The 49,885-nt window shown below is 53.3% G+C and carries 67 protein-coding genes and 1 other RNA gene; 17 read left to right on the top strand and 51 right to left on the bottom strand.

Translation table 11 applies throughout. The annotated features are described in order from the left end of the window. The coding region (locus ACTG3Z_RS14770; RefSeq protein WP_439143807.1) for a winged helix-turn-helix domain-containing protein at positions 1–365 on the top strand (365 nt) is incomplete at its 5' end. Between the two features lie 17 nt (positions 366–382). Next, on the top strand, positions 383–1,741 hold the full coding sequence (locus ACTG3Z_RS14765; protein WP_439143806.1) for a sensor histidine kinase: 1,359 nt from the start codon (positions 383–385) through the stop codon (positions 1,739–1,741). A gap of 394 nt (positions 1,742–2,135) precedes the next feature. Here ACTG3Z_RS14765 and rnpB read toward each other — a convergent pair. The 6 genes from rnpB to ACTG3Z_RS14735 all read right to left on the bottom strand — a co-directional run bounded on the left by rnpB (position 2,136) and on the right by ACTG3Z_RS14735 (position 6,974). Next, an RNA gene (gene rnpB, locus ACTG3Z_RS14760) (RNase P RNA component class A) lies at positions 2,136–2,540 on the bottom strand. Between the two features lie 13 nt (positions 2,541–2,553). Then, positions 2,554–3,168, bottom strand: coding sequence for an N-acetylmuramoyl-L-alanine amidase (locus ACTG3Z_RS14755; protein WP_439143810.1), 615 nt, complete (start codon positions 3,166–3,168; stop codon positions 2,554–2,556). 79 nt (positions 3,169–3,247) lie between these two features. Then, entirely contained in the window at positions 3,248–3,946 is a 699-nt protein-coding gene (locus tag ACTG3Z_RS14750) for a hypothetical protein (protein WP_439143805.1), read from the bottom strand. A gap of 33 nt (positions 3,947–3,979) precedes the next feature. Next, complete coding sequence (gene gatA, locus ACTG3Z_RS14745; RefSeq protein ID WP_439143804.1) at positions 3,980–5,467, bottom strand: Asp-tRNA(Asn)/Glu-tRNA(Gln) amidotransferase subunit GatA; 1,488 nt, start codon at positions 5,465–5,467, stop codon at positions 3,980–3,982. Then, positions 5,467–5,754: an Asp-tRNA(Asn)/Glu-tRNA(Gln) amidotransferase subunit GatC gene (gene gatC, locus ACTG3Z_RS14740; RefSeq protein WP_439143809.1), complete on the bottom strand. Its 288-nt coding sequence runs from the start codon at positions 5,752–5,754 to the stop codon at positions 5,467–5,469. The genes gatA and gatC overlap by 1 nt, the downstream gene beginning before the upstream one ends. 74 nt (positions 5,755–5,828) lie before the next feature. Further along, on the bottom strand, positions 5,829–6,974 hold the full coding sequence (locus tag ACTG3Z_RS14735) for an amidohydrolase (RefSeq protein WP_439143803.1): 1,146 nt from the start codon (positions 6,972–6,974) through the stop codon (positions 5,829–5,831). 87 nt (positions 6,975–7,061) lie between these two features. Here ACTG3Z_RS14735 and ACTG3Z_RS14730 point away from each other — a divergent pair, with 87 nt between their 5' ends. From ACTG3Z_RS14730 to ACTG3Z_RS14715, 4 genes are all read left to right on the top strand, one after another. Further along, positions 7,062–7,754, top strand: coding sequence for a metal-dependent hydrolase (locus ACTG3Z_RS14730; RefSeq protein ID WP_375266490.1), 693 nt, complete (start codon positions 7,062–7,064; stop codon positions 7,752–7,754). Between the two features lie 15 nt (positions 7,755–7,769). Beyond that, positions 7,770–8,561, top strand: a complete 792-nt coding sequence (locus ACTG3Z_RS14725; protein WP_439143802.1) for an endonuclease/exonuclease/phosphatase family protein — start codon at positions 7,770–7,772, stop codon at positions 8,559–8,561. 151 nt (positions 8,562–8,712) lie between these two features. Then, on the top strand, positions 8,713–8,937 hold the full coding sequence (locus ACTG3Z_RS14720; RefSeq protein ID WP_439143801.1) for a hypothetical protein: 225 nt from the start codon (positions 8,713–8,715) through the stop codon (positions 8,935–8,937). After that, positions 8,901–9,362: a hypothetical protein gene (locus ACTG3Z_RS14715; protein WP_439143800.1), complete on the top strand. Its 462-nt coding sequence runs from the start codon at positions 8,901–8,903 to the stop codon at positions 9,360–9,362. Before ACTG3Z_RS14720 ends, ACTG3Z_RS14715 begins: the two co-directional genes overlap by 37 nt. 153 nt (positions 9,363–9,515) lie before the next feature. Here ACTG3Z_RS14715 and preA read toward each other — a convergent pair whose 3' ends face one another. Together preA and ACTG3Z_RS14705 are read right to left on the bottom strand one after the other, a co-directional pair. Beyond that, a complete protein-coding gene (gene preA, locus ACTG3Z_RS14710; RefSeq protein WP_439143799.1) occupies positions 9,516–10,820 on the bottom strand; it encodes an NAD-dependent dihydropyrimidine dehydrogenase subunit PreA in 1,305 nt (434 codons plus the stop codon). After that, positions 10,820–12,151: an NAD(P)-dependent oxidoreductase gene (locus tag ACTG3Z_RS14705; protein WP_439143798.1), complete on the bottom strand. Its 1,332-nt coding sequence runs from the start codon at positions 12,149–12,151 to the stop codon at positions 10,820–10,822. Before ACTG3Z_RS14705 ends, preA begins: the two co-directional genes overlap by 1 nt. A 154-nt stretch (positions 12,152–12,305) precedes the next feature. Between ACTG3Z_RS14705 and argB the strand changes: the two genes are divergently transcribed. From argB to ACTG3Z_RS14690, 3 genes are read left to right on the top strand one after another with little or no spacing between them, the layout of a single operon-like run. Further along, positions 12,306–13,166 carry an acetylglutamate kinase gene (gene argB, locus ACTG3Z_RS14700; RefSeq protein ID WP_439143797.1) on the top strand — a complete coding sequence of 287 codons (861 nt, stop codon included), beginning with the start codon at positions 12,306–12,308 and terminating at the stop codon, positions 13,164–13,166. Continuing rightward, the gene (locus ACTG3Z_RS14695) at positions 13,138–13,782 is read left to right on the top strand and encodes a ferredoxin (RefSeq protein WP_439143796.1); all 645 of its coding nucleotides are present in this window, start codon (positions 13,138–13,140) and stop codon (positions 13,780–13,782) included. Before argB ends, ACTG3Z_RS14695 begins: the two co-directional genes overlap by 29 nt. Before the next feature lie 3 nt (positions 13,783–13,785). After that, positions 13,786–14,274: a SixA phosphatase family protein gene (locus ACTG3Z_RS14690; RefSeq protein WP_439143795.1), complete on the top strand. Its 489-nt coding sequence runs from the start codon at positions 13,786–13,788 to the stop codon at positions 14,272–14,274. A 156-nt stretch (positions 14,275–14,430) separates the two neighbouring features. On the opposite strand, the gene ACTG3Z_RS14685 is transcribed toward ACTG3Z_RS14690, so the two are convergent. The 11 genes from ACTG3Z_RS14685 to ACTG3Z_RS14635 all read right to left on the bottom strand — a co-directional run bounded on the left by ACTG3Z_RS14685 (position 14,431) and on the right by ACTG3Z_RS14635 (position 25,374). Further along, positions 14,431–15,195 (bottom strand): amino acid ABC transporter ATP-binding protein, encoded by a 765-nt coding sequence (locus ACTG3Z_RS14685; RefSeq protein WP_439143794.1) that lies wholly within the window; start codon positions 15,193–15,195, stop codon positions 14,431–14,433. Positions 15,196–15,211: 16 nt separating this feature from the next. Further along, complete coding sequence (locus tag ACTG3Z_RS14680; RefSeq protein WP_439143793.1) at positions 15,212–16,528, bottom strand: amino acid ABC transporter permease; 1,317 nt, start codon at positions 16,526–16,528, stop codon at positions 15,212–15,214. A 1-nt stretch (position 16,529) separates the two neighbouring features. Next, a complete protein-coding gene (locus tag ACTG3Z_RS14675) occupies positions 16,530–17,759 on the bottom strand; it encodes an amino acid ABC transporter permease (RefSeq protein ID WP_439143792.1) in 1,230 nt (409 codons plus the stop codon). A 137-nt stretch (positions 17,760–17,896) separates the two neighbouring features. Next, positions 17,897–18,916, bottom strand: coding sequence for an amino acid ABC transporter substrate-binding protein (locus ACTG3Z_RS14670; RefSeq protein ID WP_439143791.1), 1,020 nt, complete (start codon positions 18,914–18,916; stop codon positions 17,897–17,899). 219 nt (positions 18,917–19,135) lie between these two features. Next, entirely contained in the window at positions 19,136–19,852 is a 717-nt protein-coding gene (locus ACTG3Z_RS14665) for an ATP12 family chaperone protein (protein WP_439143790.1), read from the bottom strand. Further along, positions 19,845–20,519 (bottom strand): HAD-IA family hydrolase, encoded by a 675-nt coding sequence (locus tag ACTG3Z_RS14660; protein ID WP_439143808.1) that lies wholly within the window; start codon positions 20,517–20,519, stop codon positions 19,845–19,847. Before ACTG3Z_RS14660 ends, ACTG3Z_RS14665 begins: the two co-directional genes overlap by 8 nt. 5 nt (positions 20,520–20,524) lie before the next feature. Then, positions 20,525–21,568, bottom strand: a complete 1,044-nt coding sequence (locus ACTG3Z_RS14655; RefSeq protein WP_439143789.1) for an RluA family pseudouridine synthase — start codon at positions 21,566–21,568, stop codon at positions 20,525–20,527. Beyond that, a complete protein-coding gene (gene crcB / locus ACTG3Z_RS14650; RefSeq protein WP_439143788.1) occupies positions 21,565–21,942 on the bottom strand; it encodes a fluoride efflux transporter CrcB in 378 nt (125 codons plus the stop codon). Before crcB ends, ACTG3Z_RS14655 begins: the two co-directional genes overlap by 4 nt. A gap of 91 nt (positions 21,943–22,033) precedes the next feature. Beyond that, positions 22,034–23,347: a replication-associated recombination protein A gene (locus ACTG3Z_RS14645; RefSeq protein ID WP_439143787.1), complete on the bottom strand. Its 1,314-nt coding sequence runs from the start codon at positions 23,345–23,347 to the stop codon at positions 22,034–22,036. Further along, positions 23,344–24,720 carry a trypsin-like peptidase domain-containing protein gene (locus tag ACTG3Z_RS14640; protein ID WP_439143786.1) on the bottom strand — a complete coding sequence of 459 codons (1,377 nt, stop codon included), beginning with the start codon at positions 24,718–24,720 and terminating at the stop codon, positions 23,344–23,346. The genes ACTG3Z_RS14645 and ACTG3Z_RS14640 overlap by 4 nt, the downstream gene beginning before the upstream one ends. Positions 24,721–24,828: 108 nt before the next feature. Continuing rightward, complete coding sequence (locus ACTG3Z_RS14635; protein WP_439143785.1) at positions 24,829–25,374, bottom strand: winged helix-turn-helix transcriptional regulator; 546 nt, start codon at positions 25,372–25,374, stop codon at positions 24,829–24,831. Positions 25,375–25,413: 39 nt separating this feature from the next. Between ACTG3Z_RS14635 and ACTG3Z_RS14630 the strand changes: the two genes are divergently transcribed. Further along, a complete protein-coding gene (locus tag ACTG3Z_RS14630; RefSeq protein WP_439143784.1) occupies positions 25,414–25,791 on the top strand; it encodes a VOC family protein in 378 nt (125 codons plus the stop codon). A 110-nt stretch (positions 25,792–25,901) separates the two neighbouring features. Here the strand turns inward: ACTG3Z_RS14630 and rplQ are convergent, their stop codons facing one another. From rplQ to rplO, 7 genes are all read right to left on the bottom strand, one after another. Continuing rightward, on the bottom strand, positions 25,902–26,321 hold the full coding sequence (gene rplQ / locus ACTG3Z_RS14625) for a 50S ribosomal protein L17 (RefSeq protein ID WP_439143783.1): 420 nt from the start codon (positions 26,319–26,321) through the stop codon (positions 25,902–25,904). 195 nt (positions 26,322–26,516) lie between these two features. After that, positions 26,517–27,533 carry a DNA-directed RNA polymerase subunit alpha gene (locus ACTG3Z_RS14620; protein ID WP_439143782.1) on the bottom strand — a complete coding sequence of 339 codons (1,017 nt, stop codon included), beginning with the start codon at positions 27,531–27,533 and terminating at the stop codon, positions 26,517–26,519. A gap of 112 nt (positions 27,534–27,645) precedes the next feature. Further along, entirely contained in the window at positions 27,646–28,035 is a 390-nt protein-coding gene (rpsK, locus tag ACTG3Z_RS14615) for a 30S ribosomal protein S11 (RefSeq protein WP_009828689.1), read from the bottom strand. Between the two features lie 15 nt (positions 28,036–28,050). Then, positions 28,051–28,419 carry a 30S ribosomal protein S13 gene (gene rpsM, locus ACTG3Z_RS14610; RefSeq protein WP_375266394.1) on the bottom strand — a complete coding sequence of 123 codons (369 nt, stop codon included), beginning with the start codon at positions 28,417–28,419 and terminating at the stop codon, positions 28,051–28,053. 212 nt (positions 28,420–28,631) lie between these two features. Then, on the bottom strand, positions 28,632–29,213 hold the full coding sequence (locus ACTG3Z_RS14605; RefSeq protein ID WP_439143781.1) for an adenylate kinase: 582 nt from the start codon (positions 29,211–29,213) through the stop codon (positions 28,632–28,634). Then, complete coding sequence (gene secY / locus ACTG3Z_RS14600) at positions 29,210–30,574, bottom strand: preprotein translocase subunit SecY (protein ID WP_439143780.1); 1,365 nt, start codon at positions 30,572–30,574, stop codon at positions 29,210–29,212. Before secY ends, ACTG3Z_RS14605 begins: the two co-directional genes overlap by 4 nt. 109 nt (positions 30,575–30,683) lie before the next feature. Continuing rightward, entirely contained in the window at positions 30,684–31,157 is a 474-nt protein-coding gene (rplO, locus tag ACTG3Z_RS14595; protein ID WP_375266391.1) for a 50S ribosomal protein L15, read from the bottom strand. Positions 31,158–31,769: 612 nt separating this feature from the next. Between rplO and ACTG3Z_RS14590 the strand changes: the two genes are divergently transcribed. Then, complete coding sequence (locus tag ACTG3Z_RS14590) at positions 31,770–32,420, top strand: hypothetical protein (RefSeq protein WP_439143779.1); 651 nt, start codon at positions 31,770–31,772, stop codon at positions 32,418–32,420. Between the two features lie 7 nt (positions 32,421–32,427). Here ACTG3Z_RS14590 and ACTG3Z_RS14585 read toward each other — a convergent pair whose 3' ends face one another. The 12 genes from ACTG3Z_RS14585 to rpmC all read right to left on the bottom strand — a co-directional run bounded on the left by ACTG3Z_RS14585 (position 32,428) and on the right by rpmC (position 37,679). Then, positions 32,428–33,207 (bottom strand): MBL fold metallo-hydrolase, encoded by a 780-nt coding sequence (locus ACTG3Z_RS14585; RefSeq protein WP_439143778.1) that lies wholly within the window; start codon positions 33,205–33,207, stop codon positions 32,428–32,430. Positions 33,208–33,381: 174 nt separating this feature from the next. After that, a complete protein-coding gene (gene rpmD / locus ACTG3Z_RS14580) occupies positions 33,382–33,570 on the bottom strand; it encodes a 50S ribosomal protein L30 (protein ID WP_072630317.1) in 189 nt (62 codons plus the stop codon). Positions 33,571–33,583: 13 nt separating this feature from the next. Beyond that, positions 33,584–34,153, bottom strand: a complete 570-nt coding sequence (rpsE, locus tag ACTG3Z_RS14575) for a 30S ribosomal protein S5 (protein WP_072630316.1) — start codon at positions 34,151–34,153, stop codon at positions 33,584–33,586. A 118-nt stretch (positions 34,154–34,271) separates the two neighbouring features. Next, positions 34,272–34,631 carry a 50S ribosomal protein L18 gene (rplR, locus tag ACTG3Z_RS14570; RefSeq protein ID WP_439143777.1) on the bottom strand — a complete coding sequence of 120 codons (360 nt, stop codon included), beginning with the start codon at positions 34,629–34,631 and terminating at the stop codon, positions 34,272–34,274. Positions 34,632–34,642: 11 nt separating this feature from the next. Then, the gene (gene rplF, locus ACTG3Z_RS14565) at positions 34,643–35,176 is read right to left on the bottom strand and encodes a 50S ribosomal protein L6 (RefSeq protein ID WP_439143776.1); all 534 of its coding nucleotides are present in this window, start codon (positions 35,174–35,176) and stop codon (positions 34,643–34,645) included. Between the two features lie 9 nt (positions 35,177–35,185). Next, a complete protein-coding gene (rpsH, locus tag ACTG3Z_RS14560) occupies positions 35,186–35,578 on the bottom strand; it encodes a 30S ribosomal protein S8 (protein ID WP_375266384.1) in 393 nt (130 codons plus the stop codon). A gap of 11 nt (positions 35,579–35,589) precedes the next feature. Beyond that, positions 35,590–35,895: a 30S ribosomal protein S14 gene (gene rpsN / locus ACTG3Z_RS14555; RefSeq protein ID WP_375266383.1), complete on the bottom strand. Its 306-nt coding sequence runs from the start codon at positions 35,893–35,895 to the stop codon at positions 35,590–35,592. 17 nt (positions 35,896–35,912) lie between these two features. Further along, entirely contained in the window at positions 35,913–36,476 is a 564-nt protein-coding gene (gene rplE, locus ACTG3Z_RS14550) for a 50S ribosomal protein L5 (protein ID WP_439143775.1), read from the bottom strand. Next, the gene (gene rplX / locus ACTG3Z_RS14545; protein WP_439143774.1) at positions 36,469–36,780 is read right to left on the bottom strand and encodes a 50S ribosomal protein L24; all 312 of its coding nucleotides are present in this window, start codon (positions 36,778–36,780) and stop codon (positions 36,469–36,471) included. Before rplX ends, rplE begins: the two co-directional genes overlap by 8 nt. Position 36,781: 1 nt before the next feature. Continuing rightward, on the bottom strand, positions 36,782–37,150 hold the full coding sequence (gene rplN / locus ACTG3Z_RS14540) for a 50S ribosomal protein L14 (protein ID WP_072630310.1): 369 nt from the start codon (positions 37,148–37,150) through the stop codon (positions 36,782–36,784). Positions 37,151–37,232: 82 nt separating this feature from the next. Further along, the gene (gene rpsQ / locus ACTG3Z_RS14535) at positions 37,233–37,463 is read right to left on the bottom strand and encodes a 30S ribosomal protein S17 (RefSeq protein WP_009828361.1); all 231 of its coding nucleotides are present in this window, start codon (positions 37,461–37,463) and stop codon (positions 37,233–37,235) included. A gap of 12 nt (positions 37,464–37,475) precedes the next feature. Then, a complete protein-coding gene (gene rpmC, locus ACTG3Z_RS14530) occupies positions 37,476–37,679 on the bottom strand; it encodes a 50S ribosomal protein L29 (protein WP_009829281.1) in 204 nt (67 codons plus the stop codon). Positions 37,680–37,875: 196 nt separating this feature from the next. On the opposite strand from rpmC, the gene ACTG3Z_RS14525 reads away from it, so the two are divergent. Beyond that, positions 37,876–38,457, top strand: a complete 582-nt coding sequence (locus ACTG3Z_RS14525; RefSeq protein WP_439143773.1) for a hemerythrin domain-containing protein — start codon at positions 37,876–37,878, stop codon at positions 38,455–38,457. On the opposite strand, the gene ACTG3Z_RS14520 is transcribed toward ACTG3Z_RS14525, so the two are convergent. After that, positions 38,454–39,071, bottom strand: a complete 618-nt coding sequence (locus ACTG3Z_RS14520; RefSeq protein ID WP_439143772.1) for a TIGR02466 family protein — start codon at positions 39,069–39,071, stop codon at positions 38,454–38,456. The two genes, ACTG3Z_RS14525 and ACTG3Z_RS14520, sit on opposite strands and share 4 nt — an antisense overlap. Positions 39,072–39,355: 284 nt before the next feature. Here ACTG3Z_RS14520 and ACTG3Z_RS14515 point away from each other — a divergent pair, with 284 nt between their 5' ends. Continuing rightward, a complete protein-coding gene (locus ACTG3Z_RS14515) occupies positions 39,356–39,643 on the top strand; it encodes a hypothetical protein (protein ID WP_439143771.1) in 288 nt (95 codons plus the stop codon). Positions 39,644–39,699: 56 nt separating this feature from the next. On the opposite strand, the gene ACTG3Z_RS14510 is transcribed toward ACTG3Z_RS14515, so the two are convergent. Together ACTG3Z_RS14510 and ACTG3Z_RS14505 are read right to left on the bottom strand one after the other, a co-directional pair. Then, positions 39,700–40,368, bottom strand: a complete 669-nt coding sequence (locus ACTG3Z_RS14510) for a L,D-transpeptidase (RefSeq protein ID WP_439143770.1) — start codon at positions 40,366–40,368, stop codon at positions 39,700–39,702. A 102-nt stretch (positions 40,369–40,470) separates the two neighbouring features. Continuing rightward, positions 40,471–41,208 carry a heparan-alpha-glucosaminide N-acetyltransferase gene (locus ACTG3Z_RS14505; RefSeq protein ID WP_439143769.1) on the bottom strand — a complete coding sequence of 246 codons (738 nt, stop codon included), beginning with the start codon at positions 41,206–41,208 and terminating at the stop codon, positions 40,471–40,473. 119 nt (positions 41,209–41,327) lie between these two features. Here ACTG3Z_RS14505 and ACTG3Z_RS14500 point away from each other — a divergent pair, with 119 nt between their 5' ends. Beyond that, positions 41,328–42,098: a MipA/OmpV family protein gene (locus ACTG3Z_RS14500; protein WP_439143768.1), complete on the top strand. Its 771-nt coding sequence runs from the start codon at positions 41,328–41,330 to the stop codon at positions 42,096–42,098. 152 nt (positions 42,099–42,250) lie between these two features. Here the strand turns inward: ACTG3Z_RS14500 and rplP are convergent, their stop codons facing one another. From rplP to rplB, 5 genes are read right to left on the bottom strand one after another with little or no spacing between them, the layout of a single operon-like run. After that, positions 42,251–42,664 (bottom strand): 50S ribosomal protein L16, encoded by a 414-nt coding sequence (gene rplP / locus ACTG3Z_RS14495; protein WP_375266374.1) that lies wholly within the window; start codon positions 42,662–42,664, stop codon positions 42,251–42,253. Positions 42,665–42,676: 12 nt separating this feature from the next. Continuing rightward, a complete protein-coding gene (rpsC, locus tag ACTG3Z_RS14490; RefSeq protein WP_375266373.1) occupies positions 42,677–43,384 on the bottom strand; it encodes a 30S ribosomal protein S3 in 708 nt (235 codons plus the stop codon). Beyond that, positions 43,384–43,764: a 50S ribosomal protein L22 gene (gene rplV, locus ACTG3Z_RS14485; RefSeq protein WP_348498047.1), complete on the bottom strand. Its 381-nt coding sequence runs from the start codon at positions 43,762–43,764 to the stop codon at positions 43,384–43,386. The genes rpsC and rplV overlap by 1 nt, the downstream gene beginning before the upstream one ends. Positions 43,765–43,767: 3 nt before the next feature. Continuing rightward, positions 43,768–44,046 carry a 30S ribosomal protein S19 gene (gene rpsS / locus ACTG3Z_RS14480; protein WP_072629443.1) on the bottom strand — a complete coding sequence of 93 codons (279 nt, stop codon included), beginning with the start codon at positions 44,044–44,046 and terminating at the stop codon, positions 43,768–43,770. A 3-nt stretch (positions 44,047–44,049) separates the two neighbouring features. Then, positions 44,050–44,892, bottom strand: coding sequence for a 50S ribosomal protein L2 (gene rplB / locus ACTG3Z_RS14475; protein ID WP_439143767.1), 843 nt, complete (start codon positions 44,890–44,892; stop codon positions 44,050–44,052). A 233-nt stretch (positions 44,893–45,125) separates the two neighbouring features. Between rplB and ACTG3Z_RS14470 the strand changes: the two genes are divergently transcribed. From ACTG3Z_RS14470 to ACTG3Z_RS14460, 3 genes are all read left to right on the top strand, one after another. Then, positions 45,126–45,752: a hypothetical protein gene (locus tag ACTG3Z_RS14470; protein WP_439143766.1), complete on the top strand. Its 627-nt coding sequence runs from the start codon at positions 45,126–45,128 to the stop codon at positions 45,750–45,752. Between the two features lie 314 nt (positions 45,753–46,066). Further along, on the top strand, positions 46,067–46,321 hold the full coding sequence (locus tag ACTG3Z_RS14465; protein WP_439143765.1) for a type II toxin-antitoxin system ParD family antitoxin: 255 nt from the start codon (positions 46,067–46,069) through the stop codon (positions 46,319–46,321). Beyond that, the gene (locus ACTG3Z_RS14460) at positions 46,290–46,610 is read left to right on the top strand and encodes a type II toxin-antitoxin system RelE/ParE family toxin (RefSeq protein ID WP_439143764.1); all 321 of its coding nucleotides are present in this window, start codon (positions 46,290–46,292) and stop codon (positions 46,608–46,610) included. Before ACTG3Z_RS14465 ends, ACTG3Z_RS14460 begins: the two co-directional genes overlap by 32 nt. A gap of 61 nt (positions 46,611–46,671) precedes the next feature. On the opposite strand, the gene ACTG3Z_RS14455 is transcribed toward ACTG3Z_RS14460, so the two are convergent. The 5 genes from ACTG3Z_RS14455 to ACTG3Z_RS14435 all read right to left on the bottom strand — a co-directional run bounded on the left by ACTG3Z_RS14455 (position 46,672) and on the right by ACTG3Z_RS14435 (position 49,523). After that, positions 46,672–46,968, bottom strand: a complete 297-nt coding sequence (locus tag ACTG3Z_RS14455) for a 50S ribosomal protein L23 (RefSeq protein ID WP_293440432.1) — start codon at positions 46,966–46,968, stop codon at positions 46,672–46,674. After that, entirely contained in the window at positions 46,965–47,582 is a 618-nt protein-coding gene (gene rplD / locus ACTG3Z_RS14450) for a 50S ribosomal protein L4 (protein ID WP_439143763.1), read from the bottom strand. The genes ACTG3Z_RS14455 and rplD overlap by 4 nt, the downstream gene beginning before the upstream one ends. After that, positions 47,579–48,301, bottom strand: a complete 723-nt coding sequence (gene rplC / locus ACTG3Z_RS14445; RefSeq protein WP_375266368.1) for a 50S ribosomal protein L3 — start codon at positions 48,299–48,301, stop codon at positions 47,579–47,581. Before rplC ends, rplD begins: the two co-directional genes overlap by 4 nt. Positions 48,302–48,316: 15 nt before the next feature. Continuing rightward, positions 48,317–48,628, bottom strand: a complete 312-nt coding sequence (rpsJ, locus tag ACTG3Z_RS14440) for a 30S ribosomal protein S10 (RefSeq protein WP_040776025.1) — start codon at positions 48,626–48,628, stop codon at positions 48,317–48,319. 175 nt (positions 48,629–48,803) lie between these two features. After that, positions 48,804–49,523, bottom strand: a complete 720-nt coding sequence (locus ACTG3Z_RS14435; protein WP_439143762.1) for an LEM-3-like GIY-YIG domain-containing protein — start codon at positions 49,521–49,523, stop codon at positions 48,804–48,806. Between the last annotated feature and the right edge of the window lie 362 nt (positions 49,524–49,885).

Here is a 49,885-nt window from a genome sequence, read left to right as displayed (position 1 = left end):
CTGCTCATGTCCGCGAGCTATCACGCTGGATTCACACAGTGAATCCTACAGTGCCCGATTTGTGCAACAAAGCCATTGGCGCGTTGAACTATAATGAAAGCGCACGACAGCTGTTCGACGGTGCCAGCGAGATTGATTTACCTCGACGCGAGATGTCAGTCTTTGAATGCTTGCTTGCTGCTGATGGTCGGCTCGTTTCAAAATCCACTATTCTAGATCATGTCTATGGCGTCGGGACCGACACAGAGGACGCGGTGGTCGAGGTCTATGTCTCTCGCCTACGCCGTCGTCTTTCTCCCTATGGAATCAATATTCGCACGCGGCGCGGGCTTGGTTATCAAATGCAAGATGCGAGCGAAACATGAGGCCAAATTCGCTCCGAATGCGGTTGATTGTGATTATTCTCACGCCGCTCCTCATGCTCTCTTTAATTGCTGCCGCTTGGCAATTTCGCACAACCACAACGCGGGCAGAAAACATCTTTGACCGTGGTTTGCTCTCTGCCGCCCTTGCGATCTCGCGCGATGTTGCCGTGTCTGACGGCGACGCCATCAGCCCCTCAACGCGGCGCTTGGTCAATGACACTTCAGGCGGCACCTTGTTCTATCACGTCTTTGCACCGGACGGAGTTTTTGTGACAGGCTACTCAACCCCCCCCGTGCTGCCGCAGGGAGCGCCGAAGGATTTTGTCGATCCGTTCTATTACGATGGAAACTATCAAGGCGCGAAGGTTAGAGTGCTTCGTTTTCAAGATGTTACCGTCGTTAGCGGTGTTGCCGGCGTGTTCAACATCACCGTTTGGCAGAGCGCCAGCGTGCGCAGCAGTTTTGTCCGCGACGTACTGACACGCTCTTTTTCGGTGATTGGCTTGCTGGTGATCAGCGTCGCCGTGATCGTTTGGTTTGGTGTTGGGCTGGGCCTGCGCCCCTTGCTCGACCTAGAACAAGCGATTGCCAAACGCACCCCGAGCGAGCTTGAACCCATCCGCCGCGCTGTTCCCGTTGAGGCGCAAGGTCTTGTAAGAACCTTGAACCAATTGCTCGATCGCGTTTCGCGGCGCATCAGCTCCAAGGATGAGTTTATTTCGAATGCCGCCCATCAGCTTAGAAACCCAATGGCAGGCGTTCTCGCCCTCGCCGAAGCGGTTCAAAGTGCGCCAAATGCAAAAGCCGCAACAGCGCGCAGCACAGAACTGGTCTTCGCCGCGCGCGAGGCCAGCGATTTAACCAACAGGCTACTCTCCTTCGAGCGCGCGAGCGGCGCGGATATTGCCGCCTCTGGTAAGGTGCTCGATCTCAAGGCGCTTGTCCAAGAGGTTTGCGATTCATTCACGGCGCAGCATTTGGGCCAGTCCATCGCTTTAAGCTGCGATTTACCTGTTCAAAAAGTGACGATTAAAGGGGACGGTACGATGCTGCACGAAGCACTGCTCAACCTGCTGATGAACGCGATCATTCATGGCGGTAATACGCTGTCGAAAATCAATGTGGAACTTTCGATCCAGGTCTACAACGCAGCACTAACGATCACCGACAACGGGATCGGCATTCCTGCTGATCGGCATGTGCAAGCCATCAGTCGATTTGGTCAAGCGGGCGGTGGCCCCGGCAGCGGATTGGGTCTGCCCATCGCGGCAAGAGTGATGACAAACCACGGAGGACGTCTAGAAATCCTCGACTGCGTAGCAGGTACGTCAATCAAGTTGGTATTGCCCTTGTCCAGCGATCCAAGCCGTAAATAAAGGCTATTGAGAAAGCGGTGTTTTGCAAAAAAATGAGCGCCAAATTATTTGCGCTACATATGCGAACAATGATTGCGATTGGTGCGTCGGTTTTTAATACCATTTCAAGGTACTTTCCAGCCAAAATACTAGACGATGTACGATTGATCGGAGTGGCAAGCCCCAGCGAATGGTCAGTTTAGAGCCCAGTCGCTTCTCCTTGATCCAATAACCGGTTTGGTGAAAATCGTTACGCCGCTTAAGATTTTGTGCAGCGAACGCGACCAATTGCTGCGCAAGTAATAGCTGCATCTGCATAAGTCCGGTTTCTCCGAACAGCCAACTTTCAAAGAATGGACAAGACGACCTCGGCTCTGTCCTCGTTCACCAGAAAAACCAAACCTGAAAAAAATTTGCGTACGGAGGGCCTATAAGCCGGATTTTGTCCAATGCGCGGCTCTCGACGCGCAAATAGATGACCATTCATCTCAGCGCTGGATTACCCCAGCGCCTCTAGCTGCCAACCCGGATGCCTCAGGCTAAAGCGTCCCTGCCCGGATATCGATTGCTCGATCACACGCGCGCAGCATCCCTATTTGGCATTGCTCCCGGTGGGGCTTGCCGTGCCGGTCCGGTTACCCGTCCCGCGGTGCGCTCTTACCGCACCGTTTCACCCTTACCTGTGCAGAAACATAGGCGGTTTCTTCTCTGTGGCGCTATCCCTCAGGTTACCCTGGCCGGGCGTTACCCGGCACCGTTGCTTCATGGAGTCCGGACTTTCCTCGATCCAATTAAGAACCGCAGCCATCCAGCCTTCCGTACGCAACGCTCGCCTAGCTGTTGGCCACCCATGGGTCAACTGCGAATCGTGCAGCCAAGGAGGCCGAGTCACACCGATCTTCTTTGCATTCCGCCCCACTGCGCCAAGGGGCAAAACGTAAGCGAAACGCGTTCAAACAAGCCTCAACACCGAACTCAGACAACTCATAGCCCAGTGCCTCTAAACTTTCGGGCAATGGCCGTTCCCCAGCAGCAGAGGGCCACACAGACAGCCCCTCAAGCGCCAAGCGATGCCAATCAAACCGCGCGCCCGGATCACATTTGCGCAAAGGGGCCAAATCAGAATGCGCGATCACATGATGCGCGGGAATATCCCAGCGCTGCAAAATCCCACCTAGCAACTCTTCCAAAGCATCCATCAAAGCGGCAGAGAACGGCGAAAACCCGTCGTTATCCAGCTCAATTCCGATGGAGCGCGAGTTGATATCATCACACCCAGCCCAACGCCCTGCCCCTGCATGCCAAGCGCGCGCGCGTTCATCCACCATCTGCGTCACAACACCATCGCGAGCGATAAGATAATGCGCGGACACTTCTTTTTCTGGGTCACACAGCGTGCAAATCGCATCCTCAGCGCTATGCATCGCCGTGTAGTGCAGCACCACCATATCAGGCTTTAGAATGCCAGCTTTGCGCGGCCCAAAATTAGGCGATGGGCGCTGCACAATTTGCGCGCCCTTCAAAGGATCAGCCGTTCACAGCGTTGCGAAAGGGGGCCGGATCCCATGCACAGGCGAAACCGTCGCCATCAGGGTCCATGCCGCTGCGATCTTTCATCGGACCACCAGCGGCCAGAAACTGTTGCTGCGCCTGATCTTGCGAGGCAAAGCCAGAGCACGCACGCTGATATTTGCGCTCAGCATTGAAGCTGTTACGGCGATATACGCGTTGGCCCTTGGCGTTCTTTGCGGCGAGTGCGAAGGCCACGATATTTGGGCCCGCATTGCCCTGACGCGTCGGCAATGCCGTCGGCTGGATCACTTGATATTGCTGCTGGTTTTGCGCGCGCTTAGCGGCGTCACCCTCGATAGAGCGTTGGCCAGAGACCGCATTGAAATCATTCTCGGCACTGATTCCGCCTGCGCGCAGCACCGGTGCCGCGTTGGCCGGGCTTGCATTTACTACATCGCTTGCACCTGCTGGCGCTGTCGTCGCTTGCGCGATGCCAGAGGCCGCAGCGGGCGCGAGCGTTTCAGAGCTCACCGCTTGTGGCGGCGGCAAAGCCCCACCGCCGCTCAAAGCAGCATCGCGCGCGGCTTGCGCTTGTTCAAATTCGTTGTAATCACCAAAACCAACACCCGCGCCACTGTCAGGGATTGTGGGGCTACACGCGCTCAGCGCAACAAGAGCGCCCAGCGCGACTGTCGGAAGGAAAAACCGCTTCATCTTAGATATGCCTCGAGTGACTTTTGGGGGCGTTTACCACCATTTGTTCGGTTTTGCTACAAAACCCGCAGCTTGCTCTAGCGCATAGGCGGTATTTAGCAGATCGCCCTCTTCCCACGGCTTACCAATCAGTTGCAGCGCCAAAGGCAAACCTTGTGCGTCTACGCCTGCAGGCACAGCAACACCGGGCAAGCCCGCAAGGTTCACCGTCACGGTAAAGACGTCGTTAAGATACATCTGGACCGGATCTGCATCCTTCATTTCGCCGAGCCCAAAGGCAGCACTTGGCGTCGCAGGCGTCAGGATCGCATCAACGCCCGTCGCGAACACATCATCAAAGTCTTTCTTGATCAGCGCACGCACGCGGCGTGCACGGTTGTAATACGCATCATAAAAACCGGCGCTCAGCACGTAAGTTCCAATCATCACGCGGCGCTGCACTTCGGAGCCAAACCCTTCGGCGCGGGTCTTTTCGTACATCTCTGTGATACCATCACCCGCATCCAGCGTTGCACGGTGGCCATATCGCACACCATCATATCGCGCGAGGTTGGACGATGCTTCCGCAGGCGCAATCACATAGTAAGCAGGCAGCGCATATTTCGTATGTGGCAAAGAGATATCAACAATCTTCGCGCCCGCATCTTTCAACATCGCAGTGCCATCGGCCCAAAGCTGTTCGATCTCGTCTGGCATACCATCCATGCGGTACTCTTTCGGAATACCAATAGTTTTGCCCTTGATATCGCCCGTAAGCATCGCCTCAAAATTCGGCACAGGCAGGTTCGCACTGGTGCTGTCTTTGGCATCAAACGAGCACATCGCTTCTAGCATGATTGCCGCGTCACGCACGTCTTTGGTCATCGGTCCCGCTTGATCAAGCGAAGACGCAAATGCAATCGTGCCCCAGCGTGAGCAACGTCCGTAAGTTGGCTTGATCCCTGTAATGCCCGTAAACGCCGCGGGTTGGCGGATAGAGCCGCCTGTGTCCGTACCTGTTGCGGCCAAACATAGATCAGCAGCAACCGCGGACGCGGAACCACCGGATGATCCACCTGGCGTCAACTCTGCATCATCGCCATTGCGACGCCATGGATTAACGACATTGCCATAAACCGACGTCTCATTGGACGAGCCCATCGCAAATTCATCCATGTTGAGCTTGCCGAGCATAACCGCACCTGCATCAAACAGGTTCTGGCTGACTGTGCTTTCATATTCTGGCTTGAACCCGTTCAAAATAGCGGAGGCCGCTTGTGACGGCACACCTTTGGTGCAGAACAAATCCTTGATACCGATCGGCAAACCGCACATGTCAGGCGCATCGCCCGCTGCAATACGCGCATCTGCGGCCTTTGCTTGCTCAAATGCAATCTCTGGCGTGTGGTGCACAAATGCGTTGAGCGCGCCTGCGCCCTCAATCGCCTTCAGGTGCGTCTCGGTCAATTCAACAGAGGTCGTTTCGCCTTTGCGCAGCGCATCGCGCGCGCCTGCGAGCGTCATTTTGGTGAGATCAGACATTATTCAACCACCTTTGGAACTGCGAAAAACCCTTCGCGCGCGTCTGGCGCATTCTTGAGAACTTTTTCTTGCTGATCACCATCGGTGACTTCATCGACGCGTCGATACAGCTTTTGCGGCGTCACAGACGTCATCGGCTCAATACCCGCAACATCGACTTCGTTGAGTTGCTCAATGAACCCAAGGATATTTGAGAACTCCTGCGCCAAGGCAGGGAGTTGGTCATCTTCGACCTTAATACGGGCCAGTTTCGCCACGCGTGCGGCAGTTTTTTCATCAATCGACATAACGGACGTCTCCGGTTTGCTGTTGTCCAAGCCTTTAGCGCCCAGCGCCAAGGGCTGCAAGCGACCGACGCGCTCTAGCCCAATAAATCGCGCGCGATCCGCTCAAAAATATTCACACCAAGCGGTATCAAATCATCAGGAAAATCATAATCGGGGTTGTGCAGCGCCGCATGCTCTGCCCCTGCCCCCAAACAAAGCATCGCCGCCTTGGCTTTCCAGCCAAACACACCAAAGTCCTCAGAAGCGCGGATCGGCAAATTCCCGTCGCTGACCTCAATCCCTAAATCTGCCAAAGCCGCACAGGCTATCTGCACCGCTTCTGCGTCATTTATAGAGGCCGCAAAATCATCGCAGGTTTCAAACGAAACCTTAAGCCCATGCGCCTGCGCCGCCCTTTGCGCCATCTCTTGCGCCTGTTTTGCAAGCTCTGCCATGGGCGCATCCTGTGCTGTGCGCAAGGTAATGAAAATTTCCGCGTCCCCAGGCGCAATGCCAAACGTTGGCTCGCCAATACGCACATGGGTGATTGTGACCAATTTGAATGCATCATCAAGCACACCGCCCACACCCAAGCTGTCAAGTTGCGGTATCAAATCCGATATTGCCAAGGCGGGCGACGTTCCATCCTCAGGATTGGCCGCATGAGCGGTTTTGCCACTCAATTTAATCGCCATGCCTTGCGACGCGCAATTCACAAGCCCCGCGCGCGTGGCGACTTGTCCAAGCGCAATACCTGGCTCATTATGAATAGCAAAAGCATACTGTGGCGCGATCTGAGCAAACGCAGGATCAGCCACAACCGCACGTGCGCCGCTGCCATCTTCCTCTGCAGGTTGGAACATCAACACGACACGCCCCTTACTGACAGGCGCTCGCGATAGACGCCGACCCAATCCCAGCAAAAAGCACATATGGCCGTCGTGGCCGCATAGATGCCCTTTACCCGGCACGTCCGAGCGCCAGTCAAAAGTCGAAATTTCCTCGATTGGCAACGCATCCAGCTCAGCGCGAAACAGCACCGTGGGCCCTTCGCCTATACCTTCAAACACTGCTGCAACACCGTGACCACCAAGCCCACGCAGAATCGCATCTGGCACAAGCGCCTCCAGCTCAGTGACAATCCGTGCTGCTGTTGCAGCCTCTTGACGTGAAATTTCGGGGTATCGATGCAGCTCTCGGCGAAATTCTGTCAGCTCTTGAACATCAGCATTACTCAGCACGGCGCAGCTCCTTCGTTATGTTGCTTTATCGCCGATCTGGTCTAAACTGGAGCTATAATACAAGGTAAATTATAGAAGGCACATCTCATGAAGATCATTCCGCTCGGACATTCCGGCTTTCGTATCGAGATTGAAGATCAAATCCTTCTTATAGATCCATGGCTCACGGGGTGCCCTGTCTTTCCAGAAGAGCGCCGAGCCGAAGCTATCACTGGTGCAACACATGTTCTGGTAAGCCACGCTCATGCCGATCATTGCGGCGATGCCTTCAAGATTGCCGAAGAGCTCGATATACCTGCCGTCGGAATATACGATCACATGGGTTACGTCGAAGAAACGCTGGGAATCAAAATTATCGGGTTCAACAAAGGCGGCACAGTAAAGCTGGGTCAAGTGGCAGTCACAATGGTCACAGCAGCGCATTCAAGCACCTATCGCACAGAAAACGGCCCGATCTACGCGGGAACCGAAAGTGGCTTTATGATCGCTGGTGAAGGCAAAGTGATCTACTTTAGCGGCGATACGGATGTGATGATGGACATGGAGCTGTTTGAAGCGCTGCATCAGCCAGACATCGGCATTTTGTCCGCAGGTGGCCACTTCACGATGGACATGACGCGCGCAGCCTACGCCGCCAAACGTTTCTTCAATTTCAGCACAATCATTCCGTGCCATTACAACACTTTCCCTTTGCTCGAACAAAGCGTCCAGCCGATGATAGACGCTGTGCCAAATGCGCGGGTGATCGAACCAGAAGTCCTCGTTCCGATCGAGCTATAACGCTAAATGGAGATCATGTGCCTCAACGCATGGGGCGGCAAACTACATGAACCTCTGCTGCCCTACCTAAAGGACGCCGCGCCAGACATCTTGTGTTTACAAGAAGTTGTGCACAGCCCTGCAAGCAACAAGGATTGGCTCACCTATCGCGACGCTGCTCACATATTACCGCAACGCGCAAATTTCTTTCGCGATGTCTGCTCTGCCTTGCCTGATCATCAGGCTACCTTCTGCCCGCAAGCCCAAGGCATACTTTGGGATGACGACAAACAAATCCCGTCACAATTCGGCATCGCAACCTTTGTGAACAAAGCCTTGCCCATCATCGGTCAGATCCAAGGGTTCGTTCATAAAGACTACGCGCCCGATGGCTACGGCGATCATCCCCGCTCGCGCAATGCTCATGGGGTGCGCGTCTATGATGAACTCACAAATAGGCCCATAAGCGTCCTGCACATGCATGGTTTGCGCGATCTAAGTGGCAAACACGACACCCCGGACAGAACCGCACAAGCGCATCGCCTGCTTGCGCTGAACGAACAACTAACTGACCGAAATGGGCTCAGCGTGATCTGCGGTGATTTTAACGTCGATCCAAATAGCGAAACGCTCCAAATTCTAAACGCCGCCGGGTTTCACGAGCTGGTTACAGCGTACAACATCCCGACCACGCGCACATCTCACTACAAGAAAGCGGCTCGGTTTGCCGATTATATGCTGATCAACGACATGCAGGCCGTTAAAACGTTTGACGTTATCCGCGGCCCAGAAGTCTCTGATCATTGCCCCCTGATTTTGCGTCTTTAACATCGCAGTTTTTCGCTAGACTTTTGTTGTCCCCAACATCCATTTTTATCGGGGTCAAATTATACGTTCATGCGCGACGTCACTCAGCACACTGAAAGCCAAATAAACCAATGTTCAAATGCCACCACACTCCAGCCAAAACGCTTTTTCAATGACAGAAGATCTGTTCGCCCCCTACACCGCGCTTGCGGCTCAGCTTTTGCCCTTTGCTACTCCAGAGACGACAGATGGCGCGCATGATATCGCTCATATCACGCGAGTTTGGAAAAATGTGCAAAACATCTCGCAAGTCGAAAACGGTGACTTAGAAATTCTGGCCGCCGCAACGCTCCTGCATGATTGCATAAGTGTCGAAAAAATAGCCCAGATCGCGTAAAGGCGTCCGCGCTGGCCAGCGACGCGGCGCGCACACATCTTGAAACGCTTGGATGGGCAAAGAAGCGCATTGATCAAACCTGTCATGCGATTGCAGCGCATAGCTTTTCCGCGGGCATCCCACCGCTCAGCATTGAGGCGAAAATCTTACAAGATGCCGACCGTCTGGACGCAATAGGCTTGATCGGAGTTGCGCGCTGCTTTTACGTTGCAGGCCGAATGGGCAGCGCCCTTTACGAGCCAAACGACCCGCGCGCCACAGACCGTGCTCTTGATGATCGCGCCTACGCCCTCGATCACTTTGAAACCAAGCTATTAACCCTCGCGGAGGGTTTTCAAACCAATGAAGGCCAACGCCTCGCAAAAGCCCGCCATGACGAACTCATCGACTTTCGCGCGGCATTTCTCACACAAATCGGCGCTTAAACAACGGCTTCATTTTTCCAAATAAACTTCGGGGGAGTCGGCAAGGCCGACGGGGGCTGGCCCCCTTATGACCTCAAATATAAAACCCCTGCTGTCACTCACTCCAGCAGGGGTCTTCAAGTCCGCTGGGGAGAACAGCGGACACGGGTGACGCTACTCCGCAGCCGTGGCCGCGGGATTATTCGGATGTGTCGTCCAATTGGCGTATTCTGGCTCAACCACACGGTCTGTGCGCGGATCAACGGCGCCCTCGGGCATCGCCTCCATTGTGATGCAATTCTCCACGGGGCAGACGTTCACACATAGATTACAAGCAACGCATTCTGCATCAATCACGCTGAAAACACGCTCGTCTGACATTGCAATCGCTTGGTGCGACGTATCCTCACAAGCCGCGTAGCACCGCCCGCAAGAGATACACAGATCCTCATTGATCTTCGCCTTCGCGATATAATTCAGGTTCAAATACTGCCAATCTGTGGTGTTTGGCACAGCCATGCCAACAAAGTCGGACGTATTGGTGTAACCTTTCTCATCCATCCATTGGCTCAAGCCTGAAATCATCTCTTGAACGATCTTAAATCCATAGGTCATCGCAGCCGTGCACACCTGCACGTTGCCGCACCCAAGCGCCATGAATTCAGCCGCGTCGCGCCAAGTTGTGATGCCGCCAATCCCCGAAATCGGCAGGCCCTGGGTTGCTTCAGCGCGCGCAATCTCACTCACCATGCTCATCGCGATTGGTTTCACCGCAGGGCCGCAATAGCCGCCGTGCGTTCCTTTGCCATCAATAGACGGCTCAGGGCTCATACTGTCCAAGTTCACAGAAGTGATTGAATTTATCGTATTAATCAGGCTGACCGCATCTGCACCGCCAGCATGCGCGGCCGCAGCGGGTTTGCGCACATCTGTGATATTGGGCGTCAGCTTCACGATAACGGGCTTGGAATAATACTGCTTGCACCAGCGCGTCACCATTTCGATATACTCGGGCACTTGACCAACGGCTGCGCCCATGCCGCGCTCGCTCATACCGTGTGGACACCCAAAGTTCAGCTCAATCCCATCCGCTCCTGTGTCTTCCACCAGCGGCAGGATCGCTTTCCACGCCTCTTCCTCACAAGGCACCATCAGCGAGACAATCACCGCGCGATCCGGATAATCTGCTTTCACGCGTTTGATTTCTTCAAGATTGGTGAACAGGTCACGATCGGTAATCAGCTCAATGTTATTAAGCCCCAGCAACCGCCGATCCGCACCGTAAATCGCACCGTAGCGCGGGCCATTTACATTCACCACTGGCGGTCCCTCAGAGCCGAGCGTCTTCCAAACGACGCCGCCCCATCCCGCTTCAAACGCGCGGCGCACGTTATATTCCTTGTCCGTTGGGGGCGCAGACGCCAACCAAAACGGATTAGGGCTTTTGATCCCCAGAAAATCAGTTGTGAGATCCGCCATTAGCTTGCTCCTCCCATGAGGCTTGCGTGTATATCCATTGCCGCGTCGCGCCCTTCAGCCACGGCCGTGACGGTCAAATCATCTCCGCCAGAGGCACAATCGCCCCCCGCCCAAACGCCTTTCACCGACGTTGCTCCAGTCTCAGACACCTTTATTTTGCGACCCTCGAGCGCGGGCAAATCATCGCCCACGAGGCTTTGACCAATCGCGCTGAATACGTGATCCGCCGCCAAACGCACGCTTTGACCTGTGGGTTTCAAATCGTCATCGGTATATTCAAATTCGATTTCACGCACCGCGCCATTGCCGTGCACAGCCAAAGGCGAGGCGTTGGTGATGATCCGAACGCCCTTAGAAGCCGCCAAGTCCTGCTCATATCTGCTCGCATTCATGCGCGCGCGCGAACGACGATAGACCAACGCCACGTTCAAGGCACCAAGCAACTTGGCTTGCACAGCTGCATCCACGGCTGTCATCCCACCACCGATCACAACCACATCGCGTCCAACCGACACGCCGCTCAGATCACTGGCTTGGCGAAGATCAGAAATGAAATCAACAGCGTCCATGATGCCTGCTTTGTCATCCCCTTCGAGCCCCAGCCCATTTACACCACCAAGCCCCATGCCGAGAAACACCGCATCATACTCACTTTGCAGATCGGCGAGGCTCATGTCCTGACCAAGGGCTTTGCCGTGAACAATCTCAATCCCGCCTATCTGCAAAAGCCAGTCGACTTCTTTTGCGGCAAAATCATCGGTGCTTTTATATGCGGCGATCCCAAACTCATTTAGTCCGCCCGATTTGGCCCGCGCGTCAATAACCACCACATCGTGCCCATGCATGGCCAAACGGTGCGCACAGGCAAGTCCAGCCGGCCCGGCCCCAACAACCGCAATGCGCTTGCCCGTTGGCGATGCACGCTCAAAGGGATGCACCTCCTTTGCCATTAACCCATCCGTTGCGTAGCGCTGAAGCTGGCCGATCAAAACAGGCTTGCCCTCCGCGACTTCGCGCACACAGACCTCTTCGCACAAGGTTTCTGTCGGACAGACCCGCGCGCACATGCCGCCCATTATGTTTTGGCTCAAAATAGTTTTCGCCGCAGCATCCGAGGTGCCTGTCGCGATTTGGCGAATAAACAACGGGATATCAATGTCCGTCGGACAGGCTGTTATGCACGGTGCATCATGACAAAAATAACAACGATCAGCTGCTACCAAAGCTTCGTGGTCATTCAGCGGCGCATGTAAATCTGCAAAATTTGCATCGTATTGCTCAGCATTTAAGCGACCTGACTGGATCCCCTGAGCGAACATATCCGTGGGCATGGATCTCTCCTGTGAGTTTCACTTTCTTTCACGTTTGCAGGGTTTTATTTTTTTATCAACTGGTAAAATTTATTTCCGCGATTTTTTACGCTGTTCCGCTTTGACTTGCCCATATGACAAGCGGACGCTAACCAAGGGCGCAAGAGGTCCCAACATGAAGAAACAAGATATGAACCGCGATTGGATCGCCACCGCGCAAACGCTTTCGTCTGCCCTTCCTTATTTACAGCGCTATGACGATGCGACGGTCGTTATAAAACTTGGCGGTCATGCCATGGGCAGCGATGCCGGCATGGAAAGCTTCGCGCGCGATGTCGTTTTGATGCAGCAGGTCGGTGTGAATCCAGTGATCGTGCATGGCGGTGGCCCAATGATCAACGCAATGCTGGAACGCTTGGATATCAAGTCCGATTTCGTAAACGGCAAGCGCGTCACAGATGCCGCCACTGTCGAAGTCGTTGAAATGGTTCTCTCAGGTAACGTCAACAAACGCATCGTACAGGCGATCAATGCGCAAGGCGGCAAAGCCGTTGGCCTTTCAGGCAAAGACGCAAACCTGATGGTCTGTGATCAAACCGATGCTGCTTTGGGCTTCGTGGGAACGCCTGTAGAAATGAACCCGGATTTTCTGCGTGCTTTGGCCAAAGACAACGTCATTCCCGTCATCGCCCCACTTGGCACTGGCCGAAATGGCGAAACGTTCAACGTCAACGGTGACACAGCTGCAGGTGCAATCGCAGCAAGCCTTAAAGCGGATCGCCTCTTGCTGCTGACCGATGTGGCTGGTGTCAAAGACAGCTCAGGCGAGGTTGTCACCGAACTAACCGCGGCACAAATCCGCGCGTTGACCAAAGATGGCACCATTGCAGGCGGGATGATCCCGAAAACGGAAACCGCGCTAGATGCAATTGAGGGTGGCGTGCGCGCAGTCGTGATCCTCGATGGTCGCGCGCCAAACGCCTGCTTGCTCGAGCTTTATACAGAACATGGCGCAGGCTCGCTCATCCGTGATTGAGGACATTCGCAACGCGGCGCGACTGAACTACCTCGATGTGTTCGGTGTCGTAGTTGAAAATGATGAAACTGTTGTCCTTCTTGGACCACATGAACCGGGCTTTTGGGCGCATGTCTCGCAAAGTGCTGAACTGACAGATGGGCTACCTGATCCACTCGATCGCTGGTCAAAACGGGTCATTGGCAAGCTGGCTGAGACCTTTGAAGCAGACACAGCGTTTCCCTCCGATGGCCCGCCCTATCCCCCGTTCATTTCTTGGGCGCTCGCAAGCGCGCAAGCTTGGCTCGCGCCGATTGGAATGCTGGTTCATGAACGTGCAGGTCTTATGACCTCCTATCGCGGCGCGCTCAAAATCAAAGGTGAACACGCTCTTTCCACACGCTCAGCATCGCCTTGCACCCCTTGTGACAAGCCGTGCAAAACAGCCTGCCCTGTCGATGCGTTGAGCGACACCAGCTACGACGTTGATGCCTGCAAAACCCATATCCTTGGCCCTGATACGAAATCCTGCCGAACACTTGGCTGCGCTGCACGCCGGGCCTGCCCGATCTCTCACGCATATGGTCGCTTGCCAGAACAATCCGCTTTCCATATGCGCGCCTTTTTGGGAAAGTAGCATATGAGCAAAACCTTGATCGTCATGCGCCACGCCAAATCAAGCTGGGACTTTCCCTATGATGACTTTGACCGCCCGCTCAACGCGCGCGGATACAAAGCAGCAGCAACACTTGGCGACTGGCTACGCTCTCAAAATCTCGCACCTGATGAAATCCTGTGTTCCGCCGCAAAACGCGCGCAGGAAACAGGTGCAGGTCTAAACCTTCATAGCCCGCTCACGCAGATCAAAGAACTCTACATGAGCTCGCCGGAAATTTTGCAAAAATACGTCCAACAAGCTCACGGCAATACTGTTCTCGTCATCGCCCATAACCCTGGCATCGGCGAGTTCGTCGAACGGCTCGCAACGACAGCACCAAATCATGAACGCTTTTTCGACTATCCATCCAGTGCAACGACTGTGTTTGACTGTGATATCGACGACTGGAGCGAACTGACTTGGCACACGTCCAAAGTCGCGCAATTCGTAATCCCACGCGAACTCTCTTGATCCGCTTCCCTTTTCTAAAAATATCCCGGGGAGTCTCAGCTTGCCTGAGACGGGGCAGCGCCCCCTTTTAAAACGACTATAGGCACAAAAAAAGCAGGCCCGAGGGCCTGCCTTTCATCTCGTAAGGTGCGTGAGACCACGCACCTTACTATTAGCTTAATGACCCAAAATCTGGGACAAGAACAATTGCGTACGCTCAGACTGCGGATTGTTGAAGAACGCTTCCGGCTCGTTCTGCTCCACGATCTGGCCCTGATCCATAAAGATAACACGGTTCGCAACTTGACGCGCAAAGCCCATCTCGTGCGTTACACAGAGCATTGTCATGCCCTCCTCCGCGAGCTCAATCATCGTATCAAGCACTTCTTTAATCATCTCAGGATCAAGCGCCGATGTCGGCTCATCAAACAACATGATACGTGGCTTCATGCAAAGTGATCTCGCAATCGCCACACGCTGCTGCTGACCACCAGACAACTGCCCGGGATACTTGTTCGCTTGATCCGGAATTTTCACCTTCTCAAGGAAATGCATCGCCGTTTCTTCAGCTTCCTTCTTGGGCGTTTTACGCACCCAGATCGGAGCCAACGTGCAGTTCTCCAAAATCGTCAGATGTGGGAAAAGATTGAAGTGCTGGAAACACATACCCACTTCAGAGCGGATCTTGTCGATGTTCTTCAAATCAGACGACAACACAGTGCCGTCCACTTCGATACGCCCTTGTTGGTGTTCCTCAAGCGCGTTGATACAGCGAATAAGCGTAGACTTGCCAGAGCCTGACGGCCCACAAATCACGATCCGTTCGCCACGGTTCACAGTCAGATCAATGTCACGCAACACGTGGAACGTGCCGTACCATTTGTTCATATTCTCAATGGTGATCGCGATCTCGTCGGATACCTGTAGTTTTGCTTCGGCCATGTTATCAGCCTCCTAATTAACGATGCCCCGTGGCAAGCTGACGCTCGAGCCACTGGGAATATTGTGAAATGCCGTAGCACACGATGAAGAACAGAACGACCGCAGAGCCAAACAGCTCCCAGTAGACCCCATTCCATTCGGTCGATGCCAAGATCGGTCCGCGGATCATGCCCACAAGATCGAACATCGAAATGACCGAAACAAGCGTGGTGTCTTTGAACAGACCCACCGCCACGTTCACGATCCCTGGAATAGAAATCTTCAACGCTTGCGGCAGAATGATCAAACGCATGTTTTGCGCATAATCCAGACCCAAAGAGCCCCCTGCTTCATACTGACCATTCGGCAAAGCGGCGAGACCGCCACGGATCACCTCGGCAATATAGGCCGCCGAGAACATGGTGATCATGATGATAACCCGCAAGATCAAGTCGAACGTTGTGCCGGGTGGCAAGAAATACGCCAAAACAACGTTTGCCACGAACAAAAGCGTGATCAACGGAACGCCACGAATGAATTCGATGAAGACAACGCAGATGCCCTTGATGATCGGCATATCCGACTGTCGCCCTAGCGCGAGCAGAATGCCAATCGGGATCGACAAGCTTACGCAGACCACACCAAGGATAAAGTTCAACATGAACCCACCCATGTCGCGGCTTGGAACGGGCTCAAGTGCCAGCACACCAGACAAAGGATCGGTAATGTAGCCAGCAAAGGACCACACAACGACCGCAGCAACGACGCTGCCAATGAGACCCATAGCAAAGCTTTGTTTTTCGAAGTGCGCGAACACAAAGTAGCCCACGATGAAACCAACAGCGACCATCACGGGCACCAAAATCGTGCCGCCCCAGATCAACCAAAAGGCCAAAAATGGATAGACTGCAGTGAACCAAAGCATCTTGCGTGGCAGCTTGCTAAAGAGCACGGGTGCTGCCGCAAAGAACAAGCCGATAAAGGCCAATGTTGGACGCCAGTATTCCTCAGAGGGGTACTTGAAGCCGAACAAGAGCTGATTCCAGCGTTCGGTCAGCACTGAGAAACATCCGCCCGTCACCCCCTGCAACACTTCACGACACGCGGCCAGCGATGGGGTATCCCAAACGCCATTGGCAAACCATGGCAATGCGCCAGCAACGATCTTGTAAATGATCAAGAGCGACACAAGGGTCAAAAGGCAACTAAAGGCATTCCCGATAGAGGCAAAGGGATTGGGAAACAGGTTTTTGTTTATCCAACCGACAATGCCCGCATTCGTGACTGGCGGCGTTTTCTGCACCAGCATTGCATCGCGTACAAAAGCGACAGGTGTGGTGTTCGTATTAGTCATCCTACCGCTCCTTCAGTTTAACGGAATTGTTGTAGACGTTCATCACCGCAGAAATGCTCAGGCTGATGACAAGGTAGAACGCCATAAGCAGCAAAACTGTTTCAATCGCGCGCCCCGTTTGGTTCAGCGTGATGCCGCCAAGGGTGCCCGTGACGTCCATGTAGCCAACAGCAATCGCCAAAGAAGAGTTCTTAGTGATGTTTAGGTATTGCGAAATCAGCGGTGGGATAATCACACGCAGCGCTTGCGGGAGAATGACCAAGTTCATAATCCGACCCGGACGCAGACCCAGCGACGCTGCCGCTTCTGTTTGACCTGTAGAGATCGCCAGAATACCCGCACGCACGTTTTCCGCGATAAAGGCTGCCGTGTAGATCGAAAGCGCAAAGGTCAAAGCGATAAAAGAGTTACGCGCATAAATGCCGCCTCTAAAGTTGAAGCCCTTCAGCTCTGGGATTTCCCAAGTCAGCCCCATGATAACGCAAGCTGCGATCAGCGGCACCAACCAGATGGCCAAGGTGAAATACCAAGTGGTTGGACGATCACCAGTTGCCTCTTGCGTGGCTGCTGCAGACTTGGCCAGCGCGCGCGCACCAAAAAAGCTAGCGATCAGCAATGCGATAATGATGAGCCAGCCTGTTGCACCCGTCGCCCACTCCGCTGCGAAGTAAGGTCTTGGGAAGTAGAAACCACGGCCTGTAAACGCGAAGAGATCAAGGAACATGCTCGCTGTCGCATCATCGCCGCGAAACTCACGAGGTTGCGGCAACACAGCGACAAACACCGCCATAATGATCAGGATCCAGATCAGGACAGGCACGTTACGGAAGATTTCCACATAAACGCCCATCAGCTTGTTGACCAACCAGTTATTGCTCAGACGTAAAACGCCGACAAAAATACCGATCACCGTGGCAAAGAAACAGGCCACCACAGCCACAAGCAGTGTATTTAAAATACCGACGATCGCCGCACGAAAGTGTGTCGATTGCGAGGTATACTCGATCAAGCGCTGGTTAATGTCATAGCCCGCAGGCTCGCTTAGAAACTTATAAGAGATGTTCAGACCTGCTGCCCTGAGGTTAGCAAGCAAGTTGCTTCCCAAATAGGCAAAGGCCGCAATCAGCGCGATCAAAGCAATGAATTGAAACGTGTAGGATCGGTAACGTGTATCGTTGATAAGCATCGATACCCGAAAACCGCCCTTGGGAGGATCAGATAGAGTCGTCATGGACTGTTCCCTGGGTGTGCTGTCTTTGGTGAAACCTGCCGGTTGCTCCGGTCATGGCTCAAAGACGGCTTTTCTAAAATAGCCTAGAAGTAAGAAGGGCGCGGAATGTCCCGCGCCCTTCCTTTAGTAATCCGGGTTTAGCGGAATGGTGGGACGTAGAGCAGACCACCGTCTGTCCACTGAGCGTTCAGACCACGGGACAGACCGATTGGTGTGTTCTCACCAATGTTCTTCTCGAAGATCTCGCCGTAGTTACCACCAGCCATGATCGCGTTCTTCGCCCAGTCAGCGGACAGACCGAGCATCTCGCCCAATGTGCCTTCTGTACCGAGGAGACGGTTGATCTCTGGGTTGTCGCCAGCGGCTGCACCCATGTCTGCGATGTTTGCAGATGTCACACCCAGCTCTTCAGCTGCGATAAGTGCGTTCAAAGACCAGCGAACAACGTCGCCCCACTCAGAATCGCCGTGACGGACCAGTGGGCCGAGTGGCTCTTTAGAGATGATCTCTGGAAGAACAACGTGATCACCTGGGTTCTCGAATGCGGCACGTGTCGCTGCAAGACCGGATGCGTCAGTTGTGTAAACGTCGCAAGCACCCTCGAGGTACAGCGGCTGTGCTTCAGCGTTTGTCTCGATTGGGACTGGCTCATAAGAGATGTTGTTTGTACGGAAGTAGTCCGCCAAGTTCAGCTCTGTTGTTGTACCAGTCTGGATACATACTGTCGCGCCATCAAGCTCTTTCGCGGACGAAACGCCCAAAGCTTTTGGAACCATGAAGCCCTGACCGTCGTAGTAGTTTACGCCAACGAATTCAAACTTCAGGTCAACGTCACGAGAGAACGTCCATGTTGTGTTACGTGCCAGCATGTCGATTTCGCCGGACGCCAACGCTGTGAAGCGTGTCTTACCAGTTGTTGGAACGAACTCGACCGCGGATGGGTCGCCAAGAACAGCAGCTGCGACCGCGCGGCATACGCCCACGTCGAAACCTTGCCATTCGCCGTTCGCATCCGGTGCCGCGAAACCAACGAGACCAGTGGTCACGCCGCAGTTCAGCTTGCCACGCGCTTTAACATCGTCAAGCGTGCCGGCCGCTGCTGCGCCAGCTGCCAAAGCAGCTACAGTCATCGCACCAAAAAATACGGATTTTTTCATTTTTACCTCTTCCTATTGCCCACCCTTTTGTGGGTGGCTCTTCCTGCGAGTGAGCGCAGGGTTTCATACCAAAGAGAAGTTACTCCCCCCTTAGTGGGAAAGAGTTTGGTCGCAATCATCAGGAAACGTCAAGTGGAACATCCTAAGAATTGATCAATTTCGGCTTGCTAGACCTTAGGTCAACCAAATGTGTTTACAAATGCGCCAAACACGGTGTTTTTACCCGCGTCCTTTGCTCAATAGATAAAAATTATAGGCGTGTTCATAAGCCGCTAGCTTGATTCCTGCCATCTCCTCGGCGTCGTCATCAAGTCCCCATTGTTCTTGCTGATAACGCTCATCTAGGCGCGAAAGCTCCCAGAGTTCTTGTGGCTTGGCATACTTATGAATCGCCGCAAGACCGATTACAAAAGAACCGGGCAAAGTGATCAGGTCATGCATTGCGGTCAGCTCAAATGCAGTCATGTCATCCAGAAGCGCGCGCAAAGCGATCAAACTTGATTCGGGTTGCGCTGCGAACATGAGCCCTGAAACCGGGTTCAAAGGGGCCGCAAATGTCTTGGCGCACCATTCCAAAAGCGGGTCCCACTGCTCGGCTTGACGTTTTACTAATTCTTCAGGTTGCTCGGCGCGGTAACACAGCAAATCTGTTCCCGCATATTCGCCCAACATATCAGCCACCGCGTCGAACTGGGGTGTTACTTTATCAACAGCTGAATTGGCGGATTTCGTAACAGGCATCGTCTCTGGATTGATCTCTTTAGGCTGCGCGTCCCATTCGCGCGCCATCTGCTCTGCCATCACTCGGGTTGGCACCACCAACGCGGATTTGCCAGGTGTCTTGATCGAGCGCCCATCAAGATGCACGGTAAAACCGCCCTCGACCTCCACCGCGTCAGCCACGTCCCAAAACCGCTTTATTTTCCAATCAGCCATTGGCCTTGCTCCAAATCATCTCAAGTGCGGCGTCGAGCTGCGCGAAACTGTCAATTACAGCGTCTGCCTCTGAAAGTCGGCTGGCTTCATGATACCCCCAGCTGACACCAATGAAATACGCACCTGCGGCGCGCGCCATATCCATGTCAAAACTGGTGTCACCAATCATCACCGTATCGCTTGCCTCAACCCCAAGATCACGCATTGCTTGTAGTAACATTGACGGGTTTGGCTTGCTGGGATGATCATCCGCCACTTGTTGCGTAAGAAAAGTACCCGCCAGTCCGTGTGCATCTATCAGTTTGTCCAAGCCGCGCCGCGACTTTCCGGTTGCGACTCCAAGCAGGATTTCATCTTGCTCTTTTAAACGCGAAAGTGCCTCGCGCGCACCTGCATATAAAGGCGATGATACATCCGCCCCCTGCAGCATACGCAAACTCGCGTAGGCATCTTTGTAACCCTGCACCATCCGTGTACAGGCGGCATGATCGCTGCCCGGCGCAAGCTTTGGGATGGCAACATCAAGCGACAGCCCCACAATACCTAAAACGGCATCTTTGCTGGGTGGCGCAAGGCCTTCCGCCTCGAACGCGCCGGACATCGCAGCCAAAATATCCGCTTGGCTGTCAACAAGCGTGCCATCCACATCAAAAATTACACCGCGCAATCGCACTACATCAACTCTTCAAACGGATCTTCGGGCACCTCTTTTGGATCCCAAGCAAAGGTATCCCAAGTGCGCTGCATGTGATCTGGCAAGGGTGCTTGCAGATGCAGCATCTCTTTGGTGTGGGGATGTTCAATCTGTAAAGAGCGTGCATGAAGGTGCAACTTCTTGCTCAGGTCGCCACCCAACTGAGAGCCCCAACCATCGCCAAGGTTTTCCTGACCAGAGCCACCGTATTTGCCATCGCCCACGATGGGATGCCCCATCTCGGCCATATGCGCGCGCAACTGGTGAGTGCGTCCTGTAATCGGGATCAAAGCACACCAAGAGGTGCGCTGCCCTGCGGTTTCGAGCACTGCATAATCAGTCATAGCGCGCTTGGCGCCTTCAGTCTGATCTACTTCGCGCGGATGAATACAGATCATTTTTTCACCCTCACCGCGGGCGCCGTGACCGGAGGCTTTCATCAGGCCGTACTTGATGGTGCCAAGACGCGGATGCGGCACGCCTGCAATAGCGGCCCAGTAAATCTTGCGCGTGTTGCGATGACGAAAAGATGCAGTCAAATCCGCCGTCGCGCGCCGTGTACGGCCAAGGATCAGAACGCCAGACGTGTCTTTGTCCAAGCGATGCACCAGACGCGGGCGTTCTTCGAAATCATACATCAAAGCTTCGGACAGACCGTCCACATGACGCGCTTGGCCAGAGCCACCTTGAACAGGAAGACCCGCAGGCTTGTTTAGCGCAATGACGTGATCATCCTTGTAAATCACGCAAGAGCGAATGAACTTCGTGTCCGCGGCACTGACTTTGCTTGGCGCGGCATGGACCGGCGCTTGACTGTCGGGCAGCGGCGGTACGCGCAATTGCTGGCCCTCATTGACCCGCGTGTTCGCTTTGACACGGCCCCCATCAAGGCGTAGCTCGCCTTTGCGGCACATCTTTTCGATCATGCCCTGCGTGATTTGCGGGAACTTGCGCTTCAAGAACCGATCAAGGCGCTGATCACCGTCATCTTCTTCAATCATTATCGTCTGAACGCGGCTCATGCCCATATTCCTCTCGCGATGGCGAGACCCGCCATCAAACCTAAAATCGACAGGACCACTGAAAGCCCCACATAAAGTGCCGCTTGGCTCAAATGCCCGCGCTCCATCAATGTCACCGCTTCAAGTGAAAACGCCGAAAACGTCGTGAAGCCGCCCAGCACTCCCGTCATCACAAACAAGTTCGCCGTGCTCAATCCCTTCTGATGGGCAAAGACCACGAAAACACCCATCAGAAACGAGCCAATGATATTCACCGGCAACACACCCAAAGGGAATCCGAACGCTGTGGCTTTGTCAAACGCCAGCCCCATCAAATAGCGCAGGCTTGATCCAAGCGCGCCACCGAGGGCCACAAGTGAGACATTGAGTAACATGAGGCCGTGTCGCCCTGCGCGCGACAAGAGTCAAGTTTTGCGCGCGATGTTGAATGCTGCAATGTTACCAAGAAATTGCGGACCCTCGCGCCTAGGTTTCCCTTTGCGCACGCAGCTTTGCGAAATACTCCACCCGCTTTTTCAAATCCCGCTCAAATCCACGTTCAACAGGTTGGTACATCGCAGGCCGCTCCATCCCCTCAGGAAAGTAGTTTTGCCCCGAAAACCCATCCTCAGCATCATGATCATAGGCATAATCAGTGCCATAGCCTTGATCCTTCATCAGATCCGTGGGCGCATTCAAAATATGCTTTGGTGGCAGTTTTGACCCTGTCGCCTTTGCAGCGCGGCGCGCGGCTTTATAAGCCACGTAATTTGCATTAGATTTAGGGGCCAACGCCAAGTAAATCACGGCCTGTGACAGGGCCAGTTCCCCCTCTGGCGAGCCAAGCCGCTCATAAGTTTGCCAGCTTTGCAAACACACGGCCTGCGCGTGCGGGTCCGCCAAGCCAATGTCCTCAACAGCCATACGCACCAAACGACGCGCCAAAAAACGCGGATCTTCGCCGCCCTCAAGCATCCGCGCGAACCAGTATAAAGACGCATCAGGATCAGAGCCGCGCACAGATTTATGCAGCGCGGAAATCAGATTATAATGGGCATCACCAGATTTATCATATTGCGCCGCGCGTTTTTGCAGCCGCTTGGCCAGCTCTGGCGGCGTTAACTTGTGGTCGGTTTTCCATGCGGCTACTTGTTCGATCAAATTGAGCAAAGCGCGGCCGTCGCCATCTGCCATTTCCAAAAGCGCTTCGCGCGCGGGGCCATCCAACGCCAATTCCTTTTGCAAATCTTGCTCGGCACGCTGGGCGATGCGTTCCAGATCAGCAAGATCCAAGCGTTGCAACACAAGAACCTGAGAGCGCGAAAGCACAGCTGAATTCAGCTCAAACGATGGGTTTTCAGTCGTCGCGCCCACCAAAAGGATCGTACCGTCCTCCATATATGGCAAAAACCCATCTTGCTGTGCTTTGTTGAAACGGTGGATTTCATCAACGAACAGCAATGTGCCCTGCCCGTTCTGGCGTCTAATTTTTGCGGCCTCAAACACTTTTCGCAAGTCAGGTACGCCCGTAAAGATCGCACTGATTTGAACAAAGTGAAGATCCGTTTCATGGGCAAGCAGCCGCGCAATCGTCGTTTTCCCTACGCCCGGAGGCCCCCAGAATATAATCGAAGACAAAGCGCCGGACGATAACATCACCTCAAGCGGAGCGCCCTCTCCCAGCACTTGTGTTTGTCCGATCACATCGCTCAGAGCCTGCGGGCGCAAACGATCCGCCAGCGGTCGCGCACCTTTAAGGGGTTCAGCCGCTGCCGCGCCACTGTCAAACAAATCGCTCATAGTCGGAACCGTAGCAAAACTAACTGGCCACCGCGCTCAACCACGATTGAAACGGAACGACGCGCGTTTCGTAGCGCTCTCACAGCATCCTCAGGAGAGTTAATGTCCTGACCATCGATCTCGCGCAGAAGATCGCCCTTTTGCAAACCAATACGCGGCGCGATTGGTCCTGTGTTCAAGACCACAACGCCGCTGGGCAAAATCGGCAGCTGATATTGCGCCAAAACGGCGGGGTTTACGTTGGCAATCGTGAGCCCTTCCAAAACATCACGCGCGCCTAATGTCTGTTCTTCACGCGGTGGCAATTCGGGCGGGCCAATCATCGCAACGGTGTAGTCTTCTTGCACACCATCGCGCACGGCTGTCACCGTAATCTCCGCTCCGATCCCCGCGACCGTCATATAATACAGCATTTCGGATGGCGAATTCACCGCGCGTCCGTTGGCCGCAATAATCACATCACCCACACCAAGACCGACATTCGCAAAGGGGCTGCCGTCTTGCACCTGCGTAATCGCCATGCCGCCGGGTCGCTGCAACCCAAGTGAGTTCGCCAAATCAGCATCCACCGTCTGCCCACCCATACCAGCCCAAGGGCGCATAAAGCGTGTCTCGCCTGCACGAGCTTGGCTCACAAATTGCGCAACCAACGCAGCGGGAATCGCAAAACCAATCCCGTTGGACCCACCCGAACGCGTCACAATCGCGGTGTTCACCCCTATCAAGGCACCATCCATCCCGATCAACGCACCCCCGGAATTGCCCGGATTAATCGGTGCATCCGTTTGGATGAAATAGCCACGTTCATTTCCAGTCACCGCACCCGAACGCGCTAGGCCGGAAATAATGCCGCTTGAAACAGTTTGCCCAACACCAAACGGATTGCCGATCGCCAAAGTCAGCTCACCGACTTCAACTGTATCGCTTTCGCGCAGAGGTAAAAACGGTACATTCTCAGCGTCTTTGAGACGCAAAATGGCGAGATCACTCGCTTGATCGCCCAGCAACACTTCTGCGGAAAATTCGCGCCTGTCGTTCAGCACCACGCGAATATCGCTGGCCCCGCCCACTACGTGGTAATTTGACACCAAGTAGCCATCACTCGAAAGGATCACCCCGGATCCAAGTGAGTTTTGTACGCGCGGCTGCGCACGCCCCATATCTCCGAAAAAGTCGCGAAAGAACGGATCAGACGCAAAAGGACTGACCCGCGATTGCACGATGCGCTTGGCGTAGATGTTCACAACCGCGGGAGCGGCTTGTTTGACCAAAGGCGCAAAACTAAGTGAGATTTGCGCTTGGCTCGTTGGAACCTGTGTTTGCGCCTGCACAGGCAGAGCCGCACAACAGATCAAGATCAAAACGCGCAGCATGGGTCACCTCGTTCCTAGAATTTACCCAGATATGCGAGCTGAACCTGTCGGGTGCAAGAGGCTGCTGTCGCGTCACCCCGCTTTCGCACCGCGTTGCCTGAAACGAATTTAAATAGGAAAGCTGATTTCAGGTGCCGTGATTTGGCTGATTTGGCCACCTGTATTTATCGCACGATAGAGTGATCTGGGCGGGCGCGCAGCCTCATCGACGCTGCGCTGTACCCAATTTCTGCTCTCCATTGACTTCAACGACTGAGACAATGCGCGATCTGTAATCGTATGAAGATTGCGTTTGATCTCGTTGAAATGGCTTGGTGTGTGCAAGGAGGTGAGCACCGGTAAAGTCCAAGAGCGACGAAGCAAATCCTGATCGTTCTGTTCGGGAATTCTATGAACCTTAGCCGCCAACGCGGCGGCCTGTGCACCAAGCGGCGTCAGTCGAAACTCGGGCCGTAATGGATGACCGTGACCGGGATTGCGTTCCAACAGCCCTAGTTCGATCAAATGATCCATGCTTTGCGCGAAAGCTGTCCGACTTGCGCCCGTTGCTGCCAATAGGGGTGCCTGACGACCCGCAACACCAGTATGCAGGTTCGACAAGATCGGTACCGCCCAAGCGCGTGAGGTGATGTTGACAAAGAATTTTATGTCCATAAAGTATAGTTAGTATATTTTGATTAAAAAGGAAATACGATGTCTCTTGTTTCATTGGAAAACACAATAACTATCGCGCTTTCGGTGAAAGATCGCCACACGAGCGCCAAATGGTACGCAGATATGCTGGGTTTTGAGACGCTTTATCATGCAGATGAGGCGGGCTGGTCCGAACTTCAAACCAACACCCCCGGTGTGACACTCGGTTTTGGTGAACACACGCAACCCGTCCCTGGCAATTGCGTTCCGGTCTTCGGAATTGCGGATTTGGATGCTGCACGCCTGAAATTGGAAGACGCGCAGGTCAAGTTTGACGGTGAAACTGATGTTATTGAAGGTATGGTCAAAACGGCGACGTTTTACGACCCTGACAACAATGCACTAATGCTTGCGCAAGATCTGACTGGTGACGCCTGAATATTTGCCCCGCGTTCGTACCGTGCTGACATCCATCGATCGCCCTGAACGAAAAAAGCCCCCGCATTACTGCGAGGGCCTTCTCTAATTCTGAGTGCTCTGAAAGTGGCTTACTCTTCCGCGTCTGCTTCCGCTGCAACGCGTGCTTTGTCAGCTGCGCCTTTCGCGTCAACGTCGCGGTCAACCAATTCAATGATCGCCATTGGCGCCATGTCACCATAGCGGAAGCCTGCTTTTAGGACGCGTGTGTAACCACCTGGGCGGTCTGCGTAGCGTGGGCCGAGGATTTCGAACAGCTTTGCAACGTCCTTGTCTTCCTTCAGCTGTGCGGCAGCCTGACGACGCGCATGCAGATCGCCGCGCTTGCCGAGTGTGATCAGCTTGTCCATGATGCGCTTCAGCTCTTTGGCTTTAGGCAATGTTGTTTTGATTTGCTCATGCTCGATGAGCGAGCCTGACATGTTCGCCCAGAGCGCTTTACGGTGCTCGTGAGTACGGTTTAGGCGGCGGTAACCTTTTGCGTGACGCATGTGTCTTCTCCAAATGTGCCCTCTACGGGCTGATTTTGCTTTGTCTGGCAGCGGGTGCGTTCCCCACTGCTCTCCTTGGGGTCGTGACCGACCCAGTCGTGAAAGTAAGGTGCGTCTCTGTTTAAGTCCGCTCAGTTTGATCCGAAAACCGGTTCCCACTTTTCGGACTGAGCTAGAGACGCACCCTACGTTATCTTAAAAGGCGTCTTCGAATTTCTTCGCAAGATCCTCAATGTTGTCCGGTGGCCAGTCCTCGACGTCCATGCCAAGGTGCAAGCCCATACCTGACAGCACTTCTTTGATCTCGTTCAAAGACTTGCGGCCGAAGTTTGGCGTACGCAGCATTTCTGCTTCGGTTTTCTGGATCAGATCGCCAATGTACACGATATTGTCGTTCTTCAGGCAGTTTGCAGAACGCACAGACAGTTCCAGCTCGTCCACTTTCTTCAGCAGAAGTGGGTTGAACTCAAGACCGTCATCCTCATCCTTCGCAGATGCAGACTCAGGCTCGTCGAAGTTCACGAAGATAGACAGCTGATCTTGCAAGATGCGCGCGGCATATGCCACCGCGTCATCTGGCGTCAAAGAGCCGTCTGTTTCGACTTTCATCGTCAGCTTGTCATAGTCAAGCACCTGACCTTCACGGGTCGGCTGCACATCGTATGATACTTTCTTAACAGGCGAGTAGATCGCATCGATCGGGATAAGACCGATTGGCGCGTCTTCTGGCTTATTCTTTTCAGCCGCAACATAACCCTTGCCCGTATTTACGGTAAGTTCCATGTAAACGTCCGCACCATCGTCAAGGTGGCAAATAACGTGATCGCGGTTCAGAACTTCGATACCAGCGCTGTCAGAAATATCACCAGCGGTGACAATGCCTGGGCCTTTTGCATTGATTGAAAGACGCTTTGGCCCTTCAACTTCCATGCGCAGGGACACGCCTTTGAGGTTCAAAACGATGTCTGTGACATCTTCGCGAACGCCCGCAACCGAAGAAAACTCGTGCAAAACGTTGTCGATCTGTACGGATGTGATTGCAGCGCCCTGAAGTGAGCTCATCAATACACGGCGCAACGCATTACCAAGCGTGAGGCCAAAGCCGCGCTCTAGTGGTTCTGCGATAACCGTGGCCTGACGACCTGCGTCATTGCCTGGCTTCACTTCAAGCTGTGTCGGCTTGATCAATTCTGCCCAATTTTTGTGGATCATACGTCCCTCCATCCTTGTTTCGACCTCATGTCCAAAAGATCAAAACGCTCGAGGTTAAAATGACGAAGCAGAGGCCGCGCGGACACGCAGCCTCTACCATAGAAATCTGTGCTTAGACGCGGCGACGCTTTGGTGGGCGGCAACCGTTGTGAGCCATAGGCGTCACGTCGCGGATGGACGTGATGTTGAAGCCTGCCGCTGCCAACGCACGAAGCGCCGATTCACGACCAGAGCCTGGGCCCTGTACTTCAACTTCCAGCGTTTTCACGCCGTGCTCAGCAGCCTTGCGGCCAGCATCTTCAGCAGCCATCTGCGCCGCGTAAGGCGTGGACTTACGTGAGCCTTTAAAGCCCATCGTGCCCGCAGAGGACCAAGAGATCGCGTTACCCTGAACGTCAGAGATAAGGATCTTTGTGTTGTTGAACGAAGAGTTCACGTGAGCAACGCCAGCGGCGATGTTCTTGGAGACCTTCTTTTTGGTGCGTTTAGCTTCGCGTGCCATTAGATCGTGCCTCCCTTATTTCTTCTTACCAGCAATGGCCTTTGCAGGACCTTTGCGAGTACGAGCATTTGTAGATGTACGCTGACCACGAACGGGCAGGTTACGACGGTGACGCAGGCCGCGGTAGCAACCAAGGTCCATCAAGCGTTTGATGTTCATCTGCGTCTCACGGCGCAAATCGCCTTCAACGTTGAAGTTCGCGTCGATGTGCTCGCGAACCGCGAGAACTTCCGCATCGGAGAGCTCGTTTACACGACGTGTTTCGTCGATGTTAACAGCTTCGCAGATGGCTTTAGCAGAGGCAGGGCCAATACCAGTGATATAAGTGAGGGCGATCGGGACCCGTTTATGGGTCGGGATGTTTACGCCGGCAATACGTGCCACGTGGTGCATTCCTTTTCGTTGCGGGTCCGTAATTCCGGACCCTTTTTTCACAACATAAAGCCCTAGGCGTCTTAGCCGAGGGCTTAAGCTGATCAGGTGATCTGTCAAACAAGGGGAGCTACCCCGAATCCGACGGTTTGATTCTCGTTAGAGATGAGGGTGGTTAGGGCCTTTTGAGAATAGGGTCAATAGGCCGTAAACTATTCGTAGGCTCAGGCGTCTAGAACGCCCGCGATCTCTGCCTTCACGGCGTCCATCGTACCAAGGCCATCAACGCCTTTGAGCATGCCCTTCGCGTGATAATACCCAATCAGCGGAGAGGTCTGCTTGTAATACGCCATCAAACGGATCTTCAGGCTCTCGGCGTTGTCGTCCGCACGTGCAGTTCCGCCGGCAGCGACGGCTTCGGCAGCACGACCAACAATCCGGTCGACCAATATTTCATCGTTCACTTGCAATTCAATAGCGTGATCAAGCGTCTCGCCTTGCTCCGCCATCAACTCACCCAGTGCATCTGCTTGCGCCAAAGTGCGTGGGAAACCGTCAAAGATAAAGCCGCCCGCTTTGTCGCCTTGCAACTTCTCGCGGATCAAGCCGATCACGATTTCGTCGGTGACCAAATCGCCGCGCGCCATAACGTCTGCTACAATCTTACCCATTTCAGTGCCGCTGTTTTTGGCTTCACGCAGCATATCGCCGGTGCTGAGTTGGATCATGCCACGCTCTTCAACGAGCATGCCGGCTTGTGTACCTTTACCCGCGCCGGGTGGTCCTAGCAGAATTATATTTGTCATCGGCGAACTGGGCTCCGTTTCTTACGTCCTTTGCCGCCCTTACCGCGCAGCTGTGATTTCTGGATCAAACCTTCGTACTGATGCGCGAGTAAGTGGCTCTGCACCTGCTGAATCGTGTCCATGGTCACCGATACTACGATCAAAACCGACGTTCCACCAAAATAGAACGGAATGGCGAATTGGCCGCGGATGACCTCTGGAAGCAAGCAAACCAAAGTGAGGTAAGCCGAGCCAAGAACAAGCAAACGAGAGACCACAAACTCAAGGTATTCAGCAGTCTTCTTTCCGGGGCGGACACCGGGAACAAAGCCGTTCTGATTCTTAAGGTTATCTGCAACATCGTCCACTTTGAACGACACGTTGAATGTGTAGAAGAACGTGAAGAAGATGATCATCGCTGCGAAGAACAACAGATAAAGCGGTTGGCCCGGTCCAAAATATGCCAAGAGCGTCGACATAACAGGGCCAGCCGAGTTGCCCGAGAAGGTCGAAACCGTCGCGGGTAGCAGTAGCAATGAAGACGCGAAGATCGCTGGGATAACGCCCGCTGGGTTCACTTTAACTGGTAGGTGCGAAGAAGAGCCTTCCTGAACACGCATGCCAACTTGGCGGCGTGGGTACTGAATATGGATCTTGCGCAACGCCCTTTCCATAAAGACCACAAAGGCAATGGTGACGACCACCATCAAAATAACACCAACGATCACCGCAGGGCTGATTGCGCCGGAACGGCCCGAAGCGAAGAACTGTGCCAGCGCGGCTGGAACTTCGGCGATAATTCCAACGAAAATGATCAGCGAAATACCGTTGCCAATGCCGCGTGCGGTGATCTGCTCACCGAGCCACATCAGGAACATTGTACCACCCACAAGCGTGATCAAGCACGCAGCGCGGAAATAAAGACCGCCCTCAGTGACCAAACCGCCCGCTTCGAGCGAGACCGCGAGGCCATAAGCCTGCATCGTCGCCAAAGCGACGGTGCCGTATCGCGTGTATTGGTTGATCTTCTTTTGGCCTTGCTGGCCCTCTTTCTTCAATTGCTCCAACGCTGGAACCATCGAGGTCAGAAGCTGAACAATAATGGATGCAGAAATATAAGGCATGATGCCAAGAGCAAAGATGCCCATCCGCCCAAGCGCGCCGCCCGTAAACATGGATACCATGCCACCGATGCCCTGCCCTGCGCTCTCCATGAATTCACGAAGTGCCGCACCGTCAATGCCGGGAACCGGAATAAACGTGCCCAAGCGATAAACGATGAGCAAACCCAGCGTGAAAAGGATGCGGTTGCGAAGGTCAGTGGCTTTGCCAAGCGCAGACCAACTCGTGTTGGCTGCCATTTGTTCTGCTGCGGATACCATGAACGGCTCTCTTTTGAATGTAAAACGCCGCCAAAGCGTTTTCAGCTCAGGCGGCATTTAGGAAAACGTCTAAAGTTACTTAGGGGCTAGGATGCCCCGTCACAACCTCTTATTCAGCCGCTGCTGCTTTTGTGACCGTCAGTGAGCCACCTGCTTTTTCCACCGCTTCAACAGCTGCTTTGGAAGCACCTGTCACAGTGATGTTCAGCTTTGATGTCACTTCGCCCTTCGCAAGAACGCGGATACCGTCTTTGATGCGACGCACGAGACCGGACGCAACAAGGCTTTCTTCGGTGATCGCTGCTTTTGCATCGATCTTGCCCGCGTCTACAAATTTCTGGATCAGACCAAGGTTCACAACAGCGTGTGTCTTGGAGTTGATGTTGTTGAAACCACGCTTTGGAAGACGTTGGTAGATCGGCATTTGGCCGCCTTCAAAACCCTTGATCGCTACACCTGAGCGGGATTTTTGACCTTTAATACCACGGCCACCAGTCTTACCCATGCCAGATCCAACACCGCGACCAATGCGCTTTTTGCGTTTCGTGGCACCTGGGTTATCGTGCAGTTCATTCAGTTTCATGTCGCTTCTCCTTTGCCGGATGCGACCCCCAGCGACGGGAGCGGCCGAACACGGCGTATGATTGATTCGTAAGTGGCACGGATTGCCACCTGCGGGCGTATAGTCGGGGTAACGGTTTGTGGCAAGGGGTATGGCCTGCGTTTATGAAACCCTATGCAGAACTCGCGACCAAGTTTGCGCTGAAGCATCACTTGGAGCAGCGCTCGCTGTGTTTGCATAATCTTAAGTGACACAAGCTAAAATCCTAATTCGAGCTCATGAACGGTAAAACCAAAGATCCCATCCTGTTTAATAAAGCGGTAAACAATCCGATCAGGATGATCTTGCACTGCAAAGCAGAGTTTGGAGCACATCCAAGCGCGATCTAGCACTTGTTCACGGCAGGCCTGCCAACCCGTTTTCTAATCAACCGACCTCCCCCCTGCCAGCGCGTCAGCTGAGCGGGGCAAATTGCGCGCTTTGGCAGACCCCACGCATGCATCGCTTTAAAACCGGATCTTGAGGTCTGGAATACCTGCCTTTCTCGATAACAACGCGCACGCTAATCTCAAAACATAGAATATTGCCCGTTTATTTAAGGGCGCGCCGATCTTTAAATTTTGGAGTTTTCAAATGACTCAGGAATATTTTTTCCTGGTGTGTGGGCTTTTGTCCGCCGCGCTGAGCACCTGTGCCTACCTGCCCTACATGCGTGACATGGTAAATCGTGCGGCCCGCCCGCTTCGCTCAACTTGGTTGATCTGGAGCATCCTTGCAAGCATATCAGCCAGTGCAAACATTGCCGAAGGTGCCTCAGGCTCGCTTCTATTCGTCTGCGTTCAAGCAGGGTTTACGATACTCATTTTCCTGATGTCACTGCGCTATGGCATGGGCAGCTTTATCGAGCACGCTGAAGCGCGCGTGCTATTGCTTGCCACACTCGGACTTGTTCTTTGGTGGGGAACAGACAATGCGCTTTGGGCTTTGCTCATATCCATCGCTGTCAGCGCACTTGGCGGTTTGGCAACAATAATGAAGACTTATCGCGCGCCGGACACGGAGCCCGCAAGTTGTTGGATAGTATCGAGCGCTGCCGCTCTCGCCGGATTGATTTCCGTGGGTGCGCTCAATCCCGTGCTTTTGGCTTACCCCGCATATTTGCTGGTGCTGTATCTCAGCGTTTTATGTGCGAAATATTTGGGAGCTCAGGCACATGTGCAACCACACGTGCCTGAGGTTCGTCCGATACCGCTTTTGCTCGCAAGAGCGCAGCGTGTCGCTTAGAACGAATTTAGTACCAACCACGCAACTGAACAGCTGACGCGTCGCCAACAAGTTCTGCGAACTCTTTAGGGTCTTGCGTACCGCCATCGCGACCACGGTAATGGTAGGGATAGACGTTCTTAGGCGCAAACTCACGAACAGCATCCGCCGCAGAACTTGCAGACATAGTGAACGGCAAGTTCATGGAAACGAACGCAAGGTCGATATCCGACAGCGCGCGCATTTCAGGGATGTCCTCAGTGTCGCCTGACACGTACACACGAAAATCGCTCAGCGTTAGGACATAGCCGTTATCACGCCCTTTTGGGTGAAAGTTCTTGCGCTCTTCTGTCAGGTTATACGCTGGAATCGCATCGACTGTCGCATCACCAAAAGCAGTGCCTTCATCATTTGCGATTGCCGTTGCTTTTGCCTTTAGCGCATCTGGCAGCATCTCAAAGACTGCAGGGTTTGTGATCAGCTGTGTGCTGTCTTGCATCACACCTGCCAAGGTATCGGCATTGAAGTGGTCACCATGCTCATGCGTAATCAACACCAGATCCGGCGCTGGACGGCTCTCGTATAGATTAGGCTCACCTACTGGATCGATGTAGATCACACCGGCAGGCGTTTCCATAATCACCGAAGCATGGCGGATAGGATGGACCTTTATCGGGCCCGCACTCGTCTCAAACATATCACCGCTATGTCCTGCGGCCTTTGCCGCGAACGGATATACGGAAATCATAGCACCGCTCGCTACAGTCGCTGCAGAACTTGCCAAAAAGTTGCGTCTTGATTGTGTCATTTAATTACCTCTCCTAATGGCAACGCACGTAGCCCCACCGCTTGCGGCAGCAAGACCTGCACGAACACGTTTAAGAGATCACTTTGTAATAAACGCAAAACGCCCCTGGATTGCTCCAAGGGCGTTTGTCGCTGAAAAGATAAGGTGCGTGAAATCACGAACCCAACGTTACCTTCAGCCTTTTTCTTCGATGATCTCAACCATGTGAGAAATCTTGTTAACCATGCCGCGGACTGCTGGCGTGTCTTCAAGCTCACGTGTTTTGTGCATCTTGTTCAGGCCAAGACCGATAAGGGTCTGGCGCTGCTTTTCTGGGCGGCGGATCGGGGAACCGATCTGCTTTACGACGATTGTTTTAGCCATCTGTCAGGTCTCCTTACGCGTCAGCTGCTTCAGGAGCGGCCGCAGCAGGTGCGTCGTCCTTTTTGAGAATGTCAGCAACTTTCTTGCCACGGCGCTGTGCAACAGAGCGTGGGCTGCTTTCTTTCTTCAGACCGTCCATGGTCGCGCGGATCATGTTGTACGGGTTCTGAGAACCGATAGACTTCGCAACAACGTCCTGTACGCCAAGCATCTCGAATACAGCACGCATAGGACCACCGGCGATAATACCAGTACCCTGTGGGGCTGTGCGCATCACAACTTTGCCTGCGCCGTGACGGCCCTCGACATCGTGGTGCAATGTGCGGCCTTCACGCAGTGCAACGCGGATCATCTGACGCTTCGCTTGCTCAGTCGCTTTGCGGATCGCCTCAGGAACTTCTTTCGCTTTACCTTTGCCGAAGCCTACGCGACCTTTTTGGTCACCAACAACGACGAGTGCGGCGAAGCCAAAGCGCTTACCACCCTTTACGGTTTTGGAAACGCGGTTGATCGCAACCAAGCGATCCGCAAATTCCGGTGTTTCATCGCGGCGATTGCCACGTCGGTTGTCACGTTCTGCCATGTGGAGCAGTCCTTATATGAGTGGCGCACTCGGCACCTAAATTTCGTTCAATCCTAGTGGGTTAAACACCCCCGGATCATCGGAAGAGCCCGCCGAAGCGAGCTCTTCTCGTTTGATTTTAGATCTTCAAACCGCCTTCACGTGCGGCTTCGGCAACTGCCTTGACCTTACCGTGAAAGAGGAAGCCGCCACGATCGAAGTAAACTTCGCTCACGCCAGCTTTCTTTGCGCGCTCTGCAATCGCTGCACCAACTTTAGTTGCTGCTTCAACATTGTTCTTGCCGACAACACCCAATGTCTTCTCCAATGAAGAAGCAGACGCGAGTGTGACGCCATTCACATCATCAATCACCTGAGCGCTGATGTTTTTGTTGCTGCGGTGAACGGAGAGACGCAAGCGTCCCGCGTTCGAGCGGCGTAGTTTGTTCCGGACGCGCAGACGGCGCTTCAGAAACAGAGTTCTTTTGCTATTTGCCATTTGACTGGTCCTTACTTCTTCTTGCCTTCCTTACGGAAGATAAACTCGCCTTTGTAACGAATGCCTTTGCCCTTGTAGGGCTCTGGCTTGCGCCACGCACGAATGTTAGCGGCCACTTGACCAACCTGCTGTTCGTCGTTGCCTTCGATGATGATTTCGGTCGGCTTAGGCACAGTGATTGTGATGCCATCAGGGATTGCGAAATCAACGTCGTGAGACAGGCCGAGGTTCAGTTTGACAACGTTACCAGCAAGCTGGGCACGATAACCAACACCGTGGATCTCAAGCTCTTTCTTGGCACCAGTGTTTACACCAGTCACAAGGTTCGCGATGCGAGTGCGGGACATGCCCCACTGCTGACGCGCGCGCTTGGAATTACCACGAGGCGTGACTTTGACGGTGTTTTCCTCAACTGTGAGGGTAACATCGTCAGTTGCGGTGAAGCTACGCGCCCCTTTAGGGCCTTTTACTTCAACAGTCTGACCGGAAACAGAGGCTGTAACACCTGCTGGTAGATCGACTGGTTTTTTACCAATTCGAGACATACGCTTTCCTTAGAAGACTGTGCAAAGCACTTCGCCGCCAACGTGGGCAGAGCGTGCAGATGCATCCGACATCACACCTTTGGAGGTGGAGACAATCGACACACCCAAGCCCTGACGGACTGTTGGGATGTCATCAGCGCCCATGTAAACGCGACGACCAGGCTTGGAAACCCGCTTCAATTCGCGAATGACAGGGATGCCATCGTAGTATTTCAGGCTGATTTCGAGAGCCGGGTGGCCATCAGAACCAGTCATTGCTTCGTAGCCACGGATGTAGCCTTCGTCCGCGAGAACATCGAGAACCCAAGCGCGCAGCTTGGACGCAGGTGTCATCACAGTGGATTTGCCACGCATTTGAGCGTTGCGGATCCGTGTGAGCATGTCGGCGATAGGATCATTCATATCTTATCTCCTTACCAGCTCGACTTCACGAAGCCCGGCAACTGACCATGGGAGGCCAGGTCACGCAGGGCAATACGAGAAACCTTAAGTTTACGATAATACGCGTGTGGACGACCTGTCAGCTGGCAACGGTTGTGCAAGCGTGTGGCCGAGCTGTTGCGCGGTAGTTTTGCAAGCTTCAGGCGAGCCGTAAAACGCTCTTCCATGGACTTGCTTTCGTCATTCGCGATTTCTTTCAGCGCGGCACGCTTAGCAGCATATTTTGCTACAAGTGCTTCACGCTTCTTTTCGCGTTCGATCATTGCTTTTTTAGCCATAACTCTCTCTCCCGCGCTTAGCTGTTGAAGGGCATGTTGAAGTGCTTCAACAATGCTTTCGCTTCAGCGTCGGTTCCGGAAGTTGTGGTGATGATGATGTCCATCCCCCAAACTTCGTCCACTTTGTCATACTCGATCTCTGGGAATACGATGTGCTCTTTCATGCCCATGGCGTAGTTGCCACGGCCGTCAAAGCTTTTCCCGGAGACTCCACGGAAGTCACGAATACGTGGCATCGCAATGGTGATCAGACGGTCGAGGAATTCATACATGCGGTCGCCGCGCAGAGTCACTTTCGTGCCCAGTGGCATTTCTTCACGCACGCGGAAACCCGCGATGGACTTCTTCGCTTTGGTTACAACAGCTTTCTGGCCGGCAATCGCTGTCAGGTCTTCCTGAGCGGATTTGGCTTTCTTGCTGTCACGAACGGCTTCTGCGCCACACCCAATGTTCAGAACAATTTTGTCCAAACGTGGGATCTGCATGTCGTTCTTGTAGCCGAACTCTTCCTTCATCGCTGCGCGGATCTTGTCCTTGTACTCAGCTTTCAGGCGGGGTGTGTAATTTGCTGTATCAAGCATCGATCACGTCTCCCGTGGTTTTTGCGAAGCGCACTTTCTTGTCGCCTTCCATGCGGAAGCCAACGCGTGTTGCTTTGCCGTTTGCATCGAGAAGAGACAGGTTGCTCAGCTGGATTGGCATCGCTTTCGGGATGCGGCCACCTTGAGACGTTTGGCTCTGGCGTGTTGCGCGGATGGCGATGTTGATGCCATCTACAACTGCTTTGCCGGACTTTGGATCAACAGAGCTGATTGTGCCCTCTTTACCCTTATCTTTGCCAGCAAGCACGACGACCTTGTCGCCCTTTTTCAACTTAGCAGCCATATCACAGCACCTCCGGCGCGAGCGAGATGATTTTCATGAAGTTCTTTGCACGCAATTCGCGAACAACCGGTCCAAAGATACGTGTACCTACTGGCTCATTGTTGTTGTTCAGAATTACCGCGGCATTGCGATCAAAACGGATCACAGTACCATCTTCACGGAATACTTCTTTGGCGGTACGTACGACGACGGCTTTACGCACGTCACCTTTCTTTACGCGACCGCGCGGGATGGCTTCCTTAACAGATACGACGATAATGTCTCCAACGGAGGCATAACGACGTTTGGAACCACCCAGAACCTTGATGCACTGAACACGGCGAGCGCCGCTGTTGTCAGCTACATCCAGATTTGTTTGCATCTGGATCATTTGGTTTCTCCGGACCTATGGGGCAGCGATGCGCGCTGAAATCCCCAGGGTTTCACTTCCTAAGAAGCGCCGGAAGCTTGATTTAAGCTTCCAACACTTCCCAGCGCTTTGTCTTCGAGCGAGGTGCGCATTCGATAATCCGAACTTTGTCACCAACCTTGAAGGCATTCTGTTCATCGTGCGCCCGATACTTCTTGGACTTACGAATAGTTTTCTTAAGAACCGGGTGCGTAAAGCGACGCTCTACGGAGACGGTAATTGTTTGTGCGTTCGCGTCAGAAGTTACGACGCCGTTAAGAATACGCTTAGGCATATCGAGACTTCCTTATTCCGCAGCAGCCGCAGCTGCCTTTTCGTTCAAAATTGTGTTCACACGAGCAACGTCACGCTTGACGCCGCGCATACGCGCGGTGGACTCGAGTGCGCCTGTCGCTTGCTGAAAGCGCAAGTTGAAAGCTTCTTTCTTGAGATTTGCCAGCTCTTCACGGAGCTGATCGGGAGTTTTATCCCGCAGTTCGTTGGCGTTCATAGCCTATTCCTTTTTCAACATCACGAGGTTGCCGCTTAAGCGTGACAAACGAATCCCGTGGAGGTCACTAGAAGTTGTGCGTTTAGACCCTCACCTATCACAGCGCAACCCCCTTAAACGTAGGGTGCGTGATAGCACGCACCTTACCCTGAGGTGACCACTTACAATCAGACCGGACTCGCTTTAGTGAGCTCATATGCAAAACCTCGCACAAACCCCGCTAAATGATCTGGATATCAACGAAACAGAGCGCCCAACAATGCCGCATCTCGAAAATGCGACCGATATCGATCGGCGTGAAGGGCGCCACCTCGCGGCGATCCACCGTCACTACCTTTCCGAAATGAAACAAATCGCAGCAGTCTTAGAACGAATAAAAGCAAACGATGAGCCCAGCGACGCTTTGCGAGACATCATCCTGCATTCAGACATGCGAAAAAATTTCGAAGTGGCTGGCACGATTTGTGGGCATCAATGCCGTGTTCTAAAGATGCACCATGATATCGAAGAACATTCAATGTTCCCTACCCTTGCCGCGCAAGGACACGCTCCGTTAACTAAAGTCGTTGAGAAACTGCGCGCCGAGCATTTGGTCATCCACGAATTGCTCAATCGTCTAGGTGCCATTAGCGAGATTTTAGCCAACAATCCAAGTGCGACTAACTTTGAAAATGCATATGCCGTCTTTTTCAAGTTGCGCAGCTCGGTTGTATCGCATTTTAGCTACGAAGAAACCGAGCTAGAGGAAGCCATCGGTCTATATCTCGACGGCATTTAAGCCCAAGCGTAATTAAAACTCACAGACACACGCTCTTCCTCGGCCATATTCATAGGCACCTCGTGGCGCAGGAAGCTTTCCCACAAAAGCACATCGCCCACCTCAGGTTCCACATAAACAAATGTCCTCAACTCTTGCCGTGCCTCTTTCAAACGCACGGGTGCTGCCATCATCATTTGAGAACGCGGATCTTCAAATTTGATCGCGCTCGCGCCTTTGGGCATGGACACATAGGTCGTCCCGCTAATCACAGAATGGGGATGAATGTGGGACGTGTGTATGCCGCCCTCTGGCAGGATGTTGATCCAGATGTCTTCCAGCTTCAACTCGCGCCCATCCAGATCAAACTGGGCATCCTGCGCAAAGGCCGCCACATGGGCATCAAGGGTTTTCACCAGATCCGCAAAGATCGGGAAACGCCAAGGCAGATCGCTGAGCGACGCATAAGACGTGTAGCCCGGAAAATCATTGTCCTCGCACCATTGCTGCCCCGCCTCATCATCGGTCGCAATCGCGAAGCAGGATGCTTCAAGTTCTTCGGCGGAAATCGTGCCATGTTCAGATAACGCGCCTTTATACAAGCGGGTCACGAAGAGAGAATCTATTTGCGCCATTGCCATCTCCTTGAACACGAGGCTGGCGGTGGTTTACCCCAGCATGCCCGCCTCTTTCAATGCGCTGATTTTGAAGGCCATATAGCCATGAGGAGATATGCAGAGCCCTCAAAAAGGAGACCGTGTGTAAGACTCATATAGATCCACCCTTTGACTTAACGACGTCGACTGGACGGTGGTCGTTGCCGGACACATCTTGCAAAGGCACCTGTTTTTGCCTTTGCTCTGGTCACTTGCAAAAAATTCGCGCATCTTTGCCCGCAAGAATTGGGGAGACACTTATAATGACACTGAACCGTGTATTCATCTTGGCGACACTACCATTGATCGCCGCGTGCCAAGACATCAGCGGGGCAAGCAATGGAGCACCCAATCAGTTTATCGCTGAAGTACCTGAGAGCATTCTAGAGATCGCTGCCCCCAATCAAAACCTGAACGCGCTTCAAATTGACCCGATCGATGGGTGTTATACGTTCGAGCACGTTGGTCCGGTTGAAAACACAATGCTGCCTTTACGCGCGAGAAATGGTCGGCCGATTTGCACACGGCTCGAAGCTCCTGCAGGCGCGTAAACTTAACTATTTAAAAAAGTAAAAAGCCTCCTTCAATTGAAGGAGGCTTTGTTGGCTCAGCTACTTGCCGTCATATGCTCTTCAGCGGGGTGTAAATGTGCGCTTACACCAGTAGATACATTGTCATAGAGCCCGTTGATATGTGCCATTACCATGCGTACGCACCCTGAGCTCGCACGCCCGCCAATCGAACGCGGATTAGGTGAACCGTGAATCCGAAGATACGTATCGCGGTTGCCTACAAAAAGATAAAGCGCACGTGATCCAAGTGGGTTAGACGGGCCGGCATTCATGCCTTCTTCGAACTGTTTATACTGATCAGGTTCACGTTCGATCATCGCAGCTGTTGGCGTCCAAGTTGGCCATTTGGTCTTGCGTTTAATCGTGTAGACGCCTGGTTCGTAGAGGTTACCTTTCGCAATCGCCACGCCGTAGCGCATCGCAGTCCCTTCCGCGTCAATGTGATAGAGATAGCGTGCGACAGCATCTACGTGAACGTCACCAACTTTGAGACCGCTGCGGGCTTCGACACGCTGAGGTAAGAAACGACGATGAAGCCCCCAAGGGTTAGACGTCGCAGGATCATAGTTGGCCGGTGTAATGCGTGCATCCCACGCATCCCAATTGGATTTGTCAGATGTAGGGCGCGCACTGGCCATGGTGCTGGCAATCGGCTGCGAAAACAGCGCGGCCGCGGTAATTGTGAAATGGCGCCGGGTGAGCATGGCAGTGCACTCCTGTAATGCGGGGTATTCGATGGTAGATGCTTAGATCATATCACCGTGAATTCCTAGGACCAGTCACAGCCGCGTGAGCAAGACTTTGCCTCACCCCAAAAGCCAGCGCGCAAGGAAAACACATCCGAAAAGAACAGGTTGGTGAATGAGATAAATCGACAACGTGTGTTGGCCGGGCCAAGACATCATTCTGGCAGCGCGTGTGTTTGGATCTATGGCATTCGCAAGCCGTCCCCAAAGACCAAGCTTCGTCACAATCTGCGCTGCGCACATGCCTAACAGAAACGCGCCGAACCATGGGATAAGGGGCACATAATCAACCATCGGCGGCAAGGGCGTGCTGGTCTGCCCCAGCCATAGCCAATGCGGCTCACCAAACACAGGCCATGTGCCAAAATGCGGATAGGTCAGTAAAAGCAGCGCAAGGATTGCATTGATCCAAAACGCGGTGCGCAGGAACACTAGGCCAAGAATACTGGCCGCAAACATGTGGTGCAATATACCAAACCGCACAAACGCCCCGCCCATCGCAACGTAGGTGCCAATCGTAACGGCCAGCGCCCCTGCCCCGATCATCGCAAGGCGCTGGAGATACTTTCGCGGGCTGATCGCGCCATTGCACGTGGCAAGAACCAAACTAAAGCCAGATAAAAACAGAAAACTTCCCGCAATTCCTTGTGCAAACAGACGCCACTCAAGGCTTGCCATAGTGCCGCGAGGCGCAAAACCGAAGAGTTCCAAATCATATGTGAAGTGAAAGATCGCCATTGCAATTATCGCAACAGTTCGCGCAATATCGATTATGGCAAACCTTTGTGGGGCGGTCATAGCAGATCGCTCTCTTTACAATCTGACGGTTGCACAGACACATACATGTATTGATCCAAACCCCATTGCGCTGCGTAGATTTAATAGTAACACCAAGACATAAATAAGAAAGCTCTGCCATGATCAAGACGTCCCTCTGCGGCGCTTTATGCGCAGCTTACATAATCCTGCCGGCCGCGACGTTTGCCCAGACAACCGTTGGGGCAGGTATTGTTGCGGTGCCGCAATTCGAAGGCAGTTCTGATTACAGCTGGATGGCTGTGCCAAGTGTTTCTTTTAGCAATGATCAGATTTCATTGCGCACGGTTGGTCCTGGTGTTGAGCTGGACCTGCTCTCGTCACGCGCAGTCGATGTCGGCCCCATCTTGCGCTACAATTTCGGTCGTGATGGCGCAAGCATTGACAATGTGCAGGTCAGCGCTTTGCCCGACATCGCGGCGGGGGTTGAATTTGGCGGCTATGCGCAAGTGAATTTTCCCGTGGGCGGCTTCAAAACATTCCTTTCGCCTCGTGTATCCGCAGTTCAAGGTGTGCAAGGCGGAGCAAGTGGCACGCAATTCGAAGCCAGTCTGGGGTTGTTGCGCTTGCAAGGCGATTGGACGTTCGGCGCGCAGGCTGCGACCACCTACGCGGATGGTCAGTATATGAACACAAATTTTGGCGTTGGTGCAGGAAGCCCTTCGGGACTTGCTGCGTTCAATGCAGGCGCAGGGATCAAAGACGCGGGCCTGTCCTTGTTTGCGAATTATAAAATCAACGATCGCGTTTCTTTAACAGGGGTTGCCGGCTATAGCGTTTTGATGGGCGATGCCGCGAGCAGCCCGATTGTCAGCGTGGCGGGACGCAAAGAACAAATGTTTCTGAACTTGGGCGTTGGCTTTAGTTTCTAAGACGCTTCTGATTTTTCCAGCGAAATTATCAGAGCAAAGCCTAAACAATATCTTGGATTAACGAAAAAGCCCCCGCTGAGGATCTCAGCAGGGGCTTTTCTATTTTTAAGGTTGGCCCCGAATTTTCTAGAAAATTCGAAACCTACTCAGACTTACCAGTCTTCGCGCACAACGATGCGAGTCTTCACAGCCAACTTCATAGCAGCAAGGCGAAGTGCCTCACGTGCGATATCATCGTTTACACCGTCAATCTCGAACATGATACGACCCGGCTTGACTTTGGCGGCCCAAAAATCAACGGAACCTTTACCCTTACCCATACGAACTTCGGTAGGCTTGGAGGTCACGGGAGTGTCTGGGAAAATACGGATCCAGACACGGCCTTGACGTTTCATGTGACGTGTCATTGCACGACGTGCTGCTTCGATCTGACGTGCAGTTACACGCTCGGGCGTTGTAGCCTTTAGGCCATACGTTCCGAAGTTCAGATCAGACCCGCCTTTTGCAAGACCGGAAATCCGGCCTTTGTGCATTTTGCGGAATTTGGTACGCTTTGGTTGAAGCATTTAATCTCTCCCTTAGCGACGACCGCCAGCACCACGAGGTGCAGGGCCATCCTGGAGTTCCTGTGCTTTACGGTCACGTGCCTGAGGATCGTGTTCCATGATCTCGCCTTTGAAGATCCAGGTTTTGATCCCGATGATGCCGTATGCTGTTTCGGCTTCAACGTGAGCGTAATCGATGTCGGCGCGCAGTGTGTGCAAAGGCACGCGGCCTTCACGATACCACTCCGTACGAGCGATCTCTGCACCACCGAGGCGGCCAGCGACGTTCACACGAATGCCCAAAGCACCCATACGCATTGCGTTCTGTACCGCACGCTTCATCGCGCGACGGAAAGAAACACGACGCTCGAGCTGCTGAGAGATGCTCTCACCTACAAGCTGTGCGTCCAGCTCTGGCTTGCGGACTTCAACGATGTTGAGGTGCAATTCAGAGTCTGTGATGTTCGCCAGCTTCTTGCGCAGACCTTCAATGTCCGCACCTTTCTTGCCGATGATCACACCAGGACGTGCAGTATGGATCGTCACGCGGCACTTCTTGTGTGGACGCTCGATGATCACACGGGCGATGCCCGCTTGCTTGCACTCTTTGGCAACGAAATCGCGGATTGCGAGGTCTTCAAGAAGAAGATCACCGTAATCTTTGCTATCTGCGTACCAGCGGCTGTCCCATGTACGGTTCACCTGAAGGCGCATGCCGATTGGATTGGTTTTATTACCCATTAGCTTTGCTCCTCGATCTGACGAACCTTGATGGTGATCTCAGCGAACGGCTTGATGATCTTGCCGAAACGACCACGCGCACGAGGGCGACCGCGCTTCATTGTCAGGTTCTTACCTACGTAAGCTTCTGCAACGATCAGCTCGTCCACGTCGAGATTGTGGTTGTTTTCTGCGTTTGCAATTGCCGACTGAAGGCACTTGCGCACATCAACAGCGATACGCTTCTTGGAGAACGCCAGATCTGTCAGCGCTTTGTCCACTTTCTTGCCACGGATCATTCCAGCGACAAGGTTCAGCTTTTGCGGGGAAGTACGGAGCATGCGCAATTTTGCCATTGCTTCGTTGTCTGCCACGCGGCGGGGATTCTTATCCTTGCTCATGGCTTACTTCCGCTTCGCTTTTTTGTCAGCCGCGTGACCGTAATAGGTACGAGTTGGTGAATATTCACCGAACTTCTGACCAATCATGTCTTCCGTGACGTTGACAGTGATATGTTTGTGACCGTTGTAAACACCAAACGTCAGTCCAACGAACTGAGGCAGGATGGTGCTACGACGCGACCAAATCTTGATAACTTCATTGCGACCGCTTTCACGGGACGCTTCGGCCTTCTTGAGGACATATGCGTCCACGAAAGGGCCTTTCCAAACAGAGCGAGACATAGATTAGCGTCCCTTCTTCTTGGCGTGGCGCGAGCGGATAATAAGCTTTTGCGACGCTTGTTTTTTGTTGCGTGTGCGCGCACCCTTTGTTGGCTTACCCCAAGGAGTAACCGGGTGACGACCACCAGACGTACGACCTTCACCACCACCGTGTGGGTGATCGATCGGGTTCATAACGACACCACGGACACTTGGGCGAACACCCTTGTGACGCATGCGGCCCGCTTTACCGTAGTTCTGGTTGGAGTTGTCTGGGTTAGACACCGCACCGACAGTTGCCATGCATTCCTGACGCACGAGACGTAGCTCGCCGGAGGAGAGACGGATCTGCGCGTAACCACCATCACGACCTACGAACTGAGCGTAAGTACCAGCGGAACGTGCGATCTGACCACCTTTGCCAGGCTTCAGTTCGATGTTGTGAATGATCGTACCGATAGGCATGCCGGAGAAGGGCATTGCGTTACCAGGTTTAATGTCTGCCTTTGCCGCAGAAATAACCTTGTCACCAACAGCAACACGCTGTGGGGCTAGGATATACGCCTGCTCGCCGTCATCATATTTGATGAGCGCGATAAAGGCTGTGCGGTTAGGGTCATATTCGATACGTTCGATTGTCGCGGCAACATCCATTTTGTTGCGGCGGAAATCGACGATACGGTAGAGGCGTTTCGCTCCACCACCGCGGCGACGTGATGTAATGCGTCCGGTGTTGTTCCGGCCACCCGATTTCGTCAAACCCTCAGTAAGGGATTTAACGGGGCGTCCTTTATACAGCTCCGAACGGTCGATCAGCACCAGCCCGCGCTGGCCCGGCGTCGTCGGCTTATACGACTTGAGTGCCATGCTATGGTCTTCCGTTTTTATTCGCGTGTGCCAATTCGTGGCGCAAGCGACGATGAAAGCCCCCTCTTTGTTATCAAGAGGTGACCAAGTTAAGGCCCCCGTAGGTGCCCGATTAGGTGCCTGCTTTTGATTATGAGCAAGCAACAACAAAGCCCCAGACGAATCTGGGGCTCAGGTGTTGGGGTCTGATAGGGGGTTGGGGGGTGAGGGTCAAGTGGGGGTTTTGAACGAAAATGGACCTGAAACTAGATCACCCAATTTGCACTTGGACTTGTAAAGCACAACACGCTGGTTATTCTACTCAGAACAAAAAACAAAAACGCTATGGAAGGGGTTTATCATTGAGATTGCTTCTGAACCAATTTCTACTGTTGGCGCTGTTCGCGACCCATGCAAATTCTGAAATTGTCGAAACGGTAGACGGCAGAACCATCGACCTAAAAGCAGATGGCACATTCGAGATTGTAGATACCAAAGCAAAAAGGGGTTCTAGCTACGTAGAGTTCACTGAACCGTACTTTCTGCGCCATCAAGGCGAATACAATCAAAACCGCATCAGGTTTATGCCAAAATTTAAAAACACTAGCGACAAAAAAATTACAGGGCTGAAATTTACAGCTCGGTTTTTAAATGCCTTTGGCGATGAAATTTTCGCCTTCTCCGGTGAAACAGATGAACAAGTGCCAGCAGGAAAATCAACGAAATCAACTATCTTCTATTACTTTGAAGACAACCAATTCATGGGTGGGCAGCCATACGACAAGTTGTTGCCAATGATTACAAACAACTCGGCCAATATCGACATTCAAGTCGACATGATCGCGTTTTCTGATGGTGAAATAATCAAACTATCCAACTAGGTCTGCCCCAGCACTCCCCTCACGCCAAACCTAGGATGGGCGCTCTCACCGTTGAACCGCTCGCTCTATGGCAGCAAAATTCGATCAACCGACATGCGGGAAGTGAAACGCAGCAAAAGCGCCGACCCGGTGGGTCGATCCGGCGCTGGCGGGGCAGTAAACTGCTATTCCCGCCTTGATGCGCTCTATGAGCGCGCAAAGCACCGGTTAGCAGCAGATTGCTCGCCCACCTTGGATTGTTAACCATGCGTACCGTTCCAAAATTGACAAACTTTGCCATACCCCCTACCCTGCCATTCAGGAGGACCGCACGTATGGCGACTATGAATGTTTCGCTTCCTGAGCAAATGAAGGACTGGGTGGAAGCGCAGTCCAAGGACGGCACCTTTAGCAATGCCAGCGATTACGTGCGCCATCTGATCCGCCAAGACCGCGAACGCCAGCGCGCGATTGCTGAGTTGCAGGCGGAGATTGATAAGGGCATCAACAGCGGCCCAGCGACACCTTTTGACATAGACGATTTCAAAAAACGCGCGCGTGAGAGACTTGAAAGCAAGCGCTCTGCTTGAGCTAGAAAACACTCCGCTGGCAGATGAAGACTTGCTTGGTATTTGGCTTTACACAGCTGAAACTTGGTCATTCAGCCAAGCAGACACCTATATTGATAGCTTGCACAGTAGTTTTGAACTGCTCCGCTCCATGCCGGTGATTGTGAGAGAGCGCGTTGGCCTTGCAAGACCAATCCGCATCTATCCCAGCAGTTCACATCTGATTGCGTATACCGCAGATACAGAACGGGTGATTATTTTACGTGTATTAGCGCAAAGACAGGATTGGCAGGCCATCCTCTCTACATAGAGAAAAACCCCACCCTGTTGCCAGAGCGGGGTTTCCCGAAATCGTCAAAGGCGAACCGACTTTAGAGACCAGTGGTCACGTCGATTGTGTTGCCTTCTTCCAAAGTCACATAGGCTTTCTTCACGTCTTTACGACGACCCATCTGACCGCGGAAACGCTTTGTTTTACCTTTAGTGATGGACGTGTTGACCGCTTTCACCTTCACACCAAAGAGCGCTTCAACCGCTTCTTTGATCATTGGCTTGTTGCTGTCGATGGCCACTTCGAAAACCACGGCGCCGTTCTCGGACGCCATTGTTGTTTTCTCCGTGATCAACGGCTTGCGGATCACATCATAGTGCTTAGCTGCTGCGCTCATTTCAAACGTGCCTCCAATGCTTCGACGCCCGCCTTCGTGAGCACGAGTGTGTCACGCTTGAGGATGTCATAGACGTTTGCGCCCATGGACGGCAGAACATCGAGACCTTCGATGTTGCGTGCTGCTTGCGCGAAGTCTTCGTTCACGCTTGCGCCGTCGATGATCAATGCGCGTTTCCAACCGAGTGCGTTAACCTGCTTGGCCAATGCACCTGTCTTCATTGCACCAGCTGCCTCATCAATGATGACCAGCTCGCCGGCTTTCATCTTTGCAGACAAAGCATGCATGAGACCAAGCTTGCGTACCTTCTTAGGCAATTCGTGACCGTGGGAACGAACGACTGGGCCTTTGTAGATACCACCCCCGCGGAAGATAGGCGCAGAACGTGCACCGTGACGTGCGCCGCCGGTACCTTTCTGACGATAGATCTTCTTTGTGGAGTATTTCACTTCGGAACGCGTCTTTACCTTGTGCGTACCCGCTTGAGCGTTGTTACGCTGCCAGCGAACCACACGGTGCAGAATGTCTGCGCGTGGCTCAAGGCCGAAAAGCGCCTCGTCCAAGTCTACAGAACCGGCTTTGCCGCCATCCAGTTTGATTACATCTAGTTTCATGCTTCACCGCCTTCCGCAGGTGCTTCAGCCGGAGCTTCAACAGCAGCAGATTTAAGAGCCGCAGGGAAAGGAACGCCGTCAGGCAATTTCTTCTTCACAGCGTCTTTTACTGTGACCCAGCCGCCTTTGGAGCCTGGGACCGCGCCTTTGATCATGATCAAGCCACGATCGAGGTCAGTCTTAACAACTTCAAGGTTCTGCGTTGTCACGCGAGCGGCGCCCATGTGACCAGCCATTTTCTTGCCTTTGAAAACCTTACCGGGATCCTGACACTGACCAGTTGAACCGTGCGAACGGTGTGAAATCGAAACACCGTGTGTCGCGCGAAGACCGCCAAAGTTGTGACGCTTCATAGCACCCTGAAAGCCTTTACCGATGGATGTGCCGGACACGTCCACTTTCTGGCCTTCGAGGTAGTGCTCAGCAGAAATCTCTTCGCCCACGTTGATGAGGTTATCCTCAGAAACACGGAACTCAGCGACTTTACGCTTCGGAGCAACTTTCGCTGCTGCGAAGTGACCGCGCATCGCTTGGGATGTACGCTTGGCTTTTGCTGTGCCTGCACCGAGTTGAACCGCTGTGTAGCCGTCCTTGTCGGATGTACGCTGTGCAACAACCTGTAGCGCGTCGAGTTGGAGAACGGTGACAGGGATCGCCTTGCCGTCTTCCATGAACAGTCGGGTCATGCCGACTTTCTTTGCAATGATTCCAGAGCGCATCTCTATGATACTCCCTTAAACCTTGATCTCGACATCCACACCAGCGGCGAGGTCGAGCTTCATCAGCGCGTCCACGGTCTGGGGGGTCGGATCAATGATGTCTAGCATACGCTTGTGCGTGCGAACTTCCCACTGGTCGCGGGATTTCTTGTTCACGTGAGGCGAGCTCAGAACTGTGAATTTTTCGATTTTGTTCGGCAAAGGGATTGGGCCGCGTACGTCAGCGCCTGTCCGTTTTGCTGTATTGACGATTTCCTGAGTGCTCGCATCGAGAACTCGGTAATCAAACGCCTTAAGGCGAATGCGGATGGTTTGGCTCGCAGCCATAATCATCACCCCTGTCTACAGGGTTTAGATCGGAGAGGAGGACAGCGGCTCATCCGGCACCCTCGTCGCGTCTTTATATGCCGACGTGAATAAGGGCACGCTGTTGGCGCACCCTTGATCGGTAGCGCGCGTATAGGGGGAGTCGGGGGGGCTTGGCAAGGGGTTTGTGTAGATCTTAAAGTCGATATTTTATTGGATTCGCTTCACCCTTTTTCTTAGGTATGCGCTTATTCAAATATCTTTGCCTTACATCATCTGGCGCGACACCGCCGGTAAACGTCCAACGCTTACTATCAGGCTCTTTGCGCCAACCGTCTGGGTCAATTTCAAATACTTCAACCACAAAACCCCTAAATTCCGACAAAGCATACTTCAAACCATTGATCCGCCAATCGGCCATGACCCAACTGCCGCGCGTAGCGTGGTAGTAGCTCCCTCCGGTCTTAGCATTTCGATAAGAACCATTGAAGTTAATCACAACACAACCTTCTTCTAGCTGTTCAAGAGGCTGAGCCATGTATTTTCTGCGGACTTCATCCGTTGTCATTATACCAAACGCGTTCGTGTGATGACCTGCAGCTATGTTTGTTAAATCATTGCCGTATGCACGGACAAAATCAATCAGGACAGACTCTGCCAATAAACTCTCTTTTTCGGTCATTCCGTGCCTGAGAATAACTTTCTGAACCTCATGACCTTCGGCCTTGATATTGCGGATACGTTCAAGTTTTTCACTTGTGATATTTACCAAATCGGCTTCAAATTCATGCGAAAATACACGCATTCCGTGACCTTTTCCGATATAGAAGGGCTCGTTACTTCGAGGGTCTATCAACGAATATATATAGAAACCAATTTCTTCTACGACTCGACTACCAAAGCCTCCCTCACTCATGGTTTTTCCTTCTTGCAAGAACAATGGCACTTAACTTGAGAAATAGATTATCGCACTTGGAAGACATCCGAAACATTTTACTCGTAGCAATGAGCTCGCTGTTGGAGCAGTTTTGTTAGCGAGGTGCGATGAGAGAAGTCATGCCCAATCAAAGATTGGGCAGCGCCCGAACCGCCCCCACGGGGCGGGCGCTTCGCTTCCACCCCTCGGTTCGTGCGCGGTGGTTCTGCTGGATAGATGTCGGTTCGAAAGAAAAACGGCACCCAGATTTCTCTGGATGCCGTTTGATTTTCTTGGCGCTGTCAGCACCCAGTTTAGCACCGGGTGCCGCTCTCCACGTGTTTTGCTTTTAGCAAAAACGT

This window comes from Planktotalea sp. (assembly GCF_965659345.1).
Lineage (GTDB): Bacteria > Pseudomonadota > Alphaproteobacteria > Rhodobacterales > Rhodobacteraceae > Planktotalea.
This window is presented reverse-complemented; position numbering and strand designations above follow the sequence as displayed.

Bases quoted from the DNA above. Each gene is read 5' to 3' on its own strand.
- ACTG3Z_RS14630 (WP_439143784.1), top strand. From the start codon at position 25,414: ATGTCTCTTGTTTCATTGGAAAACACAATAACTATCGCGCTTTCGGTG.
- rpsK (WP_009828689.1), bottom strand. From the start codon at position 28,035: ATGGCACGCGAAGCTAAACGCACCAAAAAGAAGGTCTCCAAGAACATC.
- rpmC (WP_009829281.1), bottom strand. From the start codon at position 37,679: ATGAACGCCAACGAACTGCGGGATAAAACTCCCGATCAGCTCCGTGAA.
- rpsJ (WP_040776025.1), bottom strand. From the start codon at position 48,628: ATGGCTGCGAGCCAAACCATCCGCATTCGCCTTAAGGCGTTTGATTAC.
- ACTG3Z_RS14675 (WP_439143792.1), bottom strand. From the start codon at position 17,759: ATGACGACTCTATCTGATCCTCCCAAGGGCGGTTTTCGGGTATCGATG.
- ACTG3Z_RS14585 (WP_439143778.1), bottom strand. From the start codon at position 33,207: ATGACACAATCAAGACGCAACTTTTTGGCAAGTTCTGCAGCGACTGTA.
- rplF (WP_439143776.1), bottom strand. From the start codon at position 35,176: ATGTCTCGAATTGGTAAAAAACCAGTCGATCTACCAGCAGGTGTTACA.
- ACTG3Z_RS14500 (WP_439143768.1), top strand. From the start codon at position 41,328: ATGATCAAGACGTCCCTCTGCGGCGCTTTATGCGCAGCTTACATAATC.
- rpsH (WP_375266384.1), bottom strand. From the start codon at position 35,578: ATGAATGATCCTATCGCCGACATGCTCACACGGATCCGCAACGCTCAA.
- ACTG3Z_RS14525 (WP_439143773.1), top strand. From the start codon at position 37,876: ATGCAAAACCTCGCACAAACCCCGCTAAATGATCTGGATATCAACGAA.
- ACTG3Z_RS14435 (WP_439143762.1), bottom strand. From the start codon at position 49,523: ATGAGTGAGGGAGGCTTTGGTAGTCGAGTCGTAGAAGAAATTGGTTTC.
- gatA (WP_439143804.1), bottom strand. From the start codon at position 5,467: ATGTCTGATCTCACCAAAATGACGCTCGCAGGCGCGCGCGATGCGCTG.
- rpsS (WP_072629443.1), bottom strand. From the start codon at position 44,046: ATGTCTCGCTCTGTTTGGAAAGGCCCTTTCGTGGACGCATATGTCCTC.
- rplC (WP_375266368.1), bottom strand. From the start codon at position 48,301: ATGCGCTCTGGAATCATTGCAAAGAAAGTCGGCATGACCCGACTGTTC.
- rpsE (WP_072630316.1), bottom strand. From the start codon at position 34,153: ATGGCAGAACGTGACAACCGACGTGGCAATCGCCGCGATGAAACACCG.
- rpsC (WP_375266373.1), bottom strand. From the start codon at position 43,384: ATGGGTAATAAAACCAATCCAATCGGCATGCGCCTTCAGGTGAACCGT.
- rpsN (WP_375266383.1), bottom strand. From the start codon at position 35,895: ATGGCTAAAAAAGCAATGATCGAACGCGAAAAGAAGCGTGAAGCACTT.
- preA (WP_439143799.1), bottom strand. From the start codon at position 10,820: ATGGCGGATCTCACAACTGATTTTCTGGGGATCAAAAGCCCTAATCCG.
- ACTG3Z_RS14635 (WP_439143785.1), bottom strand. From the start codon at position 25,374: ATGGACATAAAATTCTTTGTCAACATCACCTCACGCGCTTGGGCGGTA.
- ACTG3Z_RS14695 (WP_439143796.1), top strand. From the start codon at position 13,138: ATGGCGCAGGCTCGCTCATCCGTGATTGAGGACATTCGCAACGCGGCG.
- rplN (WP_072630310.1), bottom strand. From the start codon at position 37,150: ATGATCCAGATGCAAACAAATCTGGATGTAGCTGACAACAGCGGCGCT.
- ACTG3Z_RS14655 (WP_439143789.1), bottom strand. From the start codon at position 21,568: ATGAGCCGCGTTCAGACGATAATGATTGAAGAAGATGACGGTGATCAG.
- ACTG3Z_RS14520 (WP_439143772.1), bottom strand. From the start codon at position 39,071: ATGGCGCAAATAGATTCTCTCTTCGTGACCCGCTTGTATAAAGGCGCG.
- rpmD (WP_072630317.1), bottom strand. From the start codon at position 33,570: ATGGCTAAAACAATCGTCGTAAAGCAGATCGGTTCCCCGATCCGCCGC.
- rplV (WP_348498047.1), bottom strand. From the start codon at position 43,764: ATGAGCAAGGATAAGAATCCCCGCCGCGTGGCAGACAACGAAGCAATG.
- ACTG3Z_RS14670 (WP_439143791.1), bottom strand. From the start codon at position 18,916: ATGAAAAAATCCGTATTTTTTGGTGCGATGACTGTAGCTGCTTTGGCA.
- ACTG3Z_RS14620 (WP_439143782.1), bottom strand. From the start codon at position 27,533: ATGATCCACAAAAATTGGGCAGAATTGATCAAGCCGACACAGCTTGAA.
- ACTG3Z_RS14665 (WP_439143790.1), bottom strand. From the start codon at position 19,852: ATGGCTGATTGGAAAATAAAGCGGTTTTGGGACGTGGCTGACGCGGTG.
- rplR (WP_439143777.1), bottom strand. From the start codon at position 34,631: ATGGCAAATAGCAAAAGAACTCTGTTTCTGAAGCGCCGTCTGCGCGTC.
- rplQ (WP_439143783.1), bottom strand. From the start codon at position 26,321: ATGCGTCACGCAAAAGGTTACCGCCGCCTAAACCGTACTCACGAGCAC.
- ACTG3Z_RS14725 (WP_439143802.1), top strand. From the start codon at position 7,770: ATGTGCCTCAACGCATGGGGCGGCAAACTACATGAACCTCTGCTGCCC.
- argB (WP_439143797.1), top strand. From the start codon at position 12,306: ATGAAGAAACAAGATATGAACCGCGATTGGATCGCCACCGCGCAAACG.
- ACTG3Z_RS14505 (WP_439143769.1), bottom strand. From the start codon at position 41,208: ATGACCGCCCCACAAAGGTTTGCCATAATCGATATTGCGCGAACTGTT.
- rplX (WP_439143774.1), bottom strand. From the start codon at position 36,780: ATGGCTGCTAAGTTGAAAAAGGGCGACAAGGTCGTCGTGCTTGCTGGC.
- rplD (WP_439143763.1), bottom strand. From the start codon at position 47,582: ATGAAACTAGATGTAATCAAACTGGATGGCGGCAAAGCCGGTTCTGTA.
- ACTG3Z_RS14590 (WP_439143779.1), top strand. From the start codon at position 31,770: ATGACTCAGGAATATTTTTTCCTGGTGTGTGGGCTTTTGTCCGCCGCG.
- crcB (WP_439143788.1), bottom strand. From the start codon at position 21,942: ATGTTACTCAATGTCTCACTTGTGGCCCTCGGTGGCGCGCTTGGATCA.
- rplO (WP_375266391.1), bottom strand. From the start codon at position 31,157: ATGAAACTGAATGAACTGCACGATAACCCAGGTGCCACGAAACGCAAA.
- ACTG3Z_RS14705 (WP_439143798.1), bottom strand. From the start codon at position 12,151: ATGCCCACGGATATGTTCGCTCAGGGGATCCAGTCAGGTCGCTTAAAT.
- secY (WP_439143780.1), bottom strand. From the start codon at position 30,574: ATGGTATCCGCAGCAGAACAAATGGCAGCCAACACGAGTTGGTCTGCG.
- rpsQ (WP_009828361.1), bottom strand. From the start codon at position 37,463: ATGCCTAAGCGTATTCTTAACGGCGTCGTAACTTCTGACGCGAACGCA.
- ACTG3Z_RS14470 (WP_439143766.1), top strand. From the start codon at position 45,126: ATGGACCTGAAACTAGATCACCCAATTTGCACTTGGACTTGTAAAGCA.
- ACTG3Z_RS14605 (WP_439143781.1), bottom strand. From the start codon at position 29,213: ATGACAAATATAATTCTGCTAGGACCACCCGGCGCGGGTAAAGGTACA.
- ACTG3Z_RS14730 (WP_375266490.1), top strand. From the start codon at position 7,062: ATGAAGATCATTCCGCTCGGACATTCCGGCTTTCGTATCGAGATTGAA.
- rplB (WP_439143767.1), bottom strand. From the start codon at position 44,892: ATGGCACTCAAGTCGTATAAGCCGACGACGCCGGGCCAGCGCGGGCTG.
- ACTG3Z_RS14465 (WP_439143765.1), top strand. From the start codon at position 46,067: ATGGCGACTATGAATGTTTCGCTTCCTGAGCAAATGAAGGACTGGGTG.
- ACTG3Z_RS14755 (WP_439143810.1), bottom strand. From the start codon at position 3,168: ATGGTGGTGCTGCACTACACGGCGATGCATAGCGCTGAGGATGCGATT.
- ACTG3Z_RS14685 (WP_439143794.1), bottom strand. From the start codon at position 15,195: ATGGCCGAAGCAAAACTACAGGTATCCGACGAGATCGCGATCACCATT.
- ACTG3Z_RS14455 (WP_293440432.1), bottom strand. From the start codon at position 46,968: ATGAGCGCAGCAGCTAAGCACTATGATGTGATCCGCAAGCCGTTGATC.
- ACTG3Z_RS14690 (WP_439143795.1), top strand. From the start codon at position 13,786: ATGAGCAAAACCTTGATCGTCATGCGCCACGCCAAATCAAGCTGGGAC.
- rplP (WP_375266374.1), bottom strand. From the start codon at position 42,664: ATGCTTCAACCAAAGCGTACCAAATTCCGCAAAATGCACAAAGGCCGG.
- ACTG3Z_RS14680 (WP_439143793.1), bottom strand. From the start codon at position 16,528: ATGACTAATACGAACACCACACCTGTCGCTTTTGTACGCGATGCAATG.
- ACTG3Z_RS14640 (WP_439143786.1), bottom strand. From the start codon at position 24,720: ATGCTGCGCGTTTTGATCTTGATCTGTTGTGCGGCTCTGCCTGTGCAG.
- ACTG3Z_RS14750 (WP_439143805.1), bottom strand. From the start codon at position 3,946: ATGAAGCGGTTTTTCCTTCCGACAGTCGCGCTGGGCGCTCTTGTTGCG.
- rplE (WP_439143775.1), bottom strand. From the start codon at position 36,476: ATGCTTGATACAGCAAATTACACACCCCGCCTGAAAGCTGAGTACAAG.
- ACTG3Z_RS14515 (WP_439143771.1), top strand. From the start codon at position 39,356: ATGACACTGAACCGTGTATTCATCTTGGCGACACTACCATTGATCGCC.
- gatC (WP_439143809.1), bottom strand. From the start codon at position 5,754: ATGTCGATTGATGAAAAAACTGCCGCACGCGTGGCGAAACTGGCCCGT.
- ACTG3Z_RS14765 (WP_439143806.1), top strand. From the start codon at position 383: ATGCGGTTGATTGTGATTATTCTCACGCCGCTCCTCATGCTCTCTTTA.
- ACTG3Z_RS14720 (WP_439143801.1), top strand. From the start codon at position 8,713: ATGACAGAAGATCTGTTCGCCCCCTACACCGCGCTTGCGGCTCAGCTT.
- ACTG3Z_RS14645 (WP_439143787.1), bottom strand. From the start codon at position 23,347: ATGAGCGATTTGTTTGACAGTGGCGCGGCAGCGGCTGAACCCCTTAAA.
- ACTG3Z_RS14510 (WP_439143770.1), bottom strand. From the start codon at position 40,368: ATGCTCACCCGGCGCCATTTCACAATTACCGCGGCCGCGCTGTTTTCG.